Source organism: Blautia sp. BCRC 81119 (assembly GCF_003184505.1).
In the GTDB taxonomy this organism is placed as follows: domain Bacteria; phylum Bacillota; class Clostridia; order Lachnospirales; family Lachnospiraceae; genus Blautia_A; species Blautia_A fusiformis.
In genome coordinates this window covers 57,672-115,342 of the sequence record NZ_QJHD01000008.1, presented here as the reverse complement: position 1 = coordinate 115,342, position 57,671 = coordinate 57,672, and the positions used below count along the sequence as shown (strand labels likewise).

The 57,671-nt window shown below is 45.2% G+C and carries 51 protein-coding genes and 1 riboswitch (2 of these 52 cut by a window edge); of the genes, 13 read left to right on the top strand and 38 right to left on the bottom strand.

Annotated elements, in window-relative coordinates:
* The 6 genes from DMI82_RS06875 to DMI82_RS06850 form a co-directional block, all read right to left on the bottom strand.
* Positions 1–317, bottom strand: the 5' portion of a protein-coding gene (locus DMI82_RS06875) for a MarR family winged helix-turn-helix transcriptional regulator (RefSeq protein WP_110102910.1). The gene continues 136 nt to the left of window position 1, outside the view; only the first 317 of its 453 coding nucleotides appear in the window; the start codon lies at positions 315–317; the stop codon falls past the left edge of the window.
* A 131-nt stretch (positions 318–448) separates the two neighbouring features.
* On the bottom strand, positions 449–790 hold the full coding sequence (locus DMI82_RS06870) for a hypothetical protein (protein ID WP_129976074.1): 342 nt from the start codon (positions 788–790) through the stop codon (positions 449–451).
* A 73-nt stretch (positions 791–863) separates the two neighbouring features.
* Positions 864–1,172 carry an MGMT family protein gene (locus tag DMI82_RS06865; protein WP_015527257.1) on the bottom strand — a complete coding sequence of 103 codons (309 nt, stop codon included), beginning with the start codon at positions 1,170–1,172 and terminating at the stop codon, positions 864–866.
* A 107-nt stretch (positions 1,173–1,279) separates the two neighbouring features.
* Positions 1,280–1,813 (bottom strand): methylated-DNA--[protein]-cysteine S-methyltransferase, encoded by a 534-nt coding sequence (locus tag DMI82_RS06860; protein WP_110102908.1) that lies wholly within the window; start codon positions 1,811–1,813, stop codon positions 1,280–1,282.
* A gap of 550 nt (positions 1,814–2,363) precedes the next feature.
* On the bottom strand, positions 2,364–4,049 hold the full coding sequence (locus DMI82_RS06855; RefSeq protein WP_092068491.1) for a formate--tetrahydrofolate ligase: 1,686 nt from the start codon (positions 4,047–4,049) through the stop codon (positions 2,364–2,366).
* A gap of 73 nt (positions 4,050–4,122) precedes the next feature.
* A riboswitch (ZMP/ZTP riboswitch) is annotated at positions 4,123–4,204 on the bottom strand.
* A gap of 240 nt (positions 4,205–4,444) precedes the next feature.
* On the bottom strand, positions 4,445–5,845 hold the full coding sequence (locus DMI82_RS06850; RefSeq protein WP_021652983.1) for a sodium-dependent transporter: 1,401 nt from the start codon (positions 5,843–5,845) through the stop codon (positions 4,445–4,447).
* A 221-nt stretch (positions 5,846–6,066) separates the two neighbouring features.
* Here DMI82_RS06850 and DMI82_RS06845 point away from each other — a divergent pair, with 221 nt between their 5' ends.
* Complete coding sequence (locus DMI82_RS06845) at positions 6,067–6,795, top strand: helix-turn-helix domain-containing protein (RefSeq protein ID WP_110102907.1); 729 nt, start codon at positions 6,067–6,069, stop codon at positions 6,793–6,795.
* A 63-nt stretch (positions 6,796–6,858) separates the two neighbouring features.
* Here DMI82_RS06845 and DMI82_RS06840 read toward each other — a convergent pair whose 3' ends face one another.
* From DMI82_RS06840 to DMI82_RS06830, 3 genes are read right to left on the bottom strand one after another with little or no spacing between them, the layout of a single operon-like run.
* On the bottom strand, positions 6,859–7,707 hold the full coding sequence (locus tag DMI82_RS06840; RefSeq protein WP_110102924.1) for a 4Fe-4S binding protein: 849 nt from the start codon (positions 7,705–7,707) through the stop codon (positions 6,859–6,861).
* 7 nt (positions 7,708–7,714) lie between these two features.
* Positions 7,715–7,867, bottom strand: a complete 153-nt coding sequence (locus DMI82_RS06835; protein ID WP_092068499.1) for a CD1871A family CXXC motif-containing protein — start codon at positions 7,865–7,867, stop codon at positions 7,715–7,717.
* Between the two features lie 27 nt (positions 7,868–7,894).
* On the bottom strand, positions 7,895–9,043 hold the full coding sequence (locus tag DMI82_RS06830; protein WP_021652979.1) for a TlpA family protein disulfide reductase: 1,149 nt from the start codon (positions 9,041–9,043) through the stop codon (positions 7,895–7,897).
* Positions 9,044–9,248: 205 nt separating this feature from the next.
* Between DMI82_RS06830 and DMI82_RS06825 the strand changes: the two genes are divergently transcribed.
* On the top strand, positions 9,249–9,926 hold the full coding sequence (locus tag DMI82_RS06825) for a response regulator transcription factor (RefSeq protein WP_015527267.1): 678 nt from the start codon (positions 9,249–9,251) through the stop codon (positions 9,924–9,926).
* Positions 9,923–11,089: a sensor histidine kinase gene (locus tag DMI82_RS06820; RefSeq protein WP_110102906.1), complete on the top strand. Its 1,167-nt coding sequence runs from the start codon at positions 9,923–9,925 to the stop codon at positions 11,087–11,089. The genes DMI82_RS06825 and DMI82_RS06820 overlap by 4 nt, the downstream gene beginning before the upstream one ends.
* Positions 11,090–11,528: 439 nt before the next feature.
* On the opposite strand, the gene DMI82_RS06810 is transcribed toward DMI82_RS06820, so the two are convergent.
* The 4 genes from DMI82_RS06810 to DMI82_RS06795 all read right to left on the bottom strand — a co-directional run bounded on the left by DMI82_RS06810 (position 11,529) and on the right by DMI82_RS06795 (position 15,916).
* The gene (locus DMI82_RS06810; protein ID WP_110102923.1) at positions 11,529–12,800 is read right to left on the bottom strand and encodes an MFS transporter; all 1,272 of its coding nucleotides are present in this window, start codon (positions 12,798–12,800) and stop codon (positions 11,529–11,531) included.
* 441 nt (positions 12,801–13,241) lie between these two features.
* Positions 13,242–14,366: a DUF362 domain-containing protein gene (locus tag DMI82_RS06805; protein WP_110102904.1), complete on the bottom strand. Its 1,125-nt coding sequence runs from the start codon at positions 14,364–14,366 to the stop codon at positions 13,242–13,244.
* 143 nt (positions 14,367–14,509) lie between these two features.
* A complete protein-coding gene (locus DMI82_RS06800; RefSeq protein WP_110102903.1) occupies positions 14,510–14,977 on the bottom strand; it encodes a DUF2284 domain-containing protein in 468 nt (155 codons plus the stop codon).
* A 66-nt stretch (positions 14,978–15,043) separates the two neighbouring features.
* A complete protein-coding gene (locus DMI82_RS06795) occupies positions 15,044–15,916 on the bottom strand; it encodes a LysR family transcriptional regulator (protein WP_015527272.1) in 873 nt (290 codons plus the stop codon).
* Positions 15,917–16,071: 155 nt separating this feature from the next.
* Here DMI82_RS06795 and DMI82_RS06790 point away from each other — a divergent pair, with 155 nt between their 5' ends.
* From DMI82_RS06790 to sdaAA, 3 genes are read left to right on the top strand one after another with little or no spacing between them, the layout of a single operon-like run.
* On the top strand, positions 16,072–17,292 hold the full coding sequence (locus DMI82_RS06790) for a dicarboxylate/amino acid:cation symporter (protein ID WP_021652178.1): 1,221 nt from the start codon (positions 16,072–16,074) through the stop codon (positions 17,290–17,292).
* Between the two features lie 5 nt (positions 17,293–17,297).
* The gene (gene sdaAB / locus DMI82_RS06785) at positions 17,298–17,966 is read left to right on the top strand and encodes an L-serine ammonia-lyase, iron-sulfur-dependent subunit beta (RefSeq protein WP_092068517.1); all 669 of its coding nucleotides are present in this window, start codon (positions 17,298–17,300) and stop codon (positions 17,964–17,966) included.
* A gap of 20 nt (positions 17,967–17,986) precedes the next feature.
* On the top strand, positions 17,987–18,856 hold the full coding sequence (gene sdaAA, locus DMI82_RS06780) for an L-serine ammonia-lyase, iron-sulfur-dependent, subunit alpha (protein WP_015527274.1): 870 nt from the start codon (positions 17,987–17,989) through the stop codon (positions 18,854–18,856).
* Between the two features lie 288 nt (positions 18,857–19,144).
* Here the strand turns inward: sdaAA and DMI82_RS20550 are convergent, their stop codons facing one another.
* The 5 genes from DMI82_RS20550 to DMI82_RS06760 all read right to left on the bottom strand — a co-directional run bounded on the left by DMI82_RS20550 (position 19,145) and on the right by DMI82_RS06760 (position 22,750).
* On the bottom strand, positions 19,145–19,279 hold the full coding sequence (locus DMI82_RS20550; RefSeq protein ID WP_330409211.1) for a hypothetical protein: 135 nt from the start codon (positions 19,277–19,279) through the stop codon (positions 19,145–19,147).
* Between the two features lie 48 nt (positions 19,280–19,327).
* On the bottom strand, positions 19,328–19,939 hold the full coding sequence (locus DMI82_RS20545; protein ID WP_330409210.1) for a GTP pyrophosphokinase: 612 nt from the start codon (positions 19,937–19,939) through the stop codon (positions 19,328–19,330).
* Between the two features lie 205 nt (positions 19,940–20,144).
* Entirely contained in the window at positions 20,145–20,504 is a 360-nt protein-coding gene (locus DMI82_RS06770) for a P-II family nitrogen regulator (RefSeq protein ID WP_092068522.1), read from the bottom strand.
* Between the two features lie 47 nt (positions 20,505–20,551).
* Positions 20,552–21,790 carry an ammonium transporter gene (locus tag DMI82_RS06765; RefSeq protein ID WP_110102922.1) on the bottom strand — a complete coding sequence of 413 codons (1,239 nt, stop codon included), beginning with the start codon at positions 21,788–21,790 and terminating at the stop codon, positions 20,552–20,554.
* Positions 21,791–22,024: 234 nt separating this feature from the next.
* Positions 22,025–22,750: a TraX family protein gene (locus DMI82_RS06760; RefSeq protein WP_242872532.1), complete on the bottom strand. Its 726-nt coding sequence runs from the start codon at positions 22,748–22,750 to the stop codon at positions 22,025–22,027.
* 227 nt (positions 22,751–22,977) lie between these two features.
* On the opposite strand from DMI82_RS06760, the gene nudC reads away from it, so the two are divergent.
* On the top strand, positions 22,978–23,814 hold the full coding sequence (gene nudC, locus DMI82_RS06755; RefSeq protein WP_110102902.1) for an NAD(+) diphosphatase: 837 nt from the start codon (positions 22,978–22,980) through the stop codon (positions 23,812–23,814).
* A gap of 204 nt (positions 23,815–24,018) precedes the next feature.
* Here nudC and glgP read toward each other — a convergent pair whose 3' ends face one another.
* Positions 24,019–26,286: a glycogen/starch/alpha-glucan family phosphorylase gene (gene glgP, locus DMI82_RS06750; protein ID WP_021652170.1), complete on the bottom strand. Its 2,268-nt coding sequence runs from the start codon at positions 26,284–26,286 to the stop codon at positions 24,019–24,021.
* Between the two features lie 214 nt (positions 26,287–26,500).
* Positions 26,501–27,418, bottom strand: coding sequence for an AraC family transcriptional regulator (locus DMI82_RS06745; RefSeq protein WP_015527280.1), 918 nt, complete (start codon positions 27,416–27,418; stop codon positions 26,501–26,503).
* A 284-nt stretch (positions 27,419–27,702) separates the two neighbouring features.
* On the opposite strand from DMI82_RS06745, the gene DMI82_RS06740 reads away from it, so the two are divergent.
* Positions 27,703–28,917, top strand: coding sequence for an iron-containing alcohol dehydrogenase (locus DMI82_RS06740; RefSeq protein ID WP_092068531.1), 1,215 nt, complete (start codon positions 27,703–27,705; stop codon positions 28,915–28,917).
* A 70-nt stretch (positions 28,918–28,987) separates the two neighbouring features.
* Positions 28,988–30,367: an aldehyde dehydrogenase gene (locus DMI82_RS06735; RefSeq protein ID WP_110102901.1), complete on the top strand. Its 1,380-nt coding sequence runs from the start codon at positions 28,988–28,990 to the stop codon at positions 30,365–30,367.
* A gap of 57 nt (positions 30,368–30,424) precedes the next feature.
* Here DMI82_RS06735 and DMI82_RS06730 read toward each other — a convergent pair whose 3' ends face one another.
* The 8 genes from DMI82_RS06730 to trpE form a co-directional block, all read right to left on the bottom strand.
* Entirely contained in the window at positions 30,425–32,518 is a 2,094-nt protein-coding gene (locus DMI82_RS06730; RefSeq protein WP_110102900.1) for a glycoside hydrolase family 3 C-terminal domain-containing protein, read from the bottom strand.
* A 184-nt stretch (positions 32,519–32,702) separates the two neighbouring features.
* On the bottom strand, positions 32,703–33,476 hold the full coding sequence (gene trpA / locus DMI82_RS06725; protein WP_110102899.1) for a tryptophan synthase subunit alpha: 774 nt from the start codon (positions 33,474–33,476) through the stop codon (positions 32,703–32,705).
* Complete coding sequence (trpB, locus tag DMI82_RS06720; RefSeq protein ID WP_110102898.1) at positions 33,469–34,653, bottom strand: tryptophan synthase subunit beta; 1,185 nt, start codon at positions 34,651–34,653, stop codon at positions 33,469–33,471. Before trpB ends, trpA begins: the two co-directional genes overlap by 8 nt.
* Before the next feature lies 1 nt (position 34,654).
* Positions 34,655–35,302, bottom strand: a complete 648-nt coding sequence (locus DMI82_RS06715) for a phosphoribosylanthranilate isomerase (protein ID WP_110102897.1) — start codon at positions 35,300–35,302, stop codon at positions 34,655–34,657.
* A gap of 107 nt (positions 35,303–35,409) precedes the next feature.
* Complete coding sequence (gene trpC / locus DMI82_RS06710; protein ID WP_092068543.1) at positions 35,410–36,204, bottom strand: indole-3-glycerol phosphate synthase TrpC; 795 nt, start codon at positions 36,202–36,204, stop codon at positions 35,410–35,412.
* Positions 36,205–36,333: 129 nt separating this feature from the next.
* Complete coding sequence (gene trpD / locus DMI82_RS06705; protein WP_092068546.1) at positions 36,334–37,347, bottom strand: anthranilate phosphoribosyltransferase; 1,014 nt, start codon at positions 37,345–37,347, stop codon at positions 36,334–36,336.
* A gap of 57 nt (positions 37,348–37,404) precedes the next feature.
* Positions 37,405–37,983, bottom strand: coding sequence for an anthranilate synthase component II (locus DMI82_RS06700; protein ID WP_110102896.1), 579 nt, complete (start codon positions 37,981–37,983; stop codon positions 37,405–37,407).
* On the bottom strand, positions 37,980–39,467 hold the full coding sequence (gene trpE, locus DMI82_RS06695) for an anthranilate synthase component I (protein ID WP_110102895.1): 1,488 nt from the start codon (positions 39,465–39,467) through the stop codon (positions 37,980–37,982). The genes DMI82_RS06700 and trpE overlap by 4 nt, the downstream gene beginning before the upstream one ends.
* A gap of 530 nt (positions 39,468–39,997) precedes the next feature.
* On the opposite strand from trpE, the gene DMI82_RS06685 reads away from it, so the two are divergent.
* Positions 39,998–40,675 (top strand): GTP pyrophosphokinase, encoded by a 678-nt coding sequence (locus DMI82_RS06685; RefSeq protein ID WP_015527292.1) that lies wholly within the window; start codon positions 39,998–40,000, stop codon positions 40,673–40,675.
* A gap of 17 nt (positions 40,676–40,692) precedes the next feature.
* Here the strand turns inward: DMI82_RS06685 and DMI82_RS06680 are convergent, their stop codons facing one another.
* The 5 genes from DMI82_RS06680 to DMI82_RS06660 all read right to left on the bottom strand — a co-directional run bounded on the left by DMI82_RS06680 (position 40,693) and on the right by DMI82_RS06660 (position 46,565).
* Entirely contained in the window at positions 40,693–41,676 is a 984-nt protein-coding gene (locus DMI82_RS06680) for an AraC family transcriptional regulator (protein WP_092068556.1), read from the bottom strand.
* Between the two features lie 213 nt (positions 41,677–41,889).
* A complete protein-coding gene (locus tag DMI82_RS06675) occupies positions 41,890–42,957 on the bottom strand; it encodes a substrate-binding domain-containing protein (RefSeq protein WP_110102894.1) in 1,068 nt (355 codons plus the stop codon).
* Positions 42,958–43,056: 99 nt separating this feature from the next.
* The gene (locus tag DMI82_RS06670; protein ID WP_092068559.1) at positions 43,057–44,064 is read right to left on the bottom strand and encodes an ABC transporter permease; all 1,008 of its coding nucleotides are present in this window, start codon (positions 44,062–44,064) and stop codon (positions 43,057–43,059) included.
* Between the two features lie 3 nt (positions 44,065–44,067).
* Positions 44,068–45,060, bottom strand: coding sequence for an ABC transporter permease (locus DMI82_RS06665; protein WP_110102893.1), 993 nt, complete (start codon positions 45,058–45,060; stop codon positions 44,068–44,070).
* Positions 45,060–46,565 carry a sugar ABC transporter ATP-binding protein gene (locus tag DMI82_RS06660; RefSeq protein WP_110102921.1) on the bottom strand — a complete coding sequence of 502 codons (1,506 nt, stop codon included), beginning with the start codon at positions 46,563–46,565 and terminating at the stop codon, positions 45,060–45,062. The genes DMI82_RS06665 and DMI82_RS06660 overlap by 1 nt, the downstream gene beginning before the upstream one ends.
* Before the next feature lie 265 nt (positions 46,566–46,830).
* On the opposite strand from DMI82_RS06660, the gene DMI82_RS06655 reads away from it, so the two are divergent.
* Genes DMI82_RS06655 through DMI82_RS06645 form a run of 3 tightly spaced genes read left to right on the top strand, consistent with a single transcriptional unit; the run spans position 46,831 to position 50,647 of the window.
* A complete protein-coding gene (locus tag DMI82_RS06655) occupies positions 46,831–48,396 on the top strand; it encodes a response regulator transcription factor (RefSeq protein ID WP_110102892.1) in 1,566 nt (521 codons plus the stop codon).
* Entirely contained in the window at positions 48,393–50,216 is a 1,824-nt protein-coding gene (locus DMI82_RS06650; protein ID WP_110102891.1) for a sensor histidine kinase, read from the top strand. Before DMI82_RS06655 ends, DMI82_RS06650 begins: the two co-directional genes overlap by 4 nt.
* Before the next feature lie 47 nt (positions 50,217–50,263).
* Positions 50,264–50,647 (top strand): DUF3783 domain-containing protein, encoded by a 384-nt coding sequence (locus DMI82_RS06645; protein ID WP_021652148.1) that lies wholly within the window; start codon positions 50,264–50,266, stop codon positions 50,645–50,647.
* 141 nt (positions 50,648–50,788) lie between these two features.
* Here the strand turns inward: DMI82_RS06645 and DMI82_RS06640 are convergent, their stop codons facing one another.
* From DMI82_RS06640 to DMI82_RS06620, 5 genes are all read right to left on the bottom strand, one after another.
* Positions 50,789–52,207: an arabinose isomerase gene (locus tag DMI82_RS06640; RefSeq protein WP_059086068.1), complete on the bottom strand. Its 1,419-nt coding sequence runs from the start codon at positions 52,205–52,207 to the stop codon at positions 50,789–50,791.
* An 18-nt stretch (positions 52,208–52,225) separates the two neighbouring features.
* On the bottom strand, positions 52,226–53,629 hold the full coding sequence (rhaB, locus tag DMI82_RS06635; RefSeq protein ID WP_110102890.1) for a rhamnulokinase: 1,404 nt from the start codon (positions 53,627–53,629) through the stop codon (positions 52,226–52,228).
* Between the two features lie 269 nt (positions 53,630–53,898).
* Positions 53,899–55,068, bottom strand: a complete 1,170-nt coding sequence (locus tag DMI82_RS06630) for a substrate-binding domain-containing protein (protein WP_021652145.1) — start codon at positions 55,066–55,068, stop codon at positions 53,899–53,901.
* A gap of 147 nt (positions 55,069–55,215) precedes the next feature.
* Positions 55,216–56,193 (bottom strand): ABC transporter permease, encoded by a 978-nt coding sequence (locus tag DMI82_RS06625; protein ID WP_021977851.1) that lies wholly within the window; start codon positions 56,191–56,193, stop codon positions 55,216–55,218.
* An 11-nt stretch (positions 56,194–56,204) separates the two neighbouring features.
* Positions 56,205–57,671: the 3' portion of a sugar ABC transporter ATP-binding protein gene (locus DMI82_RS06620; RefSeq protein ID WP_110102889.1), read on the bottom strand. It continues 45 nt past the right edge of the window; 1,467 of the gene's 1,512 nt are visible here — the last part of the coding sequence; the start codon falls outside the window, past its right edge — the gene reads right to left on this strand; the stop codon is at positions 56,205–56,207.

Below are 57,671 nucleotides of genomic sequence, written 5' to 3'. Positions count from 1 at the left end.
TTCCTGGAAAGCATCTCTCCTTTTTCTGTTATGGAAATGTAAGTAACGCGCCCGTCATCCGGAGACGTAAGCTTCTGAAGATATCCCTTTGTCTCCATTTCTTTCACTGTTCTGGTAACACCCGGACGCGGAAGGTTCATGGCATCACTGATATCAGAGAGCCGGATATCCTTTTTTTCTCTCTGCAGAGAATGGATCACATCCAGATACTGTATGTAGGATGGCATCACCCCCTGAGGCAGTGGCGGAAGCATATCCCGGATCCGCTTTGCCTGATAAAACGCATCAAACATCCGCTTGATCTTTTCATTTGTCATAAAAAAACTCCTTATATAATTATCTTAGTTAATTACCATTGATAATTATACGAGGAATTTATGGTTTGTCAAGCATGTTTTATTTTTCTGTTACAGAGTAGCTTTCTATTACAGAGTAACTTTCTATTAATCTATGCTTCTAATGCCTCTTTCAGAGAAGCTTCAAAGATCTCAAGTCCTTTCTCCATCTGCTCATCGGTCATGGTAAGCGGTGCAAGGTTCAGATATCTGGCCTGTGCCATCACACGCTCTCGGCTTAAATGTTCTGCATCCAGAATAGAGGAAGACAGCTGCTCTGCGGCGTTTCTGTCCTTTTCCTCCAGCACGAGTTTCCGGCTGTCGTCGGTGACACTGGGATTTGTCAGAACTACGAATTCTCCTCCATGGATATAGTTATTCAATCCTGTATTCACTTTTGATGCACTGCAGGCAGTCTGCAAAATAGCACCATCGGACAAACTACTCCAGACCATTTTCCCCTGCTTTCAGTTTCAGAACTTCTGTAAGCTCCGGGATCTGCATCATATTTCTACAATTCATAAAACACTACTCCTCCCACTGATACTGCTTCATATCTACACATCCATTTGCCTTAAACTCCACACCCTCGTCTTCCAGAAGCATCTTCTGCTCTCTCCAGCCTGGTGCAGTACGCCCTGCATGGTTCACAACTCTGTGGCAGGGATACTTCCCGTAAAATTCTGCCATACCTAAGACTTTTCCTACAAGACGTGAATTTTTATCCCGCCCGATCAGCCGTGCGATCTGTCCGTAGGAGGCCACTTTTCCCTCAGGTATCTCTTCCACCACGGACAGTATCTCGTAGATTAAATCTTCATCCAGTATTTTTCCCATAATTATTCCTCCGAAATCCTGCTGGCAATTTTCATAGCATGCTTTCATAAATAAAATATCTGTCTTTTCGTGGACGCCTGTACCAGACCGTCCTCTCAGCCTGAGTTTTACAGTGCAGTTCCTTTCTTTGGAATAAACAAACGGCTCATATCTGTATGTTCCAGCTTAAGAAGTGAAATTTTTTTGTCAATTCCTCCGGCATAGCCCGTCAAGCTTCCATTTGTTCCTATGACTCGATGGCAGGGAATGATAATGGAAATTTCATTATGTCCAACCGCACCGCCTACTGCCTGGGCGGACATATGGGAAGTGTTTTTCATCACTGCAATTCTGCGCGCAATTTCTCCATATGTAATCGTCTGTCCATAGGGAATATCCAGTAAAATCTGCCACACTGCCTTTCTGAATGTTGAACCGTTCGGATGAAGTGGTGGAGTAAAGTTCGGTTCTTCACCGGAGAAATATACATCCAGCCATTTTTTTGCTTCTGTGAGAATTTTCGTTTCCTGTGGAACATAATCTTCCGGAAGTGTATTTGCAAAATATTTCTGTCCTTCAAACCACAAACCGGTAAGTCCGATTTCATCTGCAGCAAGTAAAATATCTCCGATTAGCGATTTATATTTGCATGTGTATACCATATTTTTCCCCCCCCCACATTCATTTATCTCTACAATATTTTCTATAGCATTCCTCTTAATTAACACAAATGTCACATGCGCGTCCCCTCTGCGATTTCCTCGACATTGTGAGTTTTATCCCAACAAGCAGCAGGAGATTGCTGATATTCTTGACAATTTATAATATTATACCATTTTTGTTTTGAACATGCTATAATGCTGTTGCTGCCGAACCTCCAGCTGAAAGGATGTAAAGTCCTATGACAAGTTCTATAATTACTTTCTTTGTTTCTGTTATGGCAACTGTGGCTAGGCTGGACAGAAACGACAGGCAGTAACAGCCTAAAGGATTAAACCACCTTACATAAACGGAACAAGAACCCCCGGAAGTCTCGACCACTTCCGGGGATTTTCGTATCAAATTCGTATCACGGGATCGTCAAACCCAGTGTTTTTCCTGCTTTTAAAAGTTTTTCAATACTCTCTCCACAACAATATAAAAAGCGGCAGAGCCTCTATTTTTGCAGGCTCTACCGCTTTCTATCTGAATTCCCCTCAAAAAATCTTTATATCAGAACAGTCCTGTGATCTTACCGCTCTCGTCTACGTCGATCTTGGTTGCTGCCGGTACTTTCGGAAGTCCTGGCATGGTCATGATCTCACCTGTCAGTGCAACAATAAATCCTGCACCTGCGGAAATCTTAAGATTTCTTACTGTTACCTCGAAATCTGTCGGAGCACCAAGCTTTGTCTGGTCGTCTGTTAAGCTGTACTGGGTCTTAGCTACACAGATCGGGCAGTTGCCAAATCCAAGTGCCTCCAGCTGTTTCGCCTGCTTCTGGGCATTTGCTGTAAGAACCACTTTCTTTCCACCATAAACCTTCTGTACGATCTGGTTCAGTTTGTCCTCGATGGAGCCTTCCAGCTCATAAGCATATGTGAAGTCATTCGGCTCTTCAACAAGACGGATTACTTCCTCAGCGAGCTTGATTCCGCCTTCGCCACCTTTTGCCCATACCTCTGAAAGTGCTACGTTTACGCCAAGCTCCTTGCATTTTGCTTCCACAAAATCAAGCTCTGCCTTGGTATCGGTCGGGAATGCGTTAATAGCTACCACACATGGGAGCTTATATACATTTTTGATATTGCTTACATGCTTCAGAAGGTTCGGGATACCTTTTTCAAGAGCCTCGAGGTTCTCATTGTTAAGATCCGCTTTTGCAACACCGCCATTATATTTCAGAGCACGTACGGTTGCTACGATAACAACGGCACTTGGTGTAAGACCTGCCATACGGCACTTGATATCCAGGAATTTCTCAGCTCCAAGATCAGCACCGAATCCAGCCTCTGTGATGGCATAATCAGCAAGCTTCATAGCCATCTTTGTAGCTGTTACGGAGTTACATCCGTGAGCGATGTTTGCGAATGGTCCGCCGTGAACGATTGCCGGAACATGCTCCAGTGTCTGAACAAGGTTTGGTTTCAGGGCATCCTTCAGAAGTGCTGTCATAGCACCCTCTGCGTGAAGATCTCCTGCTGTTACCGGTTTCTGCTCAGCAACCTTGCCATAAGTGTATCCGATGATGATTCTGGAAAGTCTCTCTTTCAGATCTTTGATATCACTTGCCAGACAGAGAACTGCCATGATCTCAGATGCTACGGTAATGTCATATCCGTCCTCACGCGGCATACCGTTTGTTCTTCCGCCAAGTCCATCTACTACATTACGAAGCTGACGGTCGTTCATATCCACGCAACGTCTCCAGGTGATCTTTCTTGGGTCGATGTTCAGCTCATTTCCCTGGAAAATATGGTTGTCGATCATTGCTGCAAGAAGGTTGTTTGCCGCACCGATTGCATGGAAATCACCGGTAAAATGAAGGTTGATATCCTCCATCGGAACTACCTGTGCATAGCCGCCGCCTGCCGCACCACCTTTGACACCGAATACCGGTCCCAGGGATGGCTCACGAAGAGCTACCATAACATTTTTTCCAAGTCTCTGCATTCCATCTGCAAGACCTACCGTTGTAGTTGTTTTTCCTTCCCCGGCCGGTGTCGGGTTGATAGCTGTCACAAGAATCAGTTTGCCGTCTTTTTTGTCTGTTTCTTTCAGGAGATTATAGTCGATCTTTGCTTTGTATTTACCATACTGCTCCAGATATTTGTCATCAATACCTGCTTTCTCTGCAATCTTGGTAATTGGCTCCATTGTGCACTCCTGTGCAATCTCGATGTCACTTTTAAATCCCATAATGTTCTCCTTTCTCCGCTGCAACCGTCTGCATCTTTTATCCCATAAAAAAGAGCAGTATCTGAAGTTTTTCAAATACTGCCCAGACGGTCGACTCATCGAATCTCCGGCTCCCTCGTGGTTATCCCACAACTCCGTCAGTCACCGAAGACTTTATTAATTTGATGATTGAATACTAACATATTTATTAGTACTTGTCAAGAAATTATCAAATTATTTTTTCACTTTTAAAGTGAGCTAAGTCTAATTTTCTGAATCATTTCCGTTCTATGTATTAGTTTTCTCTCCAACATTCGTACATATCTTTTTTCATCAAATCCTCTGTTATTTAATCGTATCTTGTACTGGTCATCCGTTAATGCGACTGTCCAGACGCCATAAACATATTACCACACTTATGAAATCAAATCTGCAAATCCTGTAGATACCAGGAATAATATCAGCATTACAACCGGCACTACATAACGGATCATAAAGCGATATAACCCTGCCCGTTTGAAGTGTTCCCCATTTCGTTCCACTTCTCCTATGATCCAGTCAGGGCCGATCACCCAGCCGATCAGAATACTTGTCAAAAGTGAGATAAACGGCATCAGAAAACTGTTGCTGATATAATCCATCACATCCAGCAGCTGTCCAACGGAACCATTTGGCAGTTTAAGTTCAAAATACAGTTTGTTATAACCAAGGCAGATCAGCACTGCTGTAACAAGAGAATAGATTCCGACAGCACCACACATTTTCTTACGGGGTTTGTGATAGAGTTCCATGCAGTTTGCAACCAGTGTCTCCATGACAGACACGCAGGAAGTCAGTGCCGCAAATCCCATCATCAGGAAAAATGCAATTGCCACCGGACGGCCAAATACTCCCATGGCATCAAAAACCTTTGGCAGTGAGATAAATATCAGGCTTGGGCCGGAAGCCATTCCATCCTTTCCGAGAAATACAAAAACAGCCGGTATGATCATCATTCCTGCAAGAAACGCAACGCCGGTATCAAAGATCTCAATCTGATTTGTTGCTTTATTTAAATTAACTTCATTTTTCACATAAGAACCATATGTGATCATGATTCCCATAGATACACTTAAGGAAAAGAATAACTGGCTCATCGCATCCAGAAGGATCTCCAGGAAGCGTTTTACCGTCAATCCATGAAAATCCGGTTTGAGGTAAACAGCCAGCCCCTGCATACCGGTGCGGACAGTTCCATCCGTATCAGTATGGGACAGTGTCAGTGAAAAAATCGCAATGATCACAATCAGAAGAATCAGCCCCGGCATAATGATCCTGGAAAACTTTTCGATTCCCTTTTCCACACCACGAAATACGATCCAGGCAGTCAGTGCCAGAAAGATCAGCATAAATACAACGGGTGCAATATCTGATGTAATAAATGATGTAAAGTATACATCTGAAGCCGCATCTTTCCCATCAGAAATAATATAAGTAAAAAAATATTTTACAATCCATCCACCGATAACAGAATAATAGGTCATGATCAATGCCGGAACCATAAACGTTAAATGTCCTAAAAATTTCCACTTTGGATCAAGAGATTCAAAAGCCCTCAATGCATTTTTCTTTGTCTTTCTCCCAAGTGCTACATCCGTTGTCAACAGTACAAATCCAAAAGTCAGTACCAGTACCAGATAAACCAGCAGGAAAAGTCCTCCGCCATCTTTGGCACAGAGATATGGAAATCTCCAGATATTTCCAACTCCTACTGCACTTCCGGCTGCCGCCAGGACAAAGCCTATTGAGCCGGAAAAGCTACTTCCTTTTTCTTTCATTTCAATTTCCCCTCTTCAAGTATATATTTGATATAGGCTGAAACCTTCAGCCTAACAGCCATATCTTACCTTAAATAAAGATAAGTGCAAATGGCAGAAGTTTCTTTTTACGAAATTTTATCTCAAAAAAGTTTCTTACTACTTTACAAAATACCGGTTTTTCCGATATAATCGTATACAATAAAAATTAATAAGAAAAATAGATAGTATGAGGAAACAAAATGAGTAATTTTACCTGTTATGTAGGTGAACAAATAAGAAAATACCGAAAAGCCGGAAAGATGACTCTGCAGGATCTGGCAGATGCCATCCATAAAAGTCGAGCTACCGTATGCAAATATGAAAATGGAGATATCTCCGTTGATATCGAAACTTTGTATGATATCAGCCAGATTCTCCAGGTATCTATGTCCCAGCTTACCACTGGTCTTCCTGAAACAGCCAGTAAACCGTCCAATGCACCGGGAAAAGGACAAAAAAGCCCATTTTTTCAGGCACAGCGGCTATATTTTTACTTTTACGATGGACGCTATCAGCGTACGAAGGATGGCGTCATCGATATTTATGAAAAAAAAGGCGAATCCGGAAAATACGAAGCAACCTTAACGATCTGTTCTGTTTCTGCCAACGGAAGAAGCAGTGAGATTTTTTACACCGGAAAAGTTCTTTACAGTGATATGCTGATCCGTTTTTCCTTTGTAAATCAGTATAACCCACTGGAAGAAGATCTCCTGTACATTTTTAATCCTCTGGAGCTTCGAGATTTTACAACAGGACTTTTGTGTGGGATTTCCAGTGCGGATCTGATGCCCTGCGCATTCAAATGTGTGATCACTTTAAAACCACAAGAGCTTACCGAAGCGTTCCGCCACCAGCTGCTTTTTACAAAAAAAGATCTGAAGCGCTGGGAACAGCTGAATATGTTACTGATAGATAATATGGAAAAGTAGTTTTCTGCAAAAAACGGTACACCTTATATTTTATAAGCTGTACCGTTTTCGTATTTTTCTGTATCAGGGTTTGCCTGCAAACCCACACCGGATCGCCTGTGTCGGACATATCTTTTTACATCTTCCACATCGGATACATTCTGTACTGTTTGGATTTTCCGTCGGATCGACCTCCATCTGGCAGATATTCCTGCATTTTCCGCAGTGAACACATTTTTCTTTATCTACTCTGTAACGAAAAACGGAAACTTTATTAAATACCGAATAAAAAGCTCCCAGCGGACAGATATACTTACAGAATGGCCGGTATATCATAATTGATAAGATAATGGTGATCACCAGGATTGTATTTTTCCACATGTACAGCCAGCCTACTGCACTTCGCATGGATTTGTTCAGCAGCACCAGAGGGATACCTCCTTCCAGTGTTCCTGCCGGGCAGATCAGCTTGCAGAAATATGGTGCTCCCTGGCCCATGATATCTACTACAAACATGGGAAGTATGATCACAAATACAAGAAAGATCACATATTTCAGTTTTCGCAGAAGCTTATCTCCCCGAAATGTCCGGATCTTCTTTGGAAAAGGAATCTTGTTCAACAGATCCTGGATCAGTCCAAAGGGGCAGAGAAATCCGCACACCAGTCTTCCAAGCAACGCTCCTACAAAGATCAGAAATCCAGCTACATAATATGCCATCTTGAAGTTCCAGCTTCCGATCACAGCCTGAAGGGAACCAATGGGACAGGCCCCTCTTGCCCCGGGGCAGGAATAACAGTTCAGCCCCGGAACACAGACATTTTTCAGTTTTCCGGTATAGATCTTTCCAGTCACAAAGCCTGATATGTGACTGTTTGTAAGGGCCGCCCACAATGCCTGGATCCCATGCCGCGGCCATTCATTTATTTTCATCTTCTTATTATCCAATGCCAATACACTCCATACAGATGTTGATCGCTTTTGTAAAAACTACAGACACTTCGCCCCTGCAGATTCCCAGTATCATCAGTAAAATTCCCAAAACCGCCAGAGCAGGTCCGATCCACCTGGATTCTGTTATTTTCCGAATCATTTTTCCACTCTCCATAATGATCATCTTTTACTTTGAAACGTTTTTAAGCTCTTTTTCCACGATTTCCTTCCATTCGTCCAGTGTATGGCTTCCTGTATAGGTATCGCCTACAATGTTTCCATCTTTGTCAACAAAAAATGTTTCAGGAAATGCGGAAATCCCCTGCAGACGGCCGTTCATCATAGTAGTATCCGGTATCAGGAACGGATATTTTGCTTTTGTTTTTTCCTGAAGAATGCCTGCTTTTTTTACAGCCTCTTCGTCCTGATTTCCCTTTTCATCTGTAGTATCAAGCACCACGCCTGCTACTCCGACGCCTTTATCTTTCATTTCTTTATAGAGCTCCTGAAGTTCCGGGATTTCTTTTACGCATGGTGAGCACCAGGTTGTAAAAACATTTACCAGCGTCAGGTCATAGTCACTGAATACTTTTTCTGTATATGTTTTTCCATCTATTCCTGTTGTTTCAAATTTTCCTACAGATTTTACATCCTCCGGGTTGACGCTGGTATCCTGTGGCTGGTCAAACACAGAAATATTCTGATACGGTGTCATTTCCGTAATGTCGGTTTTGATCTTTTCCAGCTCCTTTGTCAGCTTTTCATCTGCATCTTTGTTGGTGCTCAGATAATATTTGTATTTCCCGTCACTGCTGCTTCCAAGCTCTTTATGCTCTGTACAGCCAGTGATCTCATCCAGCTTTTTCTGTGAAGCTTCGTCATAAACGCCAATTGTGCCAATTCTGTCCAGACCTGCCACCCAGTCGTCATATCCGGTTCCCATCTTCTGTATTTCGGCATTTTTCTGTTCCTCTGTCATTTTGCTCCAGCTTACATAGGCATATGTCACTGCGTTGGTCTGATTCTCAAAATCTTCCGTGGTAAGCATTGCAATGCTCTGGTCCTTGATCTGCTTTAACAGCTCCTTCGAAAGCGAAAGCTTCAGTCCCAGAAACGGATATTCATAAGAATCCTGTGCCTTGCAGGTTACGTCGGAAGGCTTAAATGTACCTGCTACCAGATCTGATGAAACTGCCTCTCCATCCACCGCCATTGCCTCTCCGATCTCTGCTGTTTCCGTGCTTTCTGCCGCTGTTACCGGTACGCTTCCAAATGCAGATATTCCTAATACCGCTGCTGCCATAAGTGCTGTTATTTTCTGTGTTCTTAATTTCATTGTTTATATTCTCCCTTCTGATATCACCGGCCCATATCCGGAACCGGCGTATATTTTATATGTTAATTTTGTTCTCTGTAGCCTTACTATATCATCCCCTGTATAAAATCTCTGTTAAGAAATAAAAAAATTTACAGGAATTTTATGCTATACATGATATGATAGATAACAAAGCAAAATCAACTGTTTTTTAGGAGAATTTATTATGCATATATTGATAATCGAAGATGAAAAGCAGCTCTGCCAGTCTATTGCGGAGGGACTTCGCATGGATGGCTATGAAGCGGACACATGTTTTGACGGGGATGAAGGACTGGAATTATGTCTGGTGGAAAATTATGATCTCATCCTTCTTGATCTGAACCTTCCAGGCGTTGATGGTCTGGAAATCCTGCGCCAGTTTCGGGAATCCGATACTTCCACTCCCGTTTTGATCCTCTCTGCCAGAGGACAGATCCAGGACAAGGTTGAAGGGCTTGATCTCGGTGCCAATGACTATCTCACAAAGCCTTTTCATTTTGAAGAGCTGGAGGCACGGATCCGAAGTCTGACACGAAGGAAATTTATCCAGCAGGATGTATGTCTGCAATGCGGACGTATCAGCTTTGATACCCGTACAAGAAAGGCCAGTATCGATGGACTTCCTCTTTCTCTGACCCGAAAGGAAAGTTCTCTTCTGGAATATTTCCTTCTTCATCAGAACCGTATCATAAGCCCAGAAGAAATGATCGAGCATATCTGGGACGGAAGCGTCAACAGTCTCAGCAATTCCATTCGTGTCCACATTTCTTCTCTTCGAAAAAAGCTGCGCACGGCTCTCGGCTTTGATCCAATACAGAATAAGATCGGCCAGGGTTACATTTTAACGGAGGATATACAATGAAAAAAATAACCGGAAAGCTTTCTCTTCAATGGCGTCTGACACTGATCACCGCACTGCTTATGACAGTCACCTGCATTCTGATGTATTTTTTTATCAGCCAGTCTGCAGTTGCCGGAATGGAGGATCTGGGAGATTACATGATACGGATCGATAACACAGATTCTACTCCCATCACCTTTAATATGAATCCCTCCGTCTTATTTCCGGAGCTTTCCGATCAGCTGCAGCTGACCAAAAAACTTTTTCTCACCAAAGGACTCATGGTAACAGGGATCATCATCCTTCTCAGCAGCATCTGCACTTATTTTATCAGCCGTCAGGCATTACTTCCGCTTCGCAGACTCAGCCAGGAGGTAAACCAAATAGAGGTCCAGAACCTTTCAGAGGCTCTTGAAGTTCCTGCTACCAATGACGAAATTTCCCGCCTGACAATTTCATTTAACAAAATGCTCGCACGCCTGGATGAGGCCTTTACTGCCCAGAAGCAGTTTTCTGCCAATGCAGCCCATGAGCTGAGGACTCCTCTTGCCGTTATCCAGACAAATCTGGAGGTCTTTGCCCGCAGGGAAGCACCTGCTTTAAAAGATTATCAGGAGATTTTTGCCATGCTCCAGGAACAGACCGGGCGACTTTCCCATCTGGCTGAAATCCTCCTGGATATGACCGGTGTACAGACTGTTGAACGTTCCGAAAGGATCTCTCTGGCAGCACTGACGGATGAGGTTTTCTGCGACCTGGCTTCTGTAGCGGAACAGAAGGATGTTGAACTGATCCAGCAGGAGGGGGACTGCATTATTACCGGAAGCTATCTGCTGCTGTATCGCGCTGTGTACAATCTTGTGGAAAATGCGATCAAATACAATCACTCCGGTGGAAAAGTAACCGTAAATATCCATCTTTCCGAAGAAATAACAGATACATCCACGTCGGTCAATTATGTCTTTCTTGAAGTCTCCGACACCGGGATCGGCATTCCTCCCGAATATCAAGAAAAAATCTTCACCCCGTTTTTCCGTGTAGATAAATCAAGAAGCCGCGCTATGGGAGGTGCCGGCCTGGGGCTTGCACTTGTCAGTGAAATTGTCCGACAGCATAACGGACAGGTAAAAGTACTGGAAAGCAGCAAAAAAGGCAGCATGATTGCAATTATTCTGCCAGTCTGAACATGTTTGTATTACATTTACTTTATATGCTCATGAACGCAATCGCTTTGCGATCTGCGTTCAAATCCGAGTATATTTTCTCAACAATACTGTCTGTATCCATTTCGCAGGTAATAGCCTGTTCCCTGAGAACTGAAGAAAAATCTTTTTCTCTCCACCATCTGCGCATATCTTTTTCACCAAATTCTCTGTTTCTTGTATTATGTCGTCTCACGGTTTCTTCGAACGACAGATCAAAATAAACAGTCAAAAACAATATCTGATTTTCTCATCCTTTCGTTATCCTAGCAGAAATATCTGATTCCGGCAACTCAAAAAAAGCCTGGAAGAAATCAGCCACAGGCATTTTATTTCTTCCAGGTTTTTCTGTTTTCTGATTCTCAGTCAGCTGTCTTTGATCCGGCAGCTGATACAGCTCTGCATCCAGTTACATTCAGACTTATTCTGCCTGTGGTTTGCTTACCTGTGCTGTATCATTCTTTACTCCGGCAGATTTTTCGGCATGCTCTTTCACAAGATTCCGTCCAAGTAGAGTCAGGCATACCAATGCGATCACTGCAAAAACAGCTCCGATCCCAAATACCACGTTCATCTCATAACCTTTGCTACTCACCAGACCGGAGATCGCCGGTGCGCCAAAGGTTGCAAATACAATGCCGAACATGACAAATCCGTAATTCTCCCCGGTGTGCTTCATTCCGAAAATAGAGCTTGTCAGGGACGGGAAGCTTCCCATGATGCCGCCGTAGCAGCCGTACATCAGCACAACAGCAACCGTTACTGCCAGGGATCTTGATACAGCGAGAACTCCCATAGCGATCACTGCCACGATCAGCACTCCTTTGATGCAGACGATCCTTCCCACTTTATCTGCCAGTGTCGGAAGCACCAGTCTTGCTCCCGCATTGACAATGGATCCAAGCATAACGGCGCTGACTGCCACTGCAGACGGGATCCCAAGGTCGATCTGGTAGGTCTGGGATACCGGTGAAACCATAAAATAAGAAATCAGTCCAAAGAACATGGTCGCAAGAAGAAGATAAAAATTTCTTGTACGCATCATCTCTCCGGATGTATACTGCTTCATCTCCGATGTTCCGGACTTTGCCGCAGAGCCACCTGCGTTCACCAGACTCTTATCGGGTGCCTGAAAAAAGATGCCGCACAGAATCCAGGAAACTGCGATGGCTGCCCCAATGATCAGAAAGGTTTTCTGCACACCCTCTGCCTCCAGCAGCTTTCGACTCAGCGGCGCCAGGAAAAATCCGCAAAGTCCGTTGGCAGTTACCACAACGCCGGAAGCAAATCCGGTACGGTCCGGGAACCATCTCTGCACAGTTGCCAAGATCACCGTGTAGATCATTCCCTGTCCAAATCCCTGCATCACGCCATAGGACAGATACATAGGAAGCGGTGTAGGAACGATCAGAAATGCAGATGCCAGGATTCCTGCCGCAAAGATCCCGCCTCCGATCCATACAATCGTCTTTTCCTTAAAGCGGTTCTGCATCCTTCCGCCTACGATATTTCCGAATACAAAGGTGCTCAGTGCCAGATAAAAGCACATGGATGCCTGTCCCTGACTCCAGCCTGCCTGCTCCATCACATAGGGCTGGTAAATAGACCATACATGGGGATATCCGGTAAAAAAGATCGCGAAAGCTCCAAATATCATAGTCAGCAGACGCTGTTTTTTCTGTATTCCTGTCATAATTTCCTCCTCTGAAAAAGATTTCAGGCCTGCTCTATATTCTCTGCTCACAGAATGCAGCCTGTTTCTGTACACACGATCTGCACGTTTTCCTGCACATTAGCTCCGCTTATCTTTGATATTTTCGTATTTGCGTGCCTTTTCTCTTTGTTTGCGTGTTAAATGCGTGTTAATTATGTTGTGTGTATGTTATCACACGCAGTCTGATTATGCAATATAAATTTACAGCTTTTTCTGTTTTCTCGTTTTTGTCCAAATTTTCCTGTTATTTCTTTGTATATTATTCACAATGGCTGTATTTCAAGCACGCATATGCACGCACATGTTTTTTATTTAAAAATACCGTCTTTATACGTTTTTTCATTTTATATTTCTTTATTTACGCAAAAAAGCACGCCATGTTGCAGGCGTGCTTTCGTAATTTTCTATGATTTCTGTTTCTTATTTGATTATCTTCAGCTCATATTCCCTGATTCCCAGGCCGATCTTTTCTGCCTGATCCAGGGTTGCCTTCCACTCAATATTCGGATTGGAATCCTTAAAGTGGTCATGGTGACAGTGCCATCCCGGCTCTGCCAGATGCTCTCCAAGCTGGCTGTTGGCGATCGGTGTTGCCTTCAGGCAGGCATCTGCACAGGCCTGATCCAGTGCAACCGGGTCAAAGCTTGCGAACATTCCGATATCCGGAAGGATCGGCGCATCATTTTCACCATGGCAGTCACAGTTAGGGCTGATATCCTGTACCAGTGCAATATGGAAATGGGGACGTCCGTGACAGACAGCCTGTGCATACTCTGCCATCTTGCGATCAAGAAGCTCGTTTGCACTGCTATTCGGATTGTATACGGCATCATAGCTGCAGGCCCCGATACAACGACCACAGCCTTTGCATTTATCGTAATCAATAACTGCTTTCTTGTTTACATATGTAATCGCATCACTTCCGCACTCTTTCGCACAACGGCGGCAGCCACGACAGACTTCTTCATTGATGGCCGGCTTTCCGCTGGCATGCTGCTGCATCTTTCCGGCACGGCTTCCGCATCCCATACCGATATTCTTCAGAGCACCGCCAAAGCCGGTTGTCTCATGTCCCTTGAAGTGGCTGAGACTGATAAAAATATCTGCGTCCATGATAGCATGGCCGATCAGGGCAGTTTTACAGTATTCTCCGTTCACTACCGGAACTTCTACTTCATCGGTTCCTCGAACTCCGTCACCGATGATGATCTGACATCCGGTTGTGATCGTGTTAAATCCATTAAGATTTGCACAGTCCAAATGCTCCAGTGCGTTCTTTCTGCTTCCCGGATAAAGGGTATTACAATCTGTCAAGAACGGCATTCCGCCCTGCTCCTTACAGAGATCTGCTACTACCTTTGCATAGTTCGGACGAAGGAATGCCATATTTCCAAGCTCTCCGAAATGCATCTTGATGGCTACGAATTTTCCATCCATATCGATATCTTTGATTCCTGCGGCAACGCAGAGTTTTTTCAGTTTGTCCAGCTGGCTGGTTCCCACCGGACAACGAAAATCAGTGAAATAAACTGTTGATTTTTCCATTCTGGTTTTTCTCCTGCTGATTCTTTTTATGTAATTACATTTATTTAAACTCTACACGTTTTTTCTGTTTCTGTCAACGGATACTCGCATTCGTAAAATTCCATCTATTTCTCCCATATTCCTTTACAAAATCCTTCATCTTATTACCCACGGAAAAGAACCTGGGAAAAATAACGGATCATTCCGTCGCTGGTCCAGCATAGCATTCCTGCAGCGTCTGCCATTTTCTGTGCATCCACACAGTAAGCGGACATGCAGGAATTATGTTTATAAGGTCCCGCACTCATGATCAGAAGATCAGTTATTCCCTCTTCTTTCATCTTCTCTGCCAGCTGTTCTGTCAGTTTGTTATGAGCAAGTTTTGCCTTTTTGTAGTCCATAAGGCCATCCTGCATTGTCTGGAGTATCAGCGTTTTTTCATATTTCAGCGCATGCTCTTTCATCTCCTCTACAGTGCCGCTCTGTGGTGGACATGCCGGGTTTTTATCATAATTCCCGCAAAGATTGTCCTCGCAGAAAACCCGGTATTCCGGCACAAATACAAGCTGATCGGTACTTATGACCGCTGCGTCGGAAAAACCAAGAGCTTTTGCTTCTTCAATAAGATTCATTTTTTCTCTCCTGTGTTTTTTTCTTTTATAGTGCCACATTTTATTTGTTTTTACAAGCTCTGACTTTCACTCTGCCGCCAGACGGATAAACTCCTCCATCTCTCTCGTCTTAAACTTATTCTTATGGTAAAAGATCTGCCGGTACATGGATATCTCCACATCTTCCACATGTAAAAGGGCAATTCTTCCTTTCCGGATATCCCGCTCCACAGCCAGATAGGGAAGAAAGGAAAGTCCGTGGTTCTTTTCCAGCATGCGGATGATAAAAGCGGTATCGCTGATTTCCAGTACCGGTGACAGGGCCTGCTTCTTAAGCGCCAGCTGCTGATCCAGGGCCTGCCGATAATTGGCATTCTTTTCCGTGAGAAAAAAAGGCTCTTCCAGGATATCCTCCATCTTCAGCGTCTTTCCCGCAAACTCCGAATCTGCAGAGGCCACAAATACTACCGGCTCCGCCTTCTCCATGACCTTCACCCAGTTCTGGTCCCACCTTGGGGTATCCAGTATATAAATAAGATCCAGCCCGTTATGCTCCATCATCCGTATCAGCTGCTCCGGTGTATCAATAGTCACCTGCATATTTACTTTCGGGTGAAACTCACGAAATTTGCTGAGAACAGCCGGAAGCTTTGCTGTGCAGAGAGATTCAATAGTCCCGATATGTAATGGATTTTTCAGTTCCGCATCATCATTCATTGACTTTTTTGCTTTATTTACGTCATATAAGATCCGGCTTGCATGCCCCATAAACTCTTTTCCGGACGGAGTAAGCACCACACGCTTTCCGGTTCTGTCAAAAAGTCTTGTTTCCAGCTCATTTTCCAGAAGACGGATCTGGACAGTGATCGCTGACTGGGTGTATCCCAGAACCTCTGCTGCCCTGGAAAAGCTCTGAAGCTGTGCTACATGTACAAACGTCTCCAACTGACGGATTTCCATGATTTTCTCCCTTTTTCTATGAAATTTTTTCATCGTGATGATGAAATCTGTGAATTTGCCTTATTTTTATGTCAATGTTACAATACAATCACGAGGACGTCAATCGTATTTTTGTGCAAAATGAATAAATTCATACTTAGGAGGAAAGAATCCAAATGGAAAAGAAAAAAATCAAGATCGGACTTGTGCCGAAGCTGATCATTGCCATCATCGTAGGTATCCTGTTCGGCCAGTTCCTTCCGGAAGGCTTCTGTCGCTTTGTTGTAACCCTTTCCGGATTTTTCAGTACCTTTCTGAAATTCGTCATCCCGCTGATGATCCTTGCCTATGTGACCATGGGTATTGCGGATCTTTCACAGGGTGCAGGGAAGCTTCTCCTGATCACAGTGGCTCTGGCTTATGGCTCCACTCTGATCGCAGGTTCCGCATCCTATCTGGTATCATCCAGCCTGTTCCCGCACTTTATGAGTGAAGGTGCACTGGATCAGATCGCAGCTACCGCAGACGCATCCCTGACACCATTTTTCTCTATCACACTGGAGCCGGTCATGGATACTCTTTCTGCTGTTGCCCTTGCCTTTGTCATGGGACTGTGCCTCTCTTCCATGCGTGGAAAAGAAATGGGAAACAGCCTTTATAACGGAATGAGTGACTTTTCCAAAATCATTGACAAGGTCCTTCATACCATTATCATCCCGCTGCTTCCGCTTTACATCTGCGGAACCTTCACAGATATGACTATTTCCGGAAAAACCTTTGCCATCTTAAGCATCCTCTGGAAGGTATTCCTTGTTGTTATCATCATGCACCTGATCTGCATTACGATCCAGTTTGTGATCGCAGGTACTGTCAGCAAAAAGAATCCTTTCACTCTGATCAAAAATCAGATCCCGGGATACACAACTGCTCTGGGAACCCAGTCTTCCGCAGCTACCATCCCGGTCAATCTGGAATGTGCCAAAAAGGACGGCGTGTGCGAGCAGATTCGCAACTTCGTAGTACCGCTCTGTGCAAACATCCACATGGCCGGTTCCATGATCACCATCACAGCCTGTGCTACTGCAGTCTGCCTTATGAACCAGCTGCCCATCAGTCTTGGGATCATCGTTCCGTTCATCATGACTCTCGGTGTTGCCATGGTTGCATCTCCCGGTGCTCCCGGTGGTTCCATCATGACTGCCCTTCCATTCCTTTACATGGTATTCGGAGCGGAAGCCGGTGATCCGGACGGTGCCATCTGTGCTATCATGGTTGCCCTTTACATTACCCAGGATTCCTTCGGAACTGCCTGCAATGTATCCGGTGACAACGCCATCGGCGTAATCGTTGACACCATTTATAAGAAATTTATTGCAAAAACACCACAGGAGAATTAAGCAAAATGTCTTTTATCAGTGTATTTGACGTTATGGGTCCCAACATGATCGGTCCTTCCAGTTCTCATACCGCAGGGGCTGCACGCATTGCTTTCCTTGCCCAGAAGATGATCACGCCGCCCCTGAAAAAAGTGGAATTCATCCTTTATGGTTCCTTCGCCAGAACATACAAGGGACACGGTACAGACCGTGCCCTCCTTGGCGGGATCATGGGCTTTTCCACAGATGACATGCGTATACGGAATTCTTTTGATATTGCCAGGGAACAGGGGATCGACTTTTCCTTTACTCCAAATGAAACAGAAACCGATGTCCATCCCAACACTGTAGATATCCATATGGTCAATGAACAGGGACAGGAAATGACAGTCCGGGGGGAATCGCTGGGCGGCGGCAAGGTCCGTATTGTGGAGATCAACCACGTGAAAGTGGATTTCACCGGCGAATACAGTGCCATCATCGTGATCCATCAGGATACTCCCGGTGTTGTGGCCTACATCACCAAATGCTTAAGTGAACGTAACATTAACATTGCCTTCATGCGCCTCTTCCGTGAATCCAAAGGAACCACAGCCTATACGATCGTGGAATCCGACGGTCATCTCCCGGAAGATATCGTAGAAAGCATTCACCGGAACACCAACATCCATGATGTCATGGTTGTTCAGATGTAGGGAAAAGGAGGATGTGTTTTATGGATTTCAAAAATGCCAAGGAACTTCTTGCTCTCTGCCAGGAAAAAAAGCTTCCGATTTCCGAAGTAATGCGCCAGCGTGAGATCCTTCTCGGTGAAACCACTGCTGAAATCGTGGACCAGCGCATGGACCGTGTTCTGGAGATCATGAAGGATGCTGCTTTTTCCCCCATCAAAGATCCGGTGATATCTATGGGCGGACTGATCGGCGGTGAAGCCCGAAAGCTCTGCGAATTTCATGACCTGGGAAAAAGCCTGTGCGGAAATGTTCTCGGAAAGGGGATCACCTACGCTATGGCAACCCTTGAGACCAACGCTTCCATGGGACTTATCGTTGCCTCTCCTACTGCCGGCAGTGCCGGGATCGTTCCCGGAATGATGCTTGCTCTTCAGGAGGTCTATGGCTTTTCCGATAAAAAAATCCGCCAGGCATTATTTAATGCAGGCGCGATCGGCTATCTTGCCATGCGTAATGCAACAGTTGCCGGTGCTGTTGGCGGATGTCAGGCTGAGGTCGGAATCGCTTCTGCAATGGCTGCTTCTGCTGCTGTGGAACTTCTTGGCGGTACACCTCTTCAGTGTACTTATGCTGCTTCCACGGTTCTTATGAACATGCTTGGACTTGTATGCGACCCTGTAGGCGGCCTAGTGGAATATCCCTGCCAGAACCGTAACGCAGCCGGTGTTTCCAATGCCCTTATCGCAGCGGAAATGTCACTGGCCGGTATCCCCCAGTTCATCCCGCTGGATGAGATGATCGATGCCATGTATACTGTGGGCAAAAAGCTTCCTGCAGAGCTTCGTGAAACTGCTCTCGGCGGTTGTGCAGCCACACCGTCCGCCTGTGAGAAGTGTCATCTTTGCAGTTGAAATGCAACTATGGCAGAGAAAAAGCAGTTGGATATCTTATGCCCCATTTGTTGCACAGCTCTATATTGAATAATAACTTCATAGTTTGCTCAGTCAGATAATAAAACGGAGAATTCCTTAAATTTTTCTTTCGGGAATTCTCCGTTTTCTTTTTTATAAATCCTAATTTATAATTTCATGTGTAAATATCTTTTATTTCTCCAGCACCGGGATATTCTCCTTTTCTGATGCAGTAATTTTACAGTTTTGTCATAAAACAGGCATTCTGATCTCACATTCACTGATTGTTCAGATTTTTTCAATTTTATTTCGTAGTTCCAGCATTCTATGGTCCAGATTTGCAATTTCTTCTGCATATTTTTTTAATTCTGCTTCAATTTCCGCATTGTCTCTTTTTTTATAATACAACTCATATTCTAACACAGACCAGTACTCCATCGCAATGGTCCGAAGCTGTATTTCCACCAGTTCTTACTGTTCACCTTCCGCAGAGTAGATAGGTACTTTCACGATCAGATGAAGACTTTTGTAGCCGTTTTTCTTTGGATTTTTAATGTAATCCTTTATCCGGACGTTCTCGATATCCTTCTGCATTTCCAGGGATTCTGCAACCTGGTAAAGCTCATCCTCAAACGGACAGACTACACGGATGCCTATGAGATCCTTCAGATTTTTTCTGGCTGTCTCGAAATCCGGTTCCAGGCCTTTTTTCAGAAGTTTTGCGTAAATACTTTCCGCACTTTTGATCCGACTGGTAGTCTGACTGATCACAGTACGTTTTTTCTGCCCGGAAAGCTCTGCATTGATCATCTTCAGTTTTGCCATAAGGATATCGATGGCCGCCTTACAGCGGAGGCGGTAGTCCGGATCCTTGATGTAGCTTGCGATGGCTGCTGTTTTTTCTGCTGTCAGTTTCTGATTTTCTGGTTCTATTGAATCCGGAACTCTGCTCTGCTCTGACTTCTGAGCCGGAGCATCCATTTTTGGATTCTCCTTCTCCTGCTCTTCTTGGTCCTGTTCGAATCCATCTTTAATAGATTTCTGTTTTTTTCTTATTTTTTTCTTTGATTTCTTTTTTGTCATGTCTGCCTTATCTATTATTTTTAGTTTTCGTGTACATCTTATATATTATACCGGCCACATGCTGTTTTTCATCAAATCAACGTAAGACTATTGTTAAATCTGTGGTAAAAAAGTCCTCCGAAAAATCTCAAGATCATATCTCCTGATATCTCTGCGACTTCCCGAAGGACTCTTTCACACATAATTTACATATTAATAAAACAATTTACAGAAATTCCGACTGCAGCGCATCGTATCCGGTCTCACCTGTACGGATACGAACAGCGTTACGGATCTCGTAGCTGAATATCTTACCATCGCCCGGATCACCGGTGAATGCTGCTTTCTGAATGGCATCAATAACTTTAATCTCCCAGTCTTCTGATGATACTACAATCTCAAACTTGATCTTCGGTTTCAGAAATACATCGATCTTGGAACCACGGACATATTCTGTATAGCCGCGCTGTGTTCCGCAGCCCATGATCTGGGTTACTGTAAAACCGTTAACCTGGATCTCATTTAACGCTGCTTTTACATCTTCCATTTTTTCTTCTCTTACGATTGCTTCTATTTTTATAAGCATACGATTTCCTCCATTTTCACACGATCATTGCCGGACAAATTCTTTTATCAGTCAAATCCATTAAATGACGGATATGCATTCTCTCCATGCTGGGATGCATCCAGCCCGACCATCTCTTCCTTCGGATCTACACGAAGCGGTGTAAAGATACGCACGATCCCGATACAGATCAGAGTTCCCACAATGGCAACCGCAATGGTGATCACAATACTCAATACCTGCGCCAGGAACAGACGGTGATCTCCAAACACAAGGCCATCCCATTTTGCAACAGAGTTAATGGAAGTTTTTCCGAAAAGACCTGTTGCGATTCCTCCCCAGATACCACCGATACCATGGCAGCCAAAAGCATCCAGGGCATCGTCGATCTTCAGCTTCTGTTTCAAAAGGATCACAGTAAAGTAACAGATCGGGCTTACCAAGATCCCAATGATAAAGGATGCCCATACCGGTACGAAACCAGCTCCCGGTGTAATGGCTACCAGTCCGATAACAAGACCTGTGGATGCACCAACCAGTGTCGGTTTTCCCTCGCGGATCACCTCGATCAGCATCCAGGTCAGCAGTGCACAGGCAGAAGAAATGCTACTGGTCATAAAGGCATGTGCCGCAAGGCCGTCTGCCTTCAGCGCACTTCCTGCATTAAAGCCGAACCATCCGAACCACAGCATGGCTGCCCCGAGAAATACAAACGGGATATTGTGCGTACGATAGGTTGCTTTTGCATAGCCTCGTCTCTGTCCAAGATAAATGGCAAGAACCAGTGCACTGACACCGGAACTGATATGTACCACATTTCCTCCTGCAAAGTCCACAGAGCCAATGGCTGCCAGAAATCCACCGTCTCCCCAGACCATATGTGCCATTGGATAATACACAATCAAAGACCAGATCGCAATAAAGAAAAACAGCGCCTTAAAACGCATTCTTCCAACCACGGCACCGGTGATCAGTGCCGGTGTGATCATGGCAAACATCATCTGGAACGCCACAAATACCAGATGCGGGATCGTATCCGCATAAGGTCCCGGCTCCCAGCCTACGCCATTCAGCGCAAACCAGCGAAAATCTCCGATGATCCCGCCATGATTTCCTCCAAATGCCAGCGAATATCCAAACAATGTCCACATAACTACGGACAGTCCCATGATCGCCCCACAGGCCATTATGGTATTTACCACATTTTTCCTGCGGACCAGTCCTCCGTAGAAAAACGCAAGCCCAGGTGTCATAAAGAACACAAAGGCTGTACAGATCAGTATAAAGCCGGTATCTCCTGCATTCATCATTCATTTCCTCCTCGATTCCCTCAATTATTCTGCAACGCAAAAAGCGCCTGGAAACTCAATTTCCAGACGCCTTTGTCATGTCAGTTAGCATAGCAGATAATTTGTGGGTTTTCAAGAGTTTTTTCGCTATTTTTCTGTTTTCTTACAGAATTACTATGTTTTATGTGGATATGAAATTTATTTTCGGCAATCTATCCGGTTATAAATATTGGAGAGATTTTATTTTATCTCTTACTGTACTATAACACGGACTATGCTCAGAATCAGCAGATGTGCCGGATAAAAAATATAGAAAAACCACTTGGAAAACTTCGGTGCTTTTTCGGATTTTTTGCCATTATAGAAGCACAGGATGATGATTCCTGATGCTACGATCCCTGCTGCCGAAAACAGAGCATGGATCATTGCCGGTCCGGCTGCCATTTTTTCCACGTAGGAGCTGTAGTTAAACAGCACAAAAAGGGCAGCACCGACTCCGTACGCTGTTATCATCCTCTTCCTGTTCCCCCAGCTCTCATGGAACCAGATGGTAAAAACCGGTGCCAGGATTGCCCAGTCCGAACAAACGGATAGTAAAAGAAGCAGGATCAGAAGTGGAATTCTCCATTTACTTGCCATCATCCTTTCCTGAACAACCAGGATCATAAAACAGATAAACAGAGTAAAGATCATATTCAGCTGTGAATTTCCAAAGGCTATCATATAGGGAACCTGGGAGATTCCGGCAAAGATCAGAAGCCTTTCACCGTATTTTCTCCGGGAATGTGTATAGTAAAAACCTTCCACAAGAAAATAGCACATGGTAATGGCTGTGAAGTAGCCAATGTCTATAAACACTTCCCACAGGATCGTGTTTTCCGGCAGAAGCACGTTGGCGATATGATTCAGAAGCATGGTAAAAATTGCCAGATATTTAATGGCATCCCGGGTCAGTCCCGGCTTTTCTGTTGTTGGCATGATCTTCTCCTTCTGTGCAGAAAAATTTTCAGATCTTTCACATCTTCTGCACAATATAATACATTTATCTTACACTGATTTTCTGACTCATACAACTTTTTTTGTTATTGCTGGAGTTGCCTTTTTCTTAAGGTAAGCTTATACTGTAGAAAGCGTGCTGTATTTTATATGGCAAAACTTCTCAGCAAACACTGTAAAACAATAAATTCGGAAAGGAATTATCGATCATGATCCAGGATATCGCACCACATACCTATCACAATGAGTACAAACCTGTGGCCCCGGATAAAGAAAGCCACATCCTCGCCTATGAAGAAGGAAAGATCCTTATGAAAAAAGATGGCGAGACTATGACTCTTCCAAGCTTTGGAGAGCTGGAAGGAAAAGTTGAAAATCTCTATGAGAATTATATCTATCTCTTCTCCATTGACGAAGAGCATTTTTATCTGATCCCGGATCTTGACACCAGTCTCCTTCCTGGTTATCAGTTTGAGATCACAAGAGTTCTCCGCACAGCGGAGCCACAGTATCTGGCTTTCGCAGGAATCACCGGATATCAGCTCTTTCAGTGGTACAGCAAGCGCCGTTTCTGCGGCTGCTGCGGCAAACCGATGGTACATGATAAACATGAGCGCAAGATGATCTGCCCTGCCTGTGGAAACGGTGAATATCCGGTGCTTTCTCCGGCTGTGATCGTAGGCGTTACCAACGGCGACAAGCTGATTCTCTCCAAATATGAGGGTCGAACTCACACCCGCTACGCCATGATCGCAGGTTTTGCCGAGATTGGTGAGACCATCGAGGAGACCGTTCACCGTGAAGTTATGGAAGAGATCGGCGTAAAGGTCAAAAATCTCCGCTACTACAAGAGCCAGCCATGGTCCTTCTCCGGAACCCTTCTGTTTGGCTTCTACTGTGATCTGGATGGCGACGACACTCTGACTGTAGACCACGATGAGCTTTCCATGGCCTCCTGGTTCGACCGGGAAGACATTCCGGATGAAGGAGATAATATCAGCCTTACCAAGGAAATGATGATGGCATTTAAGCATGGAAAAGCCTGAAGTATCGCTTGCCTGATTCCGTAAACAATTTTTCGTAACCAATTTCACAAAAAACACCGGCCATTCATCTGTAACATGTCCTGTCCAGGCTGCCAGATCATCTCTGACATCTCAGCCCCAGTACATATTCCGATGAATGCCGGTGTTTTTATTTTCTATTTTTCTATTTTTCTTCCGAGTCGGAGCAATCTGCCTAAAACCGTTTTATTTCTCCGGTGTCAGATGCCAGATATCTCTGTTGTACTCTTCGATGGTTCTGTCTGAAGAGAAGTATCCTGCTTTTCCGATATTTACAAGCATTTTCTCTGCCCATGCGGTTCTGTCCTCATAATCGGACAGTGCCTGATCTTTCACCTTCGCATAATCCTCGAAGTCAAGAAGAGTCATGAACCAGTCTTTGCTTACGATCTCATGATGCAGTCTTCTTAAATGCTCCTCACTTCCAATAGAAAGAAGCTCGTTTCCTACGATAAAGTCTACTGCACGACGGATGCGCTCGTCTTTCTCATAAAAATCTCTGGAGCAGTAGTCCGCCTTTTCATAGTGTTCGATAACCTGCTCACTGGACTCTCCGAAGATATAGATATTATCCTTGCCTACCAGCTGGCTGATCTCCACATTTGCACCATCCATGGTTCCCAGTGTTACAGCACCGTTGAGCATGAACTTCATGTTTCCTGTTCCGCTGGCCTCCTTGGAAGCAAGAGAGATCTGCTCGGAGATATCGCAGGCAGGGATCAGCTTCTCTGCTGCACTTACGTTGTAGTTTTCCACCATAACAACTTTCATGTACGGAGAAACCTCCGGATCATTGTTGATAAGCTCCTGTAAGCAGAGGAGAAGGTGGATAATATCCTTTGCGATAACGTATGCAGGAGCTGCCTTTGCACCGAAGATAAAGGTTACCGGGCGCTGCGGCTTCTCGCCTGCCTTGATCTTCAGGTAACGGTCAATGATGTAAAGTGCATTCAGCTGCTGACGTTTGTACTCATGAAGACGTTTGATCTGGATATCATAAACACTGTGTGTATTGATCTCTTCACCTGTGTTGGCTTTGATAAACTCCGCACATCTCTTCTTTGCATCCTGCTTGATCTTAAGGATATTTGCAAGAACGTCCTGATTTCCCTTGAAGCCAAGCATCTTGTCAAGCTCAAAGGAATCCTTGCGGAAGCCGTCACCGATCATGGATGTGATGTACTCTGTCAGCGGATGGTTGCAGTGAAGGAGCCATCTGCGGAAGGTAATTCCGTTTGTCTTGTTATTGAATTTCTCCGGATAGATCTCATAGAACTGATGAAGCTCTGTCTCCTTCAGGATATCGGTATGAAGGGATGCAACACCGTTGATGGAAAATCCGTAGTGGATGTCCATATGTGCCATGTGTACCAGGTCGTTCTTGTCGATGATGGCAAGATTTTCCTGCGGATATTTTGCTTTGATACGCTCGTCCAGCTTGCGGATGATCGGCATCAGATCCGGAACAACCTCCTCAAGATAGGAGATCGGCCATTTCTCAAGTGCCTCTGCAAGAATGGTATGGTTGGTATAAGCGCATACATGAGATACGATCTCGCATGCCTCCTCGAACTCGATTCCACGCTCTGTAAGGAGACGGATAAGCTCCGGAATTACCATACTCGGATGTGTATCGTTGATCTGGATCACTGCGTAATCGGCAAGGTCATGAAGATTGCAGCCTTTTGCTGTTGCCTCATCCAGGATCAGCTGTGCCGCATTGCTTACCATGAAGTACTGCTGATAGATACGAAGCTTTCTTCCTGCATCATCGCTGTCATCCGGATAAAGGAACAGTGTCAGATTGTGGAGCAGATCCTTCTTATCAAAGGAGATTCCCTCGCCCACAATGCTCTCATCTGCAATATCAATATCAAAAAGGCGAAGCTTGATCGCTTTGTTCTCATAGCCTGCAACATCAATATCATACAGTGTGGATTTCAGCATAAAGCCCTTAAATGGGACATAATAGGAAACGCCTGCATCTGTAAGCCAGCTCTCCGGCTGGATCCAAGGATTCGGTGTCTCAAACTGAAGATGATCCTTAAACTCCTGTTTGAAAAGTCCGAGGTGATAATTAAGTCCGATTCCTTCTCCCGGAAGTCCCAGAGTTGCAATGGAATCCAGGAAGCATGCTGCCAGACGGCCAAGTCCGCCGTTTCCGAGAGATGGCTCCGGCTCGATCTCCTCGATCATGGAAAGCTCTTTTCCGTTTTCTTTAAGATATTTCGCAACTTCATCATAAACGCCCAGATTGATCAGGTTGTTGGAAAGAAGCTTACCGATAAGAAACTCTGCGGAAATATAATAAATTTTCTTTTTTCCTTCCTGGTAGCCGCGGCCCTTCAGCTGCTCCTTTGTCCAGGAGAGAAGTCCGTGATAGATTTCCTCGTTTGTACAATCTTTTACATTTTTGTTATATTTGTCTTCAAATACTTTGCTTAATGTTTCCATTTTGATCTCCTTTCATGGATCTTGATGGGATGAAATATGTTTTTACAAGGTTGTTTGCTTTGTTTTGATGATATTAGGATATCACGCATTTCTTTTCAAAAATATAACAATCCTGTCATGATATGCAAGATATTTGTCAGACTGTTTTTCACTTTTTACGGTAGCTCTGCATAAAAACATAACCGATACATATGCGGTTGCTTCGGGAGCTTTCTCAGATCTGTCTCATACTCTTCCTGTATTTATGCGGTGAAACCTTATTGGACTGCTGAAATTTCTTTATAAAATAACTTGTACTGTTAAATCCCACCTGCATGGCGATCTCCGTCACAGGTGCATCGGAATGCGTAAGAAGATACTTCGCCTTCTCCATACGGAAGTCATTGATGTATTCCACCAGGGTTTTTCCCGTATACTGGCGGAAAAGCTTCATAAAATAATACTCACTGTAATTGGAAAGTCCGGAAAGCTCTGAAACGGTAAGATTCTCCTGGTAGTGAAGGCTGATATGATCCAGCACTTCCTTTACTGCTGCAAGGCTCTTGTTCTGCTCTGTGCTTACCGGGATAATATAATGCTTCGTCAGCATCTCATAAAAGAAATCAAAAAACAGCATTTTCAGCTTCACATAGAAATATGGCTTCTTCTCCGTATGACAGTCATGGATCTCCAGAAAAATTTCCCGTAGCTTCTCATATCCGGAATCTCCCTCTTCTATATGATGGCAGAATTCTGCCTTGTTTTCTATTAATGGTGATACCACACATTCCTGGCAGATATCTCCCGGCTGACCTGCAAGGAAGCCCAGGCTGAAAACCACACTCTTATAATAAAGAGGCTTCTTAAGATCCGTGCGCATACTATGGAGAACTCCGCAGTTCACAATCAGGATATCCCCCTTTTTCAGGCGGATGCTCTCCCGGTTCAGTCTGGCAAAGCCACTGCCTTTTTCAATATACATGATCTCCATCTCACTGTGCCAGTGGTCATACAGTGCATGAAAGATTTCACAGTTCGCCATATAGGTTTCCACCGGCAGCTCAAAGGAACCGTGAGGGCTTAATTCTTTTAAATTATCATCCACTTCGGATACGTGAAGAGGATTTTTTGCGGATGTGTCTGTTTCTGGCATGATTTCCTCCGTGATCAATATCTATCCTGCGGACATTTGCCTTCCGCTGGATATCCAATCCTTACATAATGATTCTGTTTGACTCCCTTAGTGTAAAGGATATTTACAACCATGACAATATTATATTTCCTGTTTTCTTTTTTATGACGTTACGGTTACTCTGTTCTCAGCAACACGCTTCGCGATACACTTCCATAAACGGCAATCTTGACTTTTCCCCTTCCAACTGCTATATATAATATTTAGAATAAAATAATTTGACTTTAAAAGGAACGAAAACTACCATGAATCCATTAAAAAAAGCTTACTGCCGGGTTTTCCAGAATGTCTTTAAATTCGCCCTTCCACTGCTTCCTTACCGCAATCCGAAGATCATCGGAAGCGTCAAAGGTATTCCGGAAGTTCTGGAAAAAAGAAACTATAACAATGTACTCATCATCACAGATGCAGGGATCCGAAGCCTTGGCCTTACAGAAAGACTGGAGCAGACACTGAAGCGAAGCTGCATCTCTTACCACATCTACGACAAAACCGTTGCCAATCCAACAACCGTCAATGTGGACGAAGCCCTTCACATGTATCTGGACAATGACTGCCAGGCGATCATCGGCTTCGGCGGAGGTTCCAGTATGGACTGTGCAAAAGCCACAGCAGCCCGCATTGCCAAGCCACACCAGTCTCTTGCTCAGATGAAGGGAATCCTGAAGATCCACAAAAAGCTTCCTCTTCTCATCGCCATCCCCACGACTGCAGGAACAGGAAGTGAAACAACACTTGCTGCTGTCATTACCGATGCAGAAACACGGCACAAATATGCCATCAACGATTTTCCGCTGATCCCACGCTACGCAGTCCTTGACCCGAAAGTGACTTTAAGCCTTCCGCCGTTTATCACAGCTACCACCGGCATGGATGCCCTGACTCACGCAGTGGAAGCCTACATTGGAAATTCCACTACACCTGGCACAAGAAAAAATGCCCTGGATGCTGTCAGACTGATCTTTGAAAATCTGGATACCGCCTACACAGACGGCAATAATATTGAAGCAAGACGAAATATGCTCCGCGCCTCCTATTTCGCAGGCTGTGCCTTCACCAAATCCTACGTTGGATATGTCCACGCAATTGCACATTCCCTCGGCGGAAAATATAATGTTCCACATGGGCTTGCCAATGCAGTGATCCTTCCTATGGTACTGGAAACATACGGAGATTCCATCACTCACAAACTCCGCAACCTTGCCGTAACTGCCGGTCTCTGCGATAAACATGAGGACGATAAAACTGCTGCCCGGATGTTTATTGATGCAATAAAAGATATGAAAAAACGCTATGGCATCGGAGACTATATCCCGGAAATCCAGGAAACAGACATCCCGGAGCTTGCCCATTACGCAGATAAAGAAGCCAATCCTCTGTACCCGGTTCCTGTGCTGATGGATGCCGGCGAACTTGAGACACTGTATTACAGACTGATGCCTCCGGCAGGCAATTGCTAAAACAGCCATTGGCATAGAAAGATTTTTTCGATATTTCGAATACAGTTTTTTCAGAAAGGACTACAATTCCATGGAAAAAGAACAGATCAACCAGCTTTTAGATAAACAGCGCCAGTACTTCTACTCCGGCGCAACTCTTGACCTTGATTTTCGCATCAGCGCCCTGAAACGTCTCCGCGCTTCCATCCGGAAACACGAAGATCAGATCCACGCCGCGCTGAAAAAGGATCTTGGAAAAAGTAATTTCGAAAGCTATATGTGTGAGACCGGACTGGTGCTCTCCGAGATCACACATATGCTGAAAAATATCCGCTCCTACGCAAAAGAACAGACCGTTCCAACTCCACTGGCACAGTTCCATTCCCACAGTTTCCGCAAACCATCCCCCTACGGTGTTGTTCTCATTATGAGTCCGTGGAACTATCCGTTTCTTCTCACTATAGAACCACTGGTAGACGCCATTGCAGCCGGAAACACAGTCATCCTGAAACCAAGCGCCTACTCACCGGCAACAAGTGAAGTGATCCGTCTTCTCATCCATGAATGTTTCGATGAAAAATACGTTGCAACTGTCACAGGCGGACGTGCGGAAAACACACATCTTCTCAGTCTGCACTTTGATTACATCTTCTTCACGGGAAGCCAGTCTGTGGGAAAAGAGGTCATGAGAAAGGCTTCCGAACACCTCACACCAGTCACTCTGGAGCTGGGTGGAAAAAGCCCCTGCATCGTGGACAAAACAGCCAATCTCCGCCTTGCGGCAAAACGTATCGTATTCGGCAAGTTCCTGAACTGTGGCCAGACCTGCGTGGCTCCGGACTACATCTACTGTGATCCGGAGATCAAAGAAGCCCTGGTCGCAGAGCTTCGCAGACAGATCACACGCCAGTATGGAAAAGAAGCACTGAAGAACCGGAATTATGGAAAGATCATCAACGAAAAGCATTTCGACCGTATCAACAGTCTGATCGATCCTTCCAAAACTGTCTGCGGCGGTGGTTCCAACCGTGAAACACTTCAGATCGAGCCGACGGTTCTTGATAACGTAACCTTCGAAGATCCGGTCATGCAGCAGGAAATCTTCGGTCCGGTACTTCCGGTCCTCACCTATGACTCTCTCGGAGGTGCCGTAACAAAGATCAATTCCATGGCACATCCGCTGGCTCTTTATATCTTCACCGAAGATGAAAAAAATGCCCGGGAAGTTACTTCCCGATGTGGTTTCGGCGGTGGCTGTATCAACGATGTCCTCATACATCTGGCAACCAGCAATATGGGCTTCGGCGGCTTTGGTGAAAGCGGCATGGGATCCTATCATGGCATCGACGGCTTCCGGACATTCTCTCATTATAAGAGTATTGTAGATAAAAAGACCTGGATCGATCTTCCTATGCGGTATCAGAAATATCGGAAGATTTATGAGAAAATGGTACGGTTGTTTATGCGTTAGATATAAAGGGAGGGCGCTACCTGATGCATCGCCCTCCTGTTACTTTAGATTTTCTTATTATTTTTCCCAGATGATCTTTACCGGCATGATCCCGGTCAGTTCTTTGCTTTTTTCATCCGGCTGGCTGCAGCCTGCATAAATTTCAAATTTCTTTCCTTCTTCCATCCGTTTTCCTGTTTCATCTACTACGGTGAATGCTTTTTCCCATATTGGGATTTCTATTTTTCGGCATTCTCCCGCCTTCAGGAATATCCGATGAAAACCGGCCAGCATCGGATTTGGAATGGCATTTTTGCTGTCGATATTTTTTACATAAATCTGAACAACATCCTCTGTATCATATGCGCCGTTATTCTGCACTTCTACCTCCACGTTTATCTTCTGTCCACATGTTTTGACCTCTGCTTTATCTACTGCCACCTTACTGTACGTCAGACCATATCCAAAAGGAAACTGTGCTTTTCGTTCCATATAGCGATATGTTCTGCCTTTCATGGAATAATCGGTAAAATCCGGAAGTTCTTCCAGGCTTTCATAAAATGTCACCGGAAGTTTTCCTGATGGCGAGATTTCTCCAAACAATACCCTTGCCGCTGCCTTCCCGCCCTGGCATCCAGGGTACCACAGCATCATGACTGCATCAAATTTCTCTGCCGCATATTTCAGATTAAGGTCACTTCCTGCCAGCAGACAGAATACTACCGGTTTTCCGGTATCTGCGATCGCTTCCATCAGTTCTCGCTGTACTCCGGGAAGTTCAATATCTTCTTTATCTCCCGATACATAGCTGTTTCCGGTGTCTCCCTCTTCCCCTTCCAGTGTCTCATCCAGTCCCATACATAAGATCACCACATCGCTGTTTTCCGCAACCACCTTCGCTTCCGCAATACGATCTCTGGTAAACGCAAGGTGCTCCGTCCGGTCTCGGAACAGATCACAGCCTCTGGAAGTAAGGATCCTTACATCGTCTCCCACATAATCCTGGATGCCTTCCTGTATGGTAACATACCTGGAAGCTGTCCCATGATAATTGCCGATCAGCGCCTGTCTGCTGTCCGCATTTGGTCCGATGATCCCTATTGTTTTCAGTTTTTCTTTATCAAGCGGAAGAATCCCGTTATTTTTCAGCAGAACAAAGCTTTTTTCCGCTGCTTTCTCCGCTGCATCCAGATGCCTGGGAGATTCTACCTCCAGATAGGAGATATTGTCATATTCGCTTCCATCAAACAACCCCAGCAGATACCTTGTGGTAAAAAGCCGCACTGCTGCCCGGGTTATGGTTTCTTCTGTGACAAGCCCCTTTTCGTATGCCTTCATAATGTGAAGATAAGTATTTCCACAATTCAGGTCACAGCCATTATTAATAGCCAGTGCTGCAGATTCAACGGCTGTATCCGTTACCATATGGTGTTCATGAAAATCACGGATCGCCCAGCAGTCTGATACAAAATGCCCCTGAAATTTCCATTCGCCTCTGAGTTTTTTCTGTAATGTGGGACTTCCGCAGCAGGGTTCCCCGTTTGTCCGGTTATAAGCTCCCATAACCGCTTCTACTTTGGCTTCTTTTACCAGACCTTCGAATGCCGGCAGATACGTTTCTTCCATATCTTTTGCGGATACTTCCGCATCAAATTCATGACGGAGTGCCTCCGGCCCGGAATGTACTGCAAAATGTTTGGCACAGGCTGCTGCCTTCATTGTATCCCCATTTCCCTGAAGTGCTTTTACAAAGGAAACTCCCAGTTCTTTTGTAAGATACGGATCTTCCCCATAAGTTTCATGGCCTCTACCCCATCGTGGATCACGGAAAATATTGACATTAGGAGACCAGAACGTCAATCCCTTATAAATATCTCTGTCACCGTTTACGGAATATGCATTATACTTTGCTCTGCCCTCTGTTGCCACGATACCGGCCATCTCTGCCACACTTTTCCGGTCAAAAGCTGCCGCCATTCCGATCGCCTGTGGAAAAACCGTTGCCTGCCCTGCTCTGGCAACACCGTGAAGTCCCTCATTCCACCAGTTATACGCCGGAATTCCCAATCTTTTTATTGCAGGTGCATCGTACCTTAACTGACTGGCTTTTTCCTCCAGAGTCATCCTGGCAACCAGCGCTTCTGCTTTCTTCTTTGCTTCTTCCCGATTCATCCCCAATTTCCTCCTCACCCTTTTTTATATCATCTATCATTTGGTCTCTGACTGTCAAGTAGATATTTCCTGCAATTTTTCCGGCCTCTGTTCAGAGCAGAAAAAAATCTGCTTTACCCTTTCTTTGGGATAAAGCAGATTTTTATTACACTTTGTGATCTGTGTTCCAATTTCAGCCGGGAACTTATCTGATCGCATCCTTCATCTCTTTCACATAAGCCTTCACCTTCGGCACGCAGTCTTTGCCGTAGGCACCACAGAGCTTCACGATCGCAGATCCTACAATGGCACCGTCTGACTGATCTGCCATTTTTTTTGCCTGCTCCGGTGTGGAGATTCCGAATCCTACTGCACATGGAATGTCTTTCTGAGCTTTTACTAATTTCACCATAGCTCCGATATCTGTGGTAATGCTGGTACGCATTCCTGTTACACCAAGGGAAGATACGCAGTAAACAAAGCCTTCCGCCTCTTTTGCGATCATGGCAATCCGCTCATGGGAGGTCGGTGCGATCAGGGAGATCAGGTCAAGGCCGTACTGTTTGCACACAACATCAAACTCTTCTTTTTCCTCAAACGGAACATCCGGAAGAATCAGTCCATCCATTCCAACTTCCGCTGCTTTCTTGATAAAACGCTCTGTTCCGTAAGAAAATACTACGTTTGCATAGGTCATGAATACCATTGGGATTTTTGTATTTTTACGGATTTTTTCTACCATTGAAAAAACTTTATCTGTAGTCACGCCGCCTGCAAATGCCCGGACATTGGCTTCCTGGATCACAGGTCCCTCTGCGGTAGGATCTGAGAACGGGATCCCAAGCTCGATCAGATCTGCTCCTGCTTCTTCCATTGCATAAACCAGCTGCTCTGTTACCTCCAGAGACGGATCTCCGCAGGTCAAAAAAGGAATAAATGCTTTTCCGTTTGCAAATGCCTCTGTAATTCTCTTATTCATGAATATCCTCCCCTCTGTAGCGGGCGATTGCCGCACAGTCCTTATCTCCACGTCCTGAAATGGTAACTACCATGATCTTGTCCTTTCCAAGTGTCGGTGCGATCTTTTTCGCATAGGCCACTGCGTGGGCACTTTCGATCGCAGGAATGATTCCTTCTGTTCTGGAAAGATATTCAAAAGCCTCTACTGCTTCGTCATCTGTAACAGGAACGTACTCTGCTCTTCCGATATCATAAAGGTGTGCATGCTCCGGACCTACACCCGGGTAATCAAGACCTGCGGAGATGGAGTATACCGGTGCGATCTGTCCGTATTCATCCTGGCAGAAGTAAGATTTCATACCATGGAAGATTCCGAGACGACCAGTTGCGATGGTTGCCGCAGTCTCCGCAGTATTCACGCCACGTCCTGCTGCCTCACAGCCGATGAGACGAACGTCTTTGTCCTCAATGAAATTGTAGAAAGTTCCGATAGCATTGGAGCCGCCGCCCACACAGGCCAGGACAACATCCGGAAGTCTGCCCTCTTTTTCCAGCATCTGCTCTTTGATCTCCTTGGAGATCACGGCCTGGAAATCACGTACGATGGTCGGGAACGGGTGCGGGCCCATAACAGATCCCAGTACATAATGGGTATCTGCAATACGGTTTGTCCACTCACGCATGGTCTCGGAAACGGCATCCTTTAAGGTTGCGGTTCCGCTTGTGACTGCATGGACTTTTGCTCCGAGAAGACGCATTTTGTAAACATTCAGTGCCTGACGTTCCGTGTCTTCTTTTCCCATGAATACCTCACATTCCATTCCCATCAGTGCTGCTGCGGTTGCAGTTGCAACACCGTGCTGGCCGGCTCCTGTCTCTGCGATGACACGGGTCTTGCCCATTTTTTTTGCCAGGAGCACCTGACCAAGTACGTTGTTGATCTTGTGGGCTCCTGTGTGGTTTAAGTCTTCTCTTTTCAGATAGATCTTGGCTCCGCCAAGGTCCTCGGTCATATGTGCCGCATAGTAAAGACGGGATGGTCTTCCTGCGTATTCATTGAGAAGCTCTGTGAGCTCACGGTTGAATTCCGGGTCGTTTTTGTAATGGTTGTATGCTTCCTCAAGCTCCAGAACGGCGTTCATCAGTGTTTCCGGGATGTACTGTCCGCCATGGATGCCGAATCTTCCTTTTAACATGTTATATTTCCTCCTTTATGTTCCTTACTGCGTATACTGCTTCTAATATTTTATCCGGGTCTTTGTGACCGTCGGTTTCTACACTGCTGCTTAAATCTACTGCCCAGGGGTGAAGCAGATGTATGGCCGATTCCAGATTTTCACAGCCCAGACCTCCTGCCAGAAACCAGGGACGTTTGATCGCCGGTACCAGACTCCAGTCGAAAGTTTCTCCTGTTCCTCCTGCGCCCTGATCCAGCAGAATATAGTCTGCTTCCGAACGGACCGCTTTCTTTATATCTGCTTCTGTTTTTATGGAAAAAGCCTTTATCAGAATCTGGTCTGTCATGGTCTTAAGCTGTCTGATATAATTCTCGTCCTCCTGGCCGTGAAGCTGTGCCAGTGCGATGGTTTCTTCGTTTAAAAGCTGTGCGGGAAGCTCCACCGGTGCATTGACGAATACGCCTACCGGCAAAATGCTATCATCCAGTTCTTCCCGGAGAGCCTTCAATTGCTCCACGGTGACGTTTCTTCTGCTTTTTGGGAATTCTACAATGAATCCTGCAAAGTCCGGTTTAGCCTGGTTAACTGCCTGGATATCTTCCGGGCGGGTCAGGCCGCAGATCTTGATTCTGGTTCTGCTCCCATGTTTCAACTGTTGTTCTCTCATATTCAGTCAATCCTGCCCTTTCTGTCTAACCCTGCACCTTCCTGTTTTGTTGCTATTTGCTACTGGTCAGCTCTGTTACTTATTTACTCTATTCTTTCGTTTGGCCTTTATACAAGCGCTCCACCGTTCAGATTTTCCAATGCAGCTTTCTTATCCGGGCTTCGCATCAGGGTCTCACCGATCAGGACTGCACCTACCCGGTTTCTTTCCAGGATAACGATATCACCTGCGTTTTTGATTCCGCTCTCAGACACAAATACCACATTGTCCGGTGCCAGGTTTCGAAGACGGATGCTGTTATTCATATCAACCTTAAAAGTTTTCAGGTCACGGTTGTTTACACCGACGATCTTTGCACCTGTCTTTAATGCTCTTGCCACTTCATTCTCGTCATGAGCTTCCACCAGTGCATCCATTCCCAGAGTTTCTGCAAGCTCTCGGTATTCCAGGAGTTCCTGGTCATTTAAGATAGCACAGATCAGAAGTACAGCCGATGCACCGAATGCTTTTGCCTGATAGATCATGTACTTATCCACCGTGAAGTCCTTCCGAAGGACCGGAATATCCACTATTTCTGTGATCTCACGGAGATAAGTGTCACTTCCCATGAAATAAAATGGCTCTGTGAGGCAGGAGATCGCAGATGCACCTGCTGCCTCGTATTCTTTCGCAATTTCCAGATACGGAAATTCCGGTGCGATCAGCCCCTTGGAGGGGGAAGCTTTTTTTACTTCACAGATGTAAGACATACCCGGCTTTTTCAACGCTTCCAGAAAGGACGGCTGCTGTGGTGCTTTTTCTGCCAGGGTTTTCAGCTGATCCAGGGAAAACTGACGTTTTTCCTTCCGGATACGTTCTCTTGTTTTTTCTGCGATTTCCTCCAGAATGTTTTTTTCGCTCATTCTTTGTTTGTCTCCTTGATATTTCAGTTCAACTCTCATTCGGCAATTTCAAGAAGTCTGACAGATTAATGTTTCCGTTCATATCTCTTCCGATAGGGATTGCCGATTTCTCTTCTGCCGCTATTATTTTCAAATCTCGTTACTTAATTTGATGAATTCCTCAAGCTTGGCAGCAGCTGCACCACTGTCGATCAGATCTTCAGCCTTTCTTACGCCGGCTTCCAGGCTCTTCGCCTTTCCTGCGATATAAAGTGCTGCACCTGCGTTCATGCAGACCGCCTGACGCTTCGGGCCTTTTTCGGTTCCGTTTACAATGGCTTTTGTGATCTCTGCGTTCTCTGCCGGTGTGCCGCCTGCCAGATCTTCTTTGCTGCAGCGTGTATAGCCGAACTGCTCCGGTGTGATCTCATAGGACTGGAACCATCCATCCTTGATCTCGCACACAGAAGTCGGTGCGCTCATGGAGATCTCATCCAGCTTATCCTGCCCGAAAACTACCATTCCGCGGTTCACGCCAAGCTTCATCATAACCTGTGCCAGCGGCTCTACCAGAGACTGGTCAAAGACTCCCATCAGCTCCATGTTTGCGCCTGCCGGGTTGCTTAATGGTCCGAGGATATTAAATACCGTGCGGATTCCCAGCTCTTTACGGATCGGTGCCACATATTTCATGGCAATATGATAATTCTGGGCGAACAGGAAACAGATGTTGATCTTTTTCAGGATCTCTGCACTTTTTTCCGGCGGGATGGTGATCTTTACGCCAAGTGCTTCCAGAACATCTGCTGCACCGCTCTTGGAAGATGCTGCACGGTTTCCGTGTTTTGCTACCGGAACGCCACCTGCTGCGATTACAAGAGAAGATGTCGTGGAAATGTTAAAGGAGTTTGCTCCGTCACCACCGGTTCCTACGATCTCCAGAACATTCATATCGTGGAGAAGCTTGATGCAGTGTGCACGCATTCCGGCTGCTGATGCAGTGATCTCATCAATAGTCTCTCCTTTCAGGGAAAGTGCAGTAAGGTAGGATGCCATCTGTACCGGTGTTGCCGCTCCGTCCATGATCTCATTCATTACGGCTTCTGCTTCGTCATATGTAAGATCTTCTTTTTTTGAAAGCTTGATGATTGCTTCTTTGATCATTGTTGTTTCCTCCTGTTCTGTAACGATTCTATCTTTTATGGATTGCTGTTCTCTGTCTTATCTGTCTCTGATAACCTTCATAAAGTTCTCGATCATTGTTTTTCCATCCGGTGTCATAACAGATTCCGGATGGAACTGTAATCCGAATATCGGATATTCTTTATGCTCCAGTGCCATCGCCTCTCCGTCCTCAGACTCAGCGGTAACAACCAGTTCCTCCGGTAAGGTATCCCGGATAGCTGCCAGTGAGTGATATCTGGCTGCCGGAAAAGTTTCCGGAAGTCCTTCAAACATCCGGCTCTTTCCAACTTTATGTATCTCTTTCTGCTTTCCGTGCATCAGCTCTTTTGCGTAGGATACTGTCCCTCCGAAGGCTTCACAGATGGACTGATGTCCAAGGCAGATACCCAGGATCGGCAGCTTGTCTTTGAAATATTTTATGGATTCAATACAGATTCCCGCATCCTCCGGTTTTCCCGGACCAGGGGAAAGGATCAATGCCTCCGGCTTCATGGCCTCCAGCTCTTTGATGGTCACTTCATCATTTCTTACCACTTTGATATCCGGCTTCACAGAACCGATCAGCTGGTAAACATTGTAGGAAAAGCTATCATAATTATCGATCAGTACTATCATTCCAGTCCCTCCTGTGCAGTTTCGATTGCCTGTACAACGGCTCTTGCCTTGTTGCAGCACTCCTGAAATTCACTTTTCGGAATGCTGTCTGCTACGATCCCTGCTCCTGACCGGATACAGATCTCACCGTTTTTCTTATAAACCAGGCGAATGGCAATACAGGTATCCAGGTTTCCGGCAAAATCCAGATATCCGATAGCACCGCCGTAAATGCCTCGCTTGCTCTGTTCCAGTTCCTGGATGATCTGGCAGGCACGGAATTTCGGTGCTCCGGAAAGTGTTCCTGCCGGAAGGATGGCATCCACTGCATCCACCGCATCCCTGTCATCCCGGATCTGGCCGGTAACTGTGGAACCAATATGCATCACATGAGAAAAACGCTCAATGCACATATATTTTTCTACGTTCACAGTACCGATCTTACTGATCTTTCCGATATCATTTCGCCCAAGATCCACAAGCATGTTGTGCTCGGCACGTTCCTTCTCATCAGCCAGGAGTCCTTTTTCCAGCGCCAGGTCTTCTTCTTTTGTCTTGCCTCTTGGTCTTGTTCCTGCAAGCGGGAAGGTACTTAATTCTGTTCCTGCAAGCCTGGCAAGTGTTTCCGGGGAGGCTCCTGCAATCTCAATATCATCACTGGAAAAATAAAACATATACGGCGAAGGATTGGTAGCCCTGAGAACACGGTAGGTATCAAACAGACTTCCCTCTGCTTTCGCTCGCATCGGATTGGAGAGCACCACCTGGAAAATATCTCCTTCGTGGATGTAATGCTTCGCTTTCTCAACCATCTCACAGTATTTTGCTTTCGGAAACTGCGGCTCAATGGAAGATTTCAGTTTCAAGGACGGAAATTCCTTCTGTTTTCCGTTTCGGATCAGATCTGCCATCTCTTTTAATTTTGCTTCCGCCTTCTGGTAGGAATTTTCCGGATCATCCGTCATCACCCCAGTGATCAGAAGCACCTTCTGTCTGTAATGGTCAAAGGCGATCACCTGGTCAAAAAGCATCAGATCCATGTCCCGGAAATCCTGTACTGTCTCGTCGGTAAGCTCCAGCTTTGGCTCGCTGTACTTGATGTAATCGTAGGAAAAATATCCTACCAGACCTCCGGTAAAGGTCGGCATATTTTCCAGCACCGGGCTTTTGTATTCTTTCAGGATCTCCCGAATAGCATCTCCCGGATGCTTCACCTGCTGTACGGTTTTTTCTTCAGTTCCGTCCTCATGGATCCTGCGGATCTGAAGCTTTCCGTCTGTACAGGTAATCTCCATGGATGGCTCATATCCCAGGAAGGAATAGCGTCCCCATACCTCTGTCTGGCTGGCACTTTCCAGAAGATAGCAATGTCTGCTGGCTGTGCGTAAGGTCCTCATGACTTCTACGGGTGTATAGCGGTCGGAATACAGCTCTCTGCATACAGGGATTCGCCGGTATTCGCCTGACTGTGCTAGTTCTTTGATTTTTTCTAATGTTGGATACATATACAGGCCCTCCTGAGTTTTTCATTCCTTACCGGAGGACGGGACATTCGTGATCTGCATTCGCTGCTTGCTCATGAAATCAAGAAAAGCCCGTCTCCGACAGAATCTGGTTCTGTCAGGGACGAGCTCTAAATTCAAAATCACCCGCGGTGCCACCCTGATTCACGGTCTGACCCGTGCACTTGGCGGAATACCTTCATATTCCCGGCAACTGACGTATGCCCTCACGTCACAGAATACTTGATACCCGAAAATATCTTTCCCTGTGCCCTCTGCGGTCCATTTGATAAACTGCCTCTCGACCCGGCTCTCACCCTCCCGGACTCTCTGTGCGCGCATGAATATCTTTATCTCCGCTTCAACGGTTTAGTGGTTTAGTGGTTTACTCAATTAAACTTTTTCTATAAAATAGCACAGCTTTTCTGATATGTCAATACAAATGTTGAAAAAAATATCATTTTGTTCTATAATTGTATAAAAGTAATTGTTATAAATATCACATAAGAAAGGAGTTTCACCAGAAAAACACTATGGCTGAAAGAAATACAAACACCTGGCTGGATACCCCCGATCCACAGGTTTTTATCAAAAATTCCGCAAAATTTAATGATCTGATGATGATGTATCGATGTACGGTCCGTGAGGTACGCACCAAGCTGGAAGTCCTCAACGATGAATTTTCATTGGAATATAAACGTAACCCGATCTCCTTCATCAAAACAAGGATCAAAAAGCCGGAAAGCATTTACAAAAAGCTCAAAAAGCTCGGCTATGAGTTTACTGCGGAGAATATTCAGAATCAGCTGAATGACGTGGCAGGCATCCGTGTTGTCTGTGCCTTTATCGATGATATCTACACTATTGCAGACCTGATCACCAGGCAGGATGACATTACCGTCATCCAGGTAAAGGACTATATCAAAAATCCAAAGCCAAACGGCTACCGCAGTTATCACATGATCGTGGAAATCCCCGTATTCTTCTCCAAGGGAAAAACTCCCATGCGTGCAGAGATCCAGATCCGTACCAACGGTATGGATTTCTGGGCAACTCTGGAGCATCAGCTGCGTTACAAGCAGAATATCGAAGAAATGGACGGTTATGAGGATGTCAGCAATGAACTGCTGAACTGCGCCCGCACTGTGATCGATATGGATAACGAAATGCAGCGGATCAAAAACAAGATCGGACAATTCCATGATATTTAAAAAAACAGGTGAGGCTGTTACAGCCTCACCTGTTCTTTCTCACTGTTTTTCACCCGGAACGCCCGTGGTGTCATGTGATAATGTTCCTTGAATACCCGATGAAAATAACTGTTATTTTCATAGCCTACAGCCGCAATGATGTCACTGACAGGCAGATCTGTTTCACACATCAGCTCTACAGCCTTGTTCAGACGTTTTCTCTGAAGAAGTTCCTTGAAATTAAACCCTGTGCTTTTCTTGATCATCTTACTGAGGACATGCATGGGAAGATGCAGACGACCACAAAGCTCCGTCAGCGTAGCAGTCCGGTATTTCTGTTCAATATAATCCAGTGTTGTCATAGAGATCATATTTTCGTACTGATTGGGCAGACGCATCTCCACATACTGCACCGATTCTATCAGATACATGAATATCAGGCCCATTGTGGTCTGATTGATCCGCTCTCTGTTCTCCTCACCGTTTACAAGAGAATAGATGATATTTTCCAGAAGATTCTGGATCTGCAGCACTTCCGCAACCTTAAAATGAAGATATTCCCCACGCTCTTCATCCTGTCGCAGGACATTCACCAGAAAATCTGCCAGCATATTGTCATTGCCCGCCATGGAATAGGCCACATCAAAAAACTCCGGCAGCACCATAAAATTGATCGCAATATCATTCTGCCCCGCTTTCAGAATCTCATGCTTCGTAAACTGATTGAGAAAAAGCAGCTCGCCTTTGTTAACTATGACTTTTTTTCCGTCAATGATATTAGTCAGAGATCCCTCACACACATACAGCACTTCCACAAAATTATGCCTGTGAGCCGGAAAATACACAAAACGGGTGTGTGTACGCACAGCGATCAGCCTGCCTTCTTTCAGCATTTTACGGCTGTCCACAGTAAAGTCCCGACCGGATGTGTAGAGATCTCTATCCACCTCTGCTTCTCCATCCAGGATTTTTCTCTCTTCCTCTGTGATCTTTCTCAGCTGATCCAGTAATGCCTGCTGCATGTGTTTTGCTCCTTCATCTGTTCATGGTTTTCTATTCTGCTGTCCTCATTTTAACACCGCAGCCATAAGAGTACAACCAGAATCAAAAGACTGAAATTTTTTCGGAAACCTTCTATACACCAATTCAAATATACGAAACAAGGCGGAGTCCGAAGACTCCGCCTTGTCCCAAAAGGATTTATCATATGATTATACAGTCAATCTGAGGATTGATTAGTACAGCTTAGCCATCTCCTCGATGTTGCTTGTATCGAATTTCAGAGGTGCACCAAGAACAACCTCTGTACCGCCGTCATCTGCCTCTGTTACTGTGTAGTCACCAAGGTCACCAGCTGTGAATTTGTCATCTTTAGCACCTGTGATGTCTTCGTTGATCAGAGCGATTGTTGTGTAAGCACTGAGTTTTCCAAGGCCCTGCATATCCCACAGATAGAAGTATGGGCAGGAATGAGAATCATCATCACCTGTGTACTCCTGCATCTCGGATGGAAGTCCAAGACCTGTCAGCTTGCAGGAAGATCCGTTATCCTGAAGATATTTAGCAGCTGCTGCGATACCAACTGTTGTAGGTGCGCAGATAACCTTCAGATCCTTGTAGTTCTGAAGAAGAGCTGCTGTCTGGTCTGTGGATTTCTGCGGCTCATCATCACCGCATACAACGTCTACAAGCTCAAGCTTGCTGTATTTGTCATCGCCTTCCATGATGGTCTTCATCGCGTCGATCCATGCGTTCTGGTTAGCGGACTGAGATGTAGCGGAAAGGATAGCGAACTGTCCCTCACCACCGGAAATATCAAGAACTGCATCCATAAGTGCCTGAGCAACTTCTTTTGTACCAGCCTGGTTTACGAAAATCTCACGGCTGTCTTTGTTCGGTGCGGAGTCGAAGGAAGATACCTTGATTCCCTCATCCATAGCTTCCTCAAGCTTAGCCTGAAGAGCGTTAACATCGTTAGCGGAGATACAGATTGCATCGAAGTCCTGAGAAATCAGGTTGTCAAGAACCTTGATCTGCGCATCAGCTGTAGCTGTCTCAGGATAAACGACCTGAACCTCGCCGCCTTCAGCCTCTACTGTCTCCTGGAAAGATTTCGCTGCGATCTCGAAGAATGCATTACCGGCTGCTTTACCAACCAGAGCGATCTTTTTGCCTTTTGCAGAATCGCCAGCTGCTGCTTCTGTCTTAGTATCTTCGGATTTGTCATCTGCTGCAAGAACCGGGCAAACTGTACCAAGAACCATTGCTCCACAAAGGATTGCGCTAATTACCTTTTTTTTCATTGTTGTTCCTCCCTATAAGAATATAATTTTTTTATATGCTACTGCCTCCGCTACACCAATGGAGGCAGCTAACAATCATATGAGTTTCAAAAGTGATATTTAGTTTTTCTTCATTGCGACTGCTTTTTTCACATCGCCGATGATATTCGGAAGAGCTACTGCTGCTACCAGAAGTACACCGATGATGAGAAGGATCACCTGAGCATTTACGTTCTTCTGTCCAAGGCCAACTCGTAAGCATACGATGATGAATGCAGAAATGATACCGCCGGCCAGGTTACCTTTACCACCTGTGGAGGAGATACCTCCGAATACTGCCATTGCAATGGCATCCATCTCAAATCCGTTACCGGTTGTTGTATTTGCACCGTAGGAAGAGGATACCAGGAATACTGCGCAAAGTCCGGACATAAGTCCCATAACTGTGTAGATGATGAAACGGATCTTCTCTACGTGAACACCTGCGTAATAAGCTGCCACACGGTTTGTTCCGATCGCATATGTACGGCGTCCAAATGTACTCTTTCCAAGAAAGATCGCAAAAAGTACACCAAGGATCAGCACCAGGAAAAGAATATATGGAATATTTCCAACCTTTCCACCGATAGCACGGAAGCCATCTGTGTTTGTGATCGCAATACTTCCGCCGGCTCCAAGTGTTACCTCAGCGATACCACGGAAGATGATCTGTGTTGCCAGTGTTACGATCATTGGAGGCAGCTCCTTGAAACGGGTAAGGATAAATCCGTTAACCGCACCACAGAGGGCACCAACAACCAGTGCTGTAAGTACTACTACAATGAACGGAGCGTTTGTGTTGCAGACCATACAGCTTAAGGTAGCGGAGAGACACACGATCGCACCTACGGAAATATCAATCTCGCCTAATACCAGGATGTACGCCATTGGAAACATCATGAATACCTCTGCAAGGTAAACCGGCATCTGACGAAGAACACTCTTCATATTATAAAACTCAGAAAATGATGCGCAGAAAATATTTACCAGGATAAAGAGAATGACCAGGATGCCTTCCCAACTGAATATGATGTGTTTCATCGGATTTTCCGGCACATTGTTAATACTTCTTCCAGATTTTCCAGCCATGATTTACATCTCCCTTCCCTTTAATGCGTTTTTATCTGCGATTCTCTGCAGAACAACGTTGATCACAACTACTACCAGGATGATAACACCCTTGATCATGTTCTGCCACAGTGAACTGATACCTACAAGCGGAAGAGCTTTTGCGATCGTTGCAAGGATAATGGAACCGAGGAATGCACCTACTACGGTTCCACGTCCACCGCTCATGCTTACACCACCGATAACGCAGGCTGCGATAACATCCATCTCACCACCGTACTGCATATCAGGCATTGCAGAAGCATAAACAGATACCTGAAGTGCTCCGCCAAGACCTGCGAGGAATCCCATGATCACATATACAAGAAGGTTGATATTCTTTGCATTGATACCGGAAACCTGTGCTGCACTTGCGTTACTTCCTACTGCGTAGATCCTACGACCGGTTCTTGTCCATTTCATAAAGAAGAAGAATACTACGTAGCATACGATGATCACCCAGATTACCTTGTTGATTCCAAGGAAATTTGTGGTGGCAAAATTCTTAAAATCACCGAGAGCTGCGGCACTTGCCCACTCACCACCGTGAGAAACAAGATATCCCATTGCTCTGTAGATGTACATAAAGCCCATGGTTGCAATGATCGGCGGAACGTTTGCTCTTGAAATTACAAGACCTACAACCAGTCCGCAGGCAATACCGATTGCCATTGCAATGATGAAAGCAAGTAATGTGCTTGTGATATGTCCGTATTTCAGAAGCATACCGATGGACATACCGGAAAGTGCCAGAGTTGACATAATGGAAATATCAATTCCGCCTACCAGCATGACACATAACATACCAAGTGACATTACCATTGTTACTGCATTATTTTTCAGCATCTCCATGAGTGACTTTGGCGTAAGGAATGACGGGCTGATCGCTGTGACAACTGCAAACAGCACGATTACGATAATTGCCAGCAGAGCCTCTCGGGAGCCTGTAATCTTCTTGATGACAGATTTCTTTTCCATTATTTAGTCCCCTTTCCAGTGCTCTTTTCCATGGACAGCTCAAGGATTCCCTCCTGTGTTGCCTCTCCTCTGTTCAGTTCTCCTGTCTTGCGGCCATTACACATAACAATGATACGGTCCGCCATACCCAGGATCTCCGGCATCTCGGAAGAGATCAGGATGATTGCATATCCTTTCTTTGCAAGGTCTCCCATGATCGCATAAATCTCAGCTTTGGCTCCGACATCGACACCCTTTGTCGGCTCATCCATGATAACTACTTTCATTTCCTGAGCAAGAGCTTTCGCAACAACAACTTTCTGCTGGTTACCACCAGACAGAGAGCTTGCCGGCTGGAAGATATCGACTGCCTTGGTATCTACTTCCTCAAGAAGTTTCTTGGAAAGTTCTCTTTCTGCCTTCTCATCGTTAAATCCGGATTTTGCATATTTGCTGATGATCGGAAGTGTTACGTTTCTTCCAAGTCCCCAGCTCATAACCAGACCCTGTTTCTGTCTGTCCTCTGGAAGAAGGATGATACCTTTTTCCATTGCATCAGACGGAGTCTTGATATAAATTTCTTTTCCCTCAAGGAAAACTTTTCCTTCGTCCGGACGGGTAATTCCACAGACAGCTTCCATAACCTCTGTACGTCCTGCACCAACCAGACCGGTAAGACCTACGATCTCGCCTGCATGTACATTGAAAGAAACATCCTTGAAAAATCCTATTCTGGAAAGATGTTCGATACGGAGCATCTCATCTCCAAACTTCACTTCCGGTTTCGGGAACAGATCGTTAATCTCACGACCAACCATTGCCTTGATCAGATCTGCGTTTGTGATTCCATCTACATCATAGGTTCCAATGTACTGGGAATCACGGAATACGGTAACTCTGGAAGCCAGACGGTACATATCTTCGAAACGATGGGAGATAAAGATAATGGAAACACCATTCTCTTTCAGCTTGTCAACCAGTGTGTAAAGCTTCTCGGACTCGTTTCTGGTAAGTGCTGCTGTCGGCTCATCCAGAATGATGATCTTCGCATTTGTGGAAAGTGCCTTGGCGATCTCGACCATCTGCTGCTGTGCAACAGAAAGTGTACCCATCTCTGCTGTTGCGTCAAAGTCTGCATCCAGCTCCTTCAGGTACTTGTTTGCCTCCTGATTCATCTCTTTCCACTGGATCATATGATGTTTAATGATCTCATGACCCATAAAAATATTTTCGGCTACTGTAAGATGCGGATATGATGTAGGGTGCTGATATACGGCAGCGATACCTGCCTCCTGGGCATCCTTCGGACCTTTGAAGTCAACCTTCTGTCCGTTTAAGAACATCTCACCCTCTTCTGCCTTATGTACTCCGGTAATAACCTTGATAAACGTAGATTTACCAGCACCATTCTCACCCATCAGCGCATGAACTTCGCCAGGTTTGAGCTGGAACTGTACATTATTCAGAGCTTTGACACCGGGGAATATCTTCGTAATACCTTTTAATTCAAGAACATATTCTGACACGGCTCTTTCTCCTCCCTTTCCTTTAATCTGATTATATTCTATCATCCGGCCCACAGATTGATAATGGGAATATTTTTGGATAAGGGTAAAATATTCTTCTTTTCCCTGTAAAATATTACTCATAAACCATTGTCCCATTCTCGTATTTCTATATACTTTATGCTATAATGATAACGCTGACGTTACAGTTTTCTGGGAATATAAACAGAGCTGTAAACGTCCGATTTACGAAGCTATAAAGCTATGCTCGATTGGAGAATTGTATATGAAATTACTGATCGTCGATGACGAAGAACTTACGCGTACCGGACTGATCTCATCTATCGACTGGGATTCTCTGGGAATCACCGAGATCCTTCAGGCAGATGATGGTGTGAACGGACTGGAAATGGCCAGACTGTATAAACCTGAGATCATTCTCTGCGATGTACGGATGCCGCGGATGACAGGCATTGCCATGCTGGAGCGTCTGGAGAAATTCCTGCCGGACAGTATCCCTATCTTTATGAGCGGATATTCTGACAAAGAGTATCTGAAAGCTGCCATCAAACTAAAAGCCATCAATTACATCGAAAAGCCTCTGCATCCCGAGGAAGTACAGGCGGCAGTTCTGGAAGCGCAGACTCTTTACAAACAAAAGCTCCGCTCCCATCGTGGCGAAGCGATCCATTCTCAGGAAATCGCTACCCGGCTGGCACAACAGCTGACTCTTCCACCTTCCGATAACAACAAAATTGCAGATCTCTGTCTGGAACTGGGGCAGCCGGAGCTTCTTGAGAACGGCATGAATTTTACCTCTGTGATCGTAAAGCTTAATGAATCTATGGAGGCTTCCGGTATTTTCCTGGAAGATCTCCAGAACGACATTTCCTGTTTTCTGGAGCATTACCATCTGAAATGTCTTTTTGTGGAAAAAAGAGTTCAGTATCTGGTCCACCATATATATGGAAGGAATGCCCTTTCCCCGACTACCCTTTCCGCAGTGGGAAGCTATATTTCCAGACAATATGACACCTGCGGAAAGCATCTGATCGCTGCCGGAAATACCGTAACGGATATTTTCAGGGTTTATCAGTCCTACGCTTCTGCCGTGATCCTTCTGCAGAACTGTTTTTTCTTTCCGGAAAAAACATTTCTGACGGAAAATTCCATCCGCCTGCTTTCACCGAAGGGACCGGTTCCGGATTCCCTGCATTCACCGGAAAATACTTTTTCCAAATATCTCCTGGCCGGAGAAGAAGAACCCTGTTTTCAGTTTCTTGATGAGCTTTTCCGGTATTATAGCTGCAATCACACATTTATGCCTAACCAGATCCGTGATCTTTATTACCAGCTATTTAATACACTTTCGGCTTCCCGTAAAAAAAATCAGCTGGAAACCGAACTTCATGAAAAGCAGGATCTGATCGTAGATACGTTAAACAACGCCTTCACCTACGAAGAGCTTCACAAAGCTCTGAAAGAAAAAACCGCCCAGTATTTTGAAGATACGAAAAATTCCCAGCCGGAAAATTCCACGATCTTTATGATCAAGGATTATATCAGCCGGAACTATATGAACGATACACTTTCCGTAAAAGATATCAGCGGCCATGTATACCTTTCCGCATCTTATGTATGCACTTTTTTCAAAAGCGAGACCGGACAGACTCTCAATCAATATCTGACAGAATACCGAATGGAAAAGGCCAAGCAGCTGCTTTCCGATCCCAAATACAAGATTTCCGAGATTTCTTCCAAGGTAGGCTATACGGATGGCAATTACTTCGGAAAAAGCTTCAAAAAATACTCCGGCTTTTCCCCGTCTGAATACCGGGAGAAAATGTCATGAGGGCCCTCTGGCGCCGTTTCAAAAACGGCTACCTGAATTTAAACCTGCAGACAAAATTCACCATTGCCCTGATCAGCATTGTGGTAATTCCTGCCTGTCTTACCGCCTTTCTTTTTTATGGACGACTTTATAGCATGGTGGTTTCCAATACCATCCGGCAGGAGCAGGACGCCTCCGCAAAAACTGCACCTCTGATCGAACGGACTATGGATACGATCCTCGCTACTACCCGGAATATTACAGGACAGAATTTTTTTCAGGAACTTTTTTATATGCCGGTCAGCGATTCAGCAGAACAGCTTGCAACATCTAACCATGCCACTGATTTTAAAAATGCCGTTCAGCGTCTGACCACAGATTCCATTGTTACCGATGTACAGATCTATGTGGATTTTCCTGATGATCTGAAGACACTGGATACTTATCCCAACACTAAGAATATCCTTGCTCCCTTAAGTCAGGCGAAAGGTACCTACTGGTACGGTATCTTTCAGGGAAACCGGAACACCCAGGAAATGTTCTGTCCTTCCTTCTATCTTGGTCCCAGGGAAAAAAAGAATTATGGTGATATGGCATATATCTGCCCTTTAAGCCTTTATTATCACTCCACTGCCTATAAGGCTTATCTGGCAGTGTATTATTCCGATGACAAGCTTACTTCCATTCTTTCCGACAATCTATCTCTGGAAGGAAGTGTTTCATATATTGTAAACGAACGTGATGCCATTGTTGCTACCTCAGATCTGTCATTATCCGGAATCTACCAACTGGATTACGACACCATCAAGGCTTCCTTTATGTCTTCCAATAACTTCATTGAGCGGAACATTCTGGACACAAAGGTTTATGCCGGTTTTTACAGCATTTCCAATACGGACTGGTTTATGGTGACGGTCCTTCCTTCCCCGCCGCTGATCCATGCGAGCAACCGACTGATGGTCCAGATCGTACTGATCTATGCAGTTTTTCTGGTTCTGGCTCTGATTTTTGCCAATGTACTGGCTCATTCCATTACCGGAAGACTTTCTTCTGTGATCCGGCAGATGCAGACCGTCCGCCACGGCCCGCCTACTCCTATGGAAAGTCCACAGGCACATGATGAGATCGGTAATCTTATCGATACCTACAACTATATGACTCGAAAAATGGAGGAACTGATGGAGAAGCAGGCTAAGGCTGCAGAAGATCTCCGGATTGCAGAATTCAATTCCCTCCAGGCACAGATCAATCCGCATTTTCTTTATAATACCATGGATATGATCAACTGGATGGCACTGCAGGGACAGACCGATGAGATCAGTCACGCAGTGCAAAGTCTTTCCCGTTTTTATAAGCTGACTCTGAGCCGCAAAAAAGGAATCTCTACCATTGCAAGGGAGCTGGAGCATGTAACCATCTACGTGCAGCTTCAGAATATGCGCTACCACGACAGCATTGAGCTGATCACGGATATCCCGGATGAGCTTTCAGAATACCAGATCCCGAAGCTGACTCTTCAGCCTGTTGTGGAAAATTCCATTCTTCACGGGATCCTGGAAAAAGAATCAAAATCCGGAACTATTGTTATTACCGGATGGATGGAAAATGAGGATATTGTTCTTCTGATTTCCGATGACGGTGTTGGGATTTCGCCGGAAATCCTGTCAACTATCCTTTCCGGAAAGGGAAAAAGCCAGTCCGGCGGCACAAATATCGCAGTTTATAATACCCACCGGAGACTCCAAATTCTCTATGGAAATAATTACGGACTCACTTATTCCAGCAAGCCTGGAGAGGGGACAGAGGTTGAGATCCGCTTCCCTGCACATCGCGAAAAGTAACTTATGTTCCACAAAAATCTTTATTCAGAAATGAGGTATGACACTATATGAATACACAGCCAGAAGCTCTTTTATATAATTTTAACGACCCAGAACGACTTCGCCAGATCCGCCGCTATCTGAACCGTCAGAAGGTTAAGACACGGATCGTCACTGCGCCGGAATTTCTTCATCCGCTGGGATATCTTTTTGAGATTCCGGGATTTCATCCCTCATCCCAGTTTAATCTGGGAAGCAATTTCAGTGATGAGATGATCGTGCTGAAGGATTTTTCCAGTGCACAGATGGATGATTTTCTTGCTTTTTTCCGTGAAAACCAGATCCCGCCTGTTGCACTGAAGGCCATGCTCACACCGGTAACTCAGCACTGGTCTTCCATCCAGCTGCACGATGAGCTTTCTAGGGAGCACACACTTATGCATAAAAAATAACTGCAAAACCAAAATCTGCCGAATCTGCCTGCTGCATTTCCGGCAGATCTTTTTTATCTTATTTTTCCCACTGAAAAAGGAGACCGCTCCGCGCAGTCTCCTTTTTTGAATATGTTTTAGGTTGAATACATAAGAAAGAATTTATCTTGTCACGATATCTACCGGTACGTTAAAGATTTTTGCAACCTTCAGGATCGTATCGATGTGTCTTCCTGTAGCAGCTGCCATATGATGTGTCGGGCCAGCCTCGCTCCAGCGGTTAACGAACTCTCTTGCTCCGCATGTGAAGCGTGTTCTCATGTTTGTATCACCGAAGGAAAGGATCGGTCCCTCCTCGTTTACGCCCTCAGCTACAACGAATTTGAAGTTTCCGTCTTTATCCTGAGTGATTGCAAGGTAGGTTACAGGGCCTGTGTATGGATAGAACTGTGTCAGGTATCCGCCGCCTGTTTTGCCGTGGAATACCGGCACGATTTTCATGGTTGGTTTCTTGTCGGAGATGTCAGCGTCACCGCTTCCGGAATGTCCGATGATGCAGATGTCATCGTTGAAATCGATGGAGTACATCTCAGAAAGCTGGCCTGTACCGGAAATTGTCTTTAAGATACTCATTGCCATGGCAACCTTCATGTCACCCTCTACCGCACATGCAGTACCCTGTTTGATCAGCATGGAGAAAGCCGGGATCAGCATACTGTCAAGGACTCCTGCTTTACCCTGTGCAAATCCGTCGTAATGGGAAGCGATCATTCCAAGATGCTCGTCTTTTACCCACTCCTCAAAAGCAACTACATATTTTGCCATATCCCATACTTTCTCAATGGTGCCGCCGCCCTCAATATCGAATGTATCAAGGATATCCTGTGCTTTTGCCCGGATTGCCTCCTCATCTGTAATATCATCAGCGATCGCCCACATCTTCTCCCAGTCGAACTGTTTTGTGTAGAGGAACATTCTGTTATAGAGGTTTGTCTCATCAATATACAGATCCATCATACCCGGATATGGTCTTCCGATCTGCGCAATGTTAGTCTCACGGAATCTTCTTCTTACCTGAGCAGCCTTGCACCAGTCTTCGATCTCAGCCTGAACTGCAGGATCTCCGCCTTCTACAACGCCTGTGATAACCGCATGTCTCTTGCCTGCTCTCTCAAGGTCAGCAACTGCCTCGCCTACAGCACCGCATGCATAGCCTTCACCCAGCCAGGAGGCAATGTCAGTGTGCTCATAATCCAGCGCTTTGATCTTCTGAACGTTTACAAGAACAACCGGAACATCCAGATCACGGATCGCCGGAAGCATGTTGTAGGATGTTGCGTATGTCAGCATCTGAAGAAATACAAGGTCAACATCTGCTGCACGGAACTTATCTCCTGCCACCATTGCCTGCTCTTTTGTTGTCACCATTCCGCCGTCAACGATCTCTACTGTATCCGGGATCGTTTTCTTGAATGCGTCGTACTGTGCCTCAAATTCCGGCACCAGTGACGGAAACTGCGGAAGATATGCGCCTAAAGCAATTGAAAATACACCAACTTTTGCCTTTGTGTTAACTAACATAATAAGACCTCCAATTATTTATGCTTTGTATACTTTAATACCGAAGGACTCATGGATGGTTGTACGAGCCTCCTCGATCGTTTTAAACTCCTCGGCCTTCAGCATCTGTGCTGTGATATTACCGATTGCAGTAGCCTCACCAGGGCCTGCATGGATTTCTTTCTTTGTAGCTTTTGCAGTCAGCTCATTTAAGTATCCTGCATTGGAACCACCGCCTACGATATGGATACGGCTGTAGGTTCTTCCTGTCATCTCCTCGATCTCCTTTGCGATCTTAGCGTAGCAATCTGCAAGACTTGTGTAGATAACTGTTGCGATCTCTCCAAGAGTTTCCGGAACCTGCTGTCCTGTTCTGCGGCAATAATCCTGAACCTCTTTTGTCATGTTCTCAGGAGAAAGGAAGCACTCGTCGTTTGCGTTTACTCTTGATGGGAAATCCTTAGCCTCCTCAGCCATTTCACAGATCTGTGCGAAGCTGTATGCATCATCAAACTCGTGACGTACAGACTGGATCATCCAAAGACCCATGATGTTCTTCAGATAACGGAAACGTCCCGCATATCCGCCCTCATTTGTGAAGTTCATCTCACAACTCTTCTCAGAGCAGTCTGCTTCTTTTCTCTCAATTCCCATCAGAGACCATGTGCCGGAGCTGATATAAATGAAATCGTCATCATTTGCCGGAACAGCCAGAACTGCAGATCCTGTGTCATGTGTAGCCGGTGCTACAACCTCAAGGTCAAAGCCAACTGCTTCTTTCACTGCGTCTGTTAAATGTCCGATGCTTGTGCTAGGCATGATCAGCTTCTGGAAAATCTTTCTCGGATATCCCAGCATATCGATCAGCTCATAATCCCAGTCCTTAGTTGTCGGGCAGACAAGCTGTCCTGTGGTTGCCTCTGTGTATTCACAGGTTTTCTTTCCTGTAAGAAGGAAATGGAAATAATCCGGTACATGAAGAAGTGTCTCTGCCTGCTCCAGATACTCCGGATGTTTCTTCTTCACTGCCATCAGCTGATATACAGTGTTGTAGATTGCTTTCTGGATACCGGTTCTTGCATACAGATCCTTCAGGGAAATTGTCTTATAAACTTCCTCGTCCATTCCCTCTGTACGATGATCACGGTAGCCTACCGTGTTGCCAAGAACCTTGTCATCCTTGTCTAGAAGCACGAAGTCAACACCCCAGGTATCAACACCCATGCTTACCGGGATCTTGCCGATCTCTTTACATTTCTTAAGACCATTTACGATCTCGTTGAAAAGGCGGTCAAACTCCCAGCAGAGCTCTCCATCCTTCTTAACCATGCCGTTCTCAAAACGATAGATTTCTTCCAGGATCATTTTTCCGTTTTCCATATGTCCCAGAATGTGACGTCCACTGGATGCTCCGATATCTACTGCTAAATAATATGTTGCCATTTTTAAATCCTCCTCAATATGTAAGCTTCTGATCACTTTCATATCTGATGTTGTATTTATCATACATCAGGATCCTTCCGGTGATAAGAACCTCTTTTGTCAAAAAAAGTGTCTTTATTTGCCAATAATACAGCGATTATTTATGAACTACTACATTATTTGTTTAAAAAATCCGCTGACTGAATCAGCCAGCGGATCTCTTATTTCATACGTCCGAACGCAATCCGCGTTCATTATAACTTCACGATCTTATCAATTATATGATTTGATTAGTCATAAAGGTTAGGAGCGATATCCTCGTCTTCCATATTTGTTGCATCATACCAGTAACCGTCTGTAGGAACATCCTCAAGCTCCTGGCCGTTTGCTGCTGCTGTCAGAGCGTAGATTGCATAGTATCCCATCATAAGAGGAGACTGTGTAACAGCACCAATGAATGTGCCATCTTTAACAGCTGCTTTGATGATAGAACCAGCATCGAAACCAACACCAACTACATCACCGTTTGCCGGGTCAGAACCAAGAACGTTAAGGTTAGCATTTGCTGCAAGAACACCCTCTGCAGAAACCTGGTTGGAACCGAATACTGCGATACAGTTCTCCTGGGAAAGGATTGCCTGAGCCTCTGTGGAGCAAAGCTCTACAGTTGTCTGTGCCGGAACAGCTACCTGGATAACAACGTCTGCGTCTTTAGCATCAGCATCAGCACCCTCTGCTGCGTTAACATAGAACTCGTTACCGCTTACTGCTACAGTCTTGCCATCAGCCTGAAGAAGCTCGATCATCTTGTTGATGAATCCAGTACCACGCTGCTGAATGTTCTGAGCTGTTGCATCCTGGTTAACCTCACCGATGATAACCTGTCCGTCAGCATCTTTAACAACGTCTTTAATGGAGTTGTACATATTCTCAGCTGCTACTGCACCAGCCTGTGCGTTGTCTGTACAAACCTCGCATACTACAGATCCTTCCGGAGCATCAGCGATACCTGTATCGAAAGTTACAACCGGGATACCTTTTTCTGCACATGTCTTAAGAGCATCCTGAACAGAAGATGTATCGCAAGCTGCAAGTCCTAATCCAACAGGATTGGAGCCGATAGCTGTGTTGATCATGTTAACCTGGTCAGCGATATCGGACTCACTGTTCGGTCCCTGTGCTTTATAAGTAACGCCCAGCTCCTCAGATGCTTTCTTCATACCTTCCTGAGCTGCATCCCAGTATGTAGACTGGAAAGATTTAACCATCATCGGGAACTCATAAGCTTCGTTTGCTTTCAGTCCGTCGAACTGTGCGGTAGGATCCTCAGCTGCTGTGGAATCTGCGGATTCCTCTGTTGCTGCATCTTCTTTCTCCTCAGCTGCAAAAGCTGCTGTTGCGCTCATGCTTGTTACCATTGCTGCACAGAGCATTAATGCCATAACCTTTTTTGCTTTCATATAATATTTCCTCCTTAAAATATATTATATAGTTTTTTATGTTCATACGCCGTTGCTACCCCTTGGCGTTTCACATCTTTGATTATCGGGTGCTGTTCACATTTCTCTGTAAACAGCACCCTTACTTATTATACACACTTCTTAATATCAGTGTGCTGCTTTTTTCTCTTTCAGGATATCGATCAGAACGGCTACGATCAAAACGATACCAGTGATGATCTGCTGCCAGTTTGCCTGCAGGCCGATATATGGAAGACCTGTTTTCAGAAGCATGATGACGAAGATACCAACGAATGTACCGATCACGGAACCATATCCACCGGTAGCTGCTACACCACCAACGAATACACCCCCGATAGCATCCATCTCAAGTCCGGCACCAGTACCAGGCTGTACAGTAGGTGTTACTGCTGCGTATGCGATTGCTGCAAGACCTGTAAACAGACCGCAGACAACGTATACCATTACGTGATAGAACTTTGTATTGATTCCGGAAAGGGCTGCTGCCTCTTTGTTGGAACCGATCGCAATTGTGTAACGACCGAATTTGGTGTGGTTCAGGATGTACTCCATAAGAAGAACCAGAATGATCATCCACAAAAATCCAAGCGGATAACGGGAAGCACTTCTTCCTGTACCAACAGTTACTTTAAAGATTGTGTGGAACCATCCACCATCCTGTGTAAGTCCCGGCCAAGGTGTCGCACTGCAGAGAGATCCGGCACCACGGGTGATCATACAGGTACAAAGTGTTGCCAGGAACGGCGGCAGGTTCATAACACCGATCAGTACACCGTTCAGTGCACCGACTGCGATACCAAGAACAATACAGATCAGCATTGCCAGAGCTACCGGGCAATTGTTGTTTCTGATCAGTGTTCCGGCGATCAGTGCGTATGCTACCATACCAGTTCCGATTGACAGGTCAACACCACCAGTGATAAGCGGGAATGTAACTCCGATCGCCATAAGAAGATCGTAATATGAGAAATCCAGCATACTCAGGATCGTGGTGTACTGTCTGAATTCTTTACTCAAGCCTGAGAATATTGCACACAGGACAATGATAACGAGCAAAACAATAAATCTCTGATCACTTAAAATACTTTTTTTCTTCTTAGTCATGACTTTCCTCCTTAATCGATATTCCGTGTGGCCTTGTCCATGATGTTTTCCTGGGTTGCCTCGGAGATATCAATACATCCGGTAACTTTACCCTCACACATGATGATGATACGGTCACTCATTCGGAGAACTTCCGTCATCTCAGAAGAAATCATGATAATGGATTTGCCTTCTGCTGCCAGTCTGTTCATTAATTTGTAGATTTCGTTCTTGGCACCAACATCGATACCTCTGGTCGGCTCATCGAAAATAAGGATATCGCTGTCTCGTGTCAGCCATTTAGCAATAACAACCTTCTGCTGGTTACCACCGGAAAGGTTTACTACCAGCTGGTCGGTGGTCGGTGTCTTTGTTGCAAGCTCATTTACATATTTCTCTGCAACCTGTTTCTCTTTTGCCTTGTTGATAAAAATACCATTGGTAAACTCTTCCATGGTTGCCAGTGTAGTATTTTCTGTTACAGATTTCTGTACAACACAGCCATATCTTCTTCTGTCCTCTGACAGATAACCGATACCGTATTTAACAGCATCCTGCGGGCTGTTGATGGTTACCTCGTGAAGCTGTCCGTCTTTACCCATAACAGAGATCTTACCACTCTGTTTCGGGTCTGCTCCGAACAGTGCTCTGGCTGTCTCAGTACGTCCGGCGCCCATCAGTCCTGAGAAACCAAGGATCTCACCTTTTCTCAGCTCAAAGCTTACATCCTGAACCATCTTGCCTGCATTCAGGTGCTCAACCTTAAGAACTACCGGTGCATCTGCCGGAATCGCACTCTCCTGCTTCGGATCCTCATAGATAACACGACCAACCATCATGTTGATGATATCTTCTTTTGTACTGTCTTTTGTGATGAGGGTTCCTACGTAACCACCATCTCGCATGACTGTTACACGGTCTGTGATGGTTTTGATCTCATCCATACGGTGTGAGATATACACGATACCAAGATTCTTCTTACGAAGGTCACGGATGATCTCGAACAGGTCCGCGATCTCTTTCTCTGTCAGTGCTGCGGAAGGCTCATCAAAAATGATAACCTCAGCTTTATGGGAAATTGCTTTTGCGATCTCACACATCTGCTGTTTTCCGACTGTCAGGTTTTTCATCTTTTCCTTCGGATTGATCTCAATGTTCAGATCCTGGAAAAGCTTCTTTGAATCCTCGATCATCTTTTTGTCATCAATGCGGAAACCTTTTTTCGGCTCACGTCCGATGAAGATGTTCTGAGCAACGGTAAGATCACCTACCATGTTCAGCTCCTGATGTACGATTACAACGCCGGCATCCTGTGCCTCACGTGTATTGTGGAATTCTGTTTCCTGTCCTTTGTAAACGATGGAACCTGAATCCTTCTGATAAATACCGGTAAGAACCTTCATCAGTGTTGATTTACCGGCACCGTTTTCTCCCATAAGTGCATGTACTTCGCCGCGTTTTACTTCGAAATTAACGTGATCCAGAGCATGAACTCCAGG

Coding starts and splice junctions, on each gene's coding strand:
- DMI82_RS06870 (WP_129976074.1), bottom strand. CDS start 790: ATGGTCTGGAGTAGTTTGTCCGATGGTGCTATTTTGCAGACTGCCTGC.
- DMI82_RS06865 (WP_015527257.1), bottom strand. CDS start 1,172: ATGGGAAAAATACTGGATGAAGATTTAATCTACGAGATACTGTCCGTG.
- DMI82_RS06860 (WP_110102908.1), bottom strand. CDS start 1,813: ATGGTATACACATGCAAATATAAATCGCTAATCGGAGATATTTTACTT.
- DMI82_RS06855 (WP_092068491.1), bottom strand. CDS start 4,049: ATGGGATTTAAAAGTGACATCGAGATTGCACAGGAGTGCACAATGGAG.
- DMI82_RS06850 (WP_021652983.1), bottom strand. CDS start 5,845: ATGAAAGAAAAAGGAAGTAGCTTTTCCGGCTCAATAGGCTTTGTCCTG.
- DMI82_RS06845 (WP_110102907.1), top strand. CDS start 6,067: ATGAGTAATTTTACCTGTTATGTAGGTGAACAAATAAGAAAATACCGA.
- DMI82_RS06840 (WP_110102924.1), bottom strand. CDS start 7,707: ATGAAAATAAATGAATGGCCGCGGCATGGGATCCAGGCATTGTGGGCG.
- DMI82_RS06835 (WP_092068499.1), bottom strand. CDS start 7,867: ATGATTCGGAAAATAACAGAATCCAGGTGGATCGGACCTGCTCTGGCG.
- DMI82_RS06830 (WP_021652979.1), bottom strand. CDS start 9,043: ATGAAATTAAGAACACAGAAAATAACAGCACTTATGGCAGCAGCGGTA.
- DMI82_RS06825 (WP_015527267.1), top strand. CDS start 9,249: ATGCATATATTGATAATCGAAGATGAAAAGCAGCTCTGCCAGTCTATT.
- DMI82_RS06820 (WP_110102906.1), top strand. CDS start 9,923: ATGAAAAAAATAACCGGAAAGCTTTCTCTTCAATGGCGTCTGACACTG.
- DMI82_RS06810 (WP_110102923.1), bottom strand. CDS start 12,800: ATGACAGGAATACAGAAAAAACAGCGTCTGCTGACTATGATATTTGGA.
- DMI82_RS06805 (WP_110102904.1), bottom strand. CDS start 14,366: ATGGAAAAATCAACAGTTTATTTCACTGATTTTCGTTGTCCGGTGGGA.
- DMI82_RS06800 (WP_110102903.1), bottom strand. CDS start 14,977: ATGAATCTTATTGAAGAAGCAAAAGCTCTTGGTTTTTCCGACGCAGCG.
- DMI82_RS06795 (WP_015527272.1), bottom strand. CDS start 15,916: ATGGAAATCCGTCAGTTGGAGACGTTTGTACATGTAGCACAGCTTCAG.
- DMI82_RS06790 (WP_021652178.1), top strand. CDS start 16,072: ATGGAAAAGAAAAAAATCAAGATCGGACTTGTGCCGAAGCTGATCATT.
- sdaAB (WP_092068517.1), top strand. CDS start 17,298: ATGTCTTTTATCAGTGTATTTGACGTTATGGGTCCCAACATGATCGGT.
- sdaAA (WP_015527274.1), top strand. CDS start 17,987: ATGGATTTCAAAAATGCCAAGGAACTTCTTGCTCTCTGCCAGGAAAAA.
- DMI82_RS20545 (WP_330409210.1), bottom strand. CDS start 19,939: ATGACAAAAAAGAAATCAAAGAAAAAAATAAGAAAAAAACAGAAATCT.
- DMI82_RS06770 (WP_092068522.1), bottom strand. CDS start 20,504: ATGCTTATAAAAATAGAAGCAATCGTAAGAGAAGAAAAAATGGAAGAT.
- DMI82_RS06765 (WP_110102922.1), bottom strand. CDS start 21,790: ATGAATGCAGGAGATACCGGCTTTATACTGATCTGTACAGCCTTTGTG.
- DMI82_RS06760 (WP_242872532.1), bottom strand. CDS start 22,750: ATGCCAACAACAGAAAAGCCGGGACTGACCCGGGATGCCATTAAATAT.
- nudC (WP_110102902.1), top strand. CDS start 22,978: ATGATCCAGGATATCGCACCACATACCTATCACAATGAGTACAAACCT.
- glgP (WP_021652170.1), bottom strand. CDS start 26,286: ATGGAAACATTAAGCAAAGTATTTGAAGACAAATATAACAAAAATGTA.
- DMI82_RS06745 (WP_015527280.1), bottom strand. CDS start 27,418: ATGCCAGAAACAGACACATCCGCAAAAAATCCTCTTCACGTATCCGAA.
- DMI82_RS06740 (WP_092068531.1), top strand. CDS start 27,703: ATGAATCCATTAAAAAAAGCTTACTGCCGGGTTTTCCAGAATGTCTTT.
- DMI82_RS06735 (WP_110102901.1), top strand. CDS start 28,988: ATGGAAAAAGAACAGATCAACCAGCTTTTAGATAAACAGCGCCAGTAC.
- DMI82_RS06730 (WP_110102900.1), bottom strand. CDS start 32,518: ATGAATCGGGAAGAAGCAAAGAAGAAAGCAGAAGCGCTGGTTGCCAGG.
- trpA (WP_110102899.1), bottom strand. CDS start 33,476: ATGAATAAGAGAATTACAGAGGCATTTGCAAACGGAAAAGCATTTATT.
- trpB (WP_110102898.1), bottom strand. CDS start 34,653: ATGTTAAAAGGAAGATTCGGCATCCATGGCGGACAGTACATCCCGGAA.
- DMI82_RS06715 (WP_110102897.1), bottom strand. CDS start 35,302: ATGAGAGAACAACAGTTGAAACATGGGAGCAGAACCAGAATCAAGATC.
- trpC (WP_092068543.1), bottom strand. CDS start 36,204: ATGAGCGAAAAAAACATTCTGGAGGAAATCGCAGAAAAAACAAGAGAA.
- trpD (WP_092068546.1), bottom strand. CDS start 37,347: ATGATCAAAGAAGCAATCATCAAGCTTTCAAAAAAAGAAGATCTTACA.
- DMI82_RS06700 (WP_110102896.1), bottom strand. CDS start 37,983: ATGATAGTACTGATCGATAATTATGATAGCTTTTCCTACAATGTTTAC.
- trpE (WP_110102895.1), bottom strand. CDS start 39,467: ATGTATCCAACATTAGAAAAAATCAAAGAACTAGCACAGTCAGGCGAA.
- DMI82_RS06685 (WP_015527292.1), top strand. CDS start 39,998: ATGGCTGAAAGAAATACAAACACCTGGCTGGATACCCCCGATCCACAG.
- DMI82_RS06680 (WP_092068556.1), bottom strand. CDS start 41,676: ATGCAGCAGGCATTACTGGATCAGCTGAGAAAGATCACAGAGGAAGAG.
- DMI82_RS06675 (WP_110102894.1), bottom strand. CDS start 42,957: ATGAAAAAAAAGGTAATTAGCGCAATCCTTTGTGGAGCAATGGTTCTT.
- DMI82_RS06670 (WP_092068559.1), bottom strand. CDS start 44,064: ATGGCTGGAAAATCTGGAAGAAGTATTAACAATGTGCCGGAAAATCCG.
- DMI82_RS06665 (WP_110102893.1), bottom strand. CDS start 45,060: ATGGAAAAGAAATCTGTCATCAAGAAGATTACAGGCTCCCGAGAGGCT.
- DMI82_RS06655 (WP_110102892.1), top strand. CDS start 46,831: ATGAAATTACTGATCGTCGATGACGAAGAACTTACGCGTACCGGACTG.
- DMI82_RS06650 (WP_110102891.1), top strand. CDS start 48,393: ATGAGGGCCCTCTGGCGCCGTTTCAAAAACGGCTACCTGAATTTAAAC.
- DMI82_RS06645 (WP_021652148.1), top strand. CDS start 50,264: ATGAATACACAGCCAGAAGCTCTTTTATATAATTTTAACGACCCAGAA.
- DMI82_RS06640 (WP_059086068.1), bottom strand. CDS start 52,207: ATGTTAGTTAACACAAAGGCAAAAGTTGGTGTATTTTCAATTGCTTTA.
- rhaB (WP_110102890.1), bottom strand. CDS start 53,629: ATGGCAACATATTATTTAGCAGTAGATATCGGAGCATCCAGTGGACGT.
- DMI82_RS06630 (WP_021652145.1), bottom strand. CDS start 55,068: ATGAAAGCAAAAAAGGTTATGGCATTAATGCTCTGTGCAGCAATGGTA.
- DMI82_RS06625 (WP_021977851.1), bottom strand. CDS start 56,193: ATGACTAAGAAGAAAAAAAGTATTTTAAGTGATCAGAGATTTATTGTT.